Annotated in this window: 51 protein-coding genes and 3 pseudogenes (2 of these 54 only partly in view); 20 read left to right on the forward strand and 34 right to left on the reverse strand. The window is 57.9% G+C overall.

The window, feature by feature from the left end; translation table 11 throughout:
• Nucleotides 1-2,070, forward strand: partial view of a TonB-dependent siderophore receptor gene (locus P3G59_RS14830; RefSeq protein ID WP_277757812.1) — the 3' portion only. It extends 330 nt beyond the left edge of the window; only the last 2,070 of its 2,400 coding nucleotides appear in the window; its start codon lies beyond the left edge, outside the window; its stop codon occupies nt 2,068-2,070.
• A 186-nt stretch (nt 2,071-2,256) separates the two neighbouring features.
• Here the strand turns inward: P3G59_RS14830 and P3G59_RS14835 are convergent, their stop codons facing one another.
• From P3G59_RS14835 to P3G59_RS14850, 4 genes are all read right to left on the reverse strand, one after another.
• A complete protein-coding gene (locus tag P3G59_RS14835; protein ID WP_277757813.1) occupies nt 2,257-3,216 on the reverse strand; it encodes a TauD/TfdA family dioxygenase in 960 nt (319 codons plus the stop codon).
• A gap of 37 nt (nt 3,217-3,253) precedes the next feature.
• Nucleotides 3,254-3,985, reverse strand: coding sequence for a TSUP family transporter (locus P3G59_RS14840; protein WP_277757814.1), 732 nt, complete (start codon nt 3,983-3,985; stop codon nt 3,254-3,256).
• A 548-nt stretch (nt 3,986-4,533) separates the two neighbouring features.
• Nucleotides 4,534-6,990: a membrane-bound PQQ-dependent dehydrogenase, glucose/quinate/shikimate family gene (locus tag P3G59_RS14845; protein ID WP_277757815.1), complete on the reverse strand. Its 2,457-nt coding sequence runs from the start codon at nt 6,988-6,990 to the stop codon at nt 4,534-4,536.
• Nucleotides 6,991-7,216: 226 nt separating this feature from the next.
• Nucleotides 7,217-8,119, reverse strand: coding sequence for a GntR family transcriptional regulator (locus P3G59_RS14850; protein ID WP_277757816.1), 903 nt, complete (start codon nt 8,117-8,119; stop codon nt 7,217-7,219).
• Between the two features lie 154 nt (nt 8,120-8,273).
• On the opposite strand from P3G59_RS14850, the gene P3G59_RS14855 reads away from it, so the two are divergent.
• The 3 genes and pseudogenes from P3G59_RS14855 to P3G59_RS14865 form a co-directional block, all read left to right on the forward strand.
• Nucleotides 8,274-8,960: an arylsulfatase gene (locus P3G59_RS14855; protein ID WP_277757817.1), complete on the forward strand. Its 687-nt coding sequence runs from the start codon at nt 8,274-8,276 to the stop codon at nt 8,958-8,960.
• 7 nt (nt 8,961-8,967) lie between these two features.
• Nucleotides 8,968-9,717 carry a TIM barrel protein gene (locus tag P3G59_RS14860; protein ID WP_277757818.1) on the forward strand — a complete coding sequence of 250 codons (750 nt, stop codon included), beginning with the start codon at nt 8,968-8,970 and terminating at the stop codon, nt 9,715-9,717.
• Nucleotides 9,718-9,728: 11 nt separating this feature from the next.
• A pseudogene (locus P3G59_RS14865) lies at nt 9,729-9,912 on the forward strand (TetR/AcrR family transcriptional regulator); the annotation flags it as partial.
• On the opposite strand, the gene P3G59_RS14870 reads toward P3G59_RS14865, so the two are convergent.
• The 6 genes from P3G59_RS14870 to P3G59_RS14895 form a co-directional block, all read right to left on the reverse strand.
• Nucleotides 9,899-10,837 carry a fumarylacetoacetate hydrolase gene (locus P3G59_RS14870; protein WP_277757819.1) on the reverse strand — a complete coding sequence of 313 codons (939 nt, stop codon included), beginning with the start codon at nt 10,835-10,837 and terminating at the stop codon, nt 9,899-9,901. The pseudogene P3G59_RS14865 and the gene P3G59_RS14870 overlap by 14 nt on opposite strands.
• Nucleotides 10,838-10,842: 5 nt before the next feature.
• Nucleotides 10,843-12,114: an MFS transporter gene (locus tag P3G59_RS14875; RefSeq protein ID WP_277757820.1), complete on the reverse strand. Its 1,272-nt coding sequence runs from the start codon at nt 12,112-12,114 to the stop codon at nt 10,843-10,845.
• A 132-nt stretch (nt 12,115-12,246) separates the two neighbouring features.
• Nucleotides 12,247-13,296 (reverse strand): type III polyketide synthase, encoded by a 1,050-nt coding sequence (locus P3G59_RS14880; protein WP_103302000.1) that lies wholly within the window; start codon nt 13,294-13,296, stop codon nt 12,247-12,249.
• A gap of 192 nt (nt 13,297-13,488) precedes the next feature.
• On the reverse strand, nt 13,489-13,929 hold the full coding sequence (locus P3G59_RS14885) for an OB-fold domain-containing protein (RefSeq protein WP_277757821.1): 441 nt from the start codon (nt 13,927-13,929) through the stop codon (nt 13,489-13,491).
• Between the two features lie 11 nt (nt 13,930-13,940).
• Nucleotides 13,941-15,137 (reverse strand): thiolase family protein, encoded by a 1,197-nt coding sequence (locus tag P3G59_RS14890; protein ID WP_277757822.1) that lies wholly within the window; start codon nt 15,135-15,137, stop codon nt 13,941-13,943.
• Between the two features lie 29 nt (nt 15,138-15,166).
• Nucleotides 15,167-16,255, reverse strand: a complete 1,089-nt coding sequence (locus P3G59_RS14895) for a hydroxymethylglutaryl-CoA synthase (protein WP_277757823.1) — start codon at nt 16,253-16,255, stop codon at nt 15,167-15,169.
• A gap of 447 nt (nt 16,256-16,702) precedes the next feature.
• On the opposite strand from P3G59_RS14895, the gene P3G59_RS14900 reads away from it, so the two are divergent.
• A complete protein-coding gene (locus P3G59_RS14900) occupies nt 16,703-17,299 on the forward strand; it encodes a TetR/AcrR family transcriptional regulator (RefSeq protein WP_277757824.1) in 597 nt (198 codons plus the stop codon).
• A 61-nt stretch (nt 17,300-17,360) separates the two neighbouring features.
• Here P3G59_RS14900 and P3G59_RS14905 read toward each other — a convergent pair whose 3' ends face one another.
• Nucleotides 17,361-18,239 carry a 2,4-diacetylphloroglucinol hydrolase gene (locus P3G59_RS14905; protein ID WP_347276964.1) on the reverse strand — a complete coding sequence of 293 codons (879 nt, stop codon included), beginning with the start codon at nt 18,237-18,239 and terminating at the stop codon, nt 17,361-17,363.
• Between the two features lie 202 nt (nt 18,240-18,441).
• Here P3G59_RS14905 and P3G59_RS14910 point away from each other — a divergent pair, with 202 nt between their 5' ends.
• The gene (locus tag P3G59_RS14910) at nt 18,442-19,044 is read left to right on the forward strand and encodes a TetR/AcrR family transcriptional regulator (protein WP_277757826.1); all 603 of its coding nucleotides are present in this window, start codon (nt 18,442-18,444) and stop codon (nt 19,042-19,044) included.
• Between the two features lie 140 nt (nt 19,045-19,184).
• On the opposite strand, the pseudogene P3G59_RS14915 reads toward P3G59_RS14910, so the two are convergent.
• A pseudogene (locus P3G59_RS14915) lies at nt 19,185-19,988 on the reverse strand (MFS transporter); the annotation flags it as partial.
• Between P3G59_RS14915 and P3G59_RS14920 the strand changes: the two are divergent.
• Both P3G59_RS14920 and P3G59_RS14925 read left to right on the forward strand, forming a co-directional pair.
• Nucleotides 19,978-20,850, forward strand: coding sequence for a helix-turn-helix transcriptional regulator (locus P3G59_RS14920; RefSeq protein ID WP_277757827.1), 873 nt, complete (start codon nt 19,978-19,980; stop codon nt 20,848-20,850). The pseudogene P3G59_RS14915 and the gene P3G59_RS14920 sit on opposite strands and share 11 nt — an antisense overlap.
• Nucleotides 20,851-21,033: 183 nt before the next feature.
• Nucleotides 21,034-21,549: a cupin domain-containing protein gene (locus tag P3G59_RS14925; RefSeq protein WP_277757828.1), complete on the forward strand. Its 516-nt coding sequence runs from the start codon at nt 21,034-21,036 to the stop codon at nt 21,547-21,549.
• Nucleotides 21,550-21,855: 306 nt separating this feature from the next.
• On the opposite strand, the gene P3G59_RS14930 is transcribed toward P3G59_RS14925, so the two are convergent.
• Nucleotides 21,856-23,034, reverse strand: coding sequence for a M20 aminoacylase family protein (locus P3G59_RS14930; protein WP_277757829.1), 1,179 nt, complete (start codon nt 23,032-23,034; stop codon nt 21,856-21,858).
• Between the two features lie 3 nt (nt 23,035-23,037).
• Nucleotides 23,038-24,357 carry an MFS transporter gene (locus P3G59_RS14935; RefSeq protein WP_277757830.1) on the reverse strand — a complete coding sequence of 440 codons (1,320 nt, stop codon included), beginning with the start codon at nt 24,355-24,357 and terminating at the stop codon, nt 23,038-23,040.
• A 387-nt stretch (nt 24,358-24,744) separates the two neighbouring features.
• Between P3G59_RS14935 and P3G59_RS14940 the strand changes: the two genes are divergently transcribed.
• On the forward strand, nt 24,745-25,884 hold the full coding sequence (locus P3G59_RS14940; RefSeq protein ID WP_277757831.1) for a porin: 1,140 nt from the start codon (nt 24,745-24,747) through the stop codon (nt 25,882-25,884).
• Here the strand turns inward: P3G59_RS14940 and P3G59_RS14945 are convergent.
• Nucleotides 25,881-26,804 carry a LysR family transcriptional regulator gene (locus P3G59_RS14945; RefSeq protein WP_277757832.1) on the reverse strand — a complete coding sequence of 308 codons (924 nt, stop codon included), beginning with the start codon at nt 26,802-26,804 and terminating at the stop codon, nt 25,881-25,883. The two genes, P3G59_RS14940 and P3G59_RS14945, sit on opposite strands and share 4 nt — an antisense overlap.
• A 160-nt stretch (nt 26,805-26,964) precedes the next feature.
• Here P3G59_RS14945 and P3G59_RS14950 point away from each other — a divergent pair, with 160 nt between their 5' ends.
• The 4 genes from P3G59_RS14950 (at nt 26,965) to P3G59_RS14965 (ending at nt 29,583) form a co-directional block, all read left to right on the forward strand.
• Nucleotides 26,965-28,026 (forward strand): SDR family oxidoreductase, encoded by a 1,062-nt coding sequence (locus P3G59_RS14950; RefSeq protein ID WP_277757833.1) that lies wholly within the window; start codon nt 26,965-26,967, stop codon nt 28,024-28,026.
• Between the two features lie 136 nt (nt 28,027-28,162).
• Nucleotides 28,163-28,483 carry a hypothetical protein gene (locus tag P3G59_RS14955; protein WP_277757834.1) on the forward strand — a complete coding sequence of 107 codons (321 nt, stop codon included), beginning with the start codon at nt 28,163-28,165 and terminating at the stop codon, nt 28,481-28,483.
• A 156-nt stretch (nt 28,484-28,639) separates the two neighbouring features.
• Nucleotides 28,640-28,822: a hypothetical protein gene (locus tag P3G59_RS14960; RefSeq protein WP_277757835.1), complete on the forward strand. Its 183-nt coding sequence runs from the start codon at nt 28,640-28,642 to the stop codon at nt 28,820-28,822.
• A gap of 86 nt (nt 28,823-28,908) precedes the next feature.
• Entirely contained in the window at nt 28,909-29,583 is a 675-nt protein-coding gene (locus tag P3G59_RS14965) for an HAD family hydrolase (RefSeq protein ID WP_277757836.1), read from the forward strand.
• 138 nt (nt 29,584-29,721) lie between these two features.
• Here the strand turns inward: P3G59_RS14965 and P3G59_RS14970 are convergent, their stop codons facing one another.
• Nucleotides 29,722-30,087 (reverse strand): histone-like nucleoid-structuring protein, MvaT/MvaU family, encoded by a 366-nt coding sequence (locus P3G59_RS14970; RefSeq protein ID WP_277757837.1) that lies wholly within the window; start codon nt 30,085-30,087, stop codon nt 29,722-29,724.
• 301 nt (nt 30,088-30,388) lie between these two features.
• Here P3G59_RS14970 and P3G59_RS14975 point away from each other — a divergent pair, with 301 nt between their 5' ends.
• Together P3G59_RS14975 and P3G59_RS14980 are read left to right on the forward strand one after the other, a co-directional pair.
• Nucleotides 30,389-30,946: a lipocalin family protein gene (locus P3G59_RS14975; RefSeq protein WP_277757838.1), complete on the forward strand. Its 558-nt coding sequence runs from the start codon at nt 30,389-30,391 to the stop codon at nt 30,944-30,946.
• Between the two features lie 43 nt (nt 30,947-30,989).
• Entirely contained in the window at nt 30,990-31,514 is a 525-nt protein-coding gene (locus P3G59_RS14980) for a DUF3833 domain-containing protein (protein ID WP_277757839.1), read from the forward strand.
• A gap of 145 nt (nt 31,515-31,659) precedes the next feature.
• On the opposite strand, the pseudogene P3G59_RS14985 reads toward P3G59_RS14980, so the two are convergent.
• The 13 genes and pseudogenes from P3G59_RS14985 to P3G59_RS15045 form a co-directional block, all read right to left on the reverse strand.
• Nucleotides 31,660-31,884, reverse strand: a pseudogene (locus tag P3G59_RS14985) (SDR family oxidoreductase); the annotation flags it as partial.
• A 91-nt stretch (nt 31,885-31,975) separates the two neighbouring features.
• Entirely contained in the window at nt 31,976-32,770 is a 795-nt protein-coding gene (locus P3G59_RS14990) for a cyclase family protein (protein ID WP_277757840.1), read from the reverse strand.
• Nucleotides 32,748-33,749 (reverse strand): NAD-dependent epimerase/dehydratase family protein, encoded by a 1,002-nt coding sequence (locus P3G59_RS14995; protein WP_277757841.1) that lies wholly within the window; start codon nt 33,747-33,749, stop codon nt 32,748-32,750. The genes P3G59_RS14990 and P3G59_RS14995 overlap by 23 nt, the downstream gene beginning before the upstream one ends.
• A gap of 9 nt (nt 33,750-33,758) precedes the next feature.
• On the reverse strand, nt 33,759-34,742 hold the full coding sequence (locus P3G59_RS15000) for a fumarylacetoacetate hydrolase family protein (RefSeq protein WP_277757842.1): 984 nt from the start codon (nt 34,740-34,742) through the stop codon (nt 33,759-33,761).
• Entirely contained in the window at nt 34,739-35,320 is a 582-nt protein-coding gene (locus P3G59_RS15005; protein ID WP_277757843.1) for a cupin domain-containing protein, read from the reverse strand. Before P3G59_RS15005 ends, P3G59_RS15000 begins: the two co-directional genes overlap by 4 nt.
• 13 nt (nt 35,321-35,333) lie before the next feature.
• The gene (locus P3G59_RS15010) at nt 35,334-36,581 is read right to left on the reverse strand and encodes an MFS transporter (protein WP_277757844.1); all 1,248 of its coding nucleotides are present in this window, start codon (nt 36,579-36,581) and stop codon (nt 35,334-35,336) included.
• A complete protein-coding gene (locus P3G59_RS15015) occupies nt 36,571-39,045 on the reverse strand; it encodes an MMPL family transporter (protein WP_277757845.1) in 2,475 nt (824 codons plus the stop codon). Before P3G59_RS15015 ends, P3G59_RS15010 begins: the two co-directional genes overlap by 11 nt.
• A 4-nt stretch (nt 39,046-39,049) precedes the next feature.
• The gene (locus P3G59_RS15020) at nt 39,050-40,153 is read right to left on the reverse strand and encodes a YCF48-related protein (protein WP_277757846.1); all 1,104 of its coding nucleotides are present in this window, start codon (nt 40,151-40,153) and stop codon (nt 39,050-39,052) included.
• A 60-nt stretch (nt 40,154-40,213) separates the two neighbouring features.
• Nucleotides 40,214-41,602 (reverse strand): DUF1329 domain-containing protein, encoded by a 1,389-nt coding sequence (locus P3G59_RS15025; RefSeq protein ID WP_277757847.1) that lies wholly within the window; start codon nt 41,600-41,602, stop codon nt 40,214-40,216.
• Nucleotides 41,603-41,614: 12 nt separating this feature from the next.
• Nucleotides 41,615-43,312: a DUF1302 domain-containing protein gene (locus P3G59_RS15030; RefSeq protein ID WP_277757848.1), complete on the reverse strand. Its 1,698-nt coding sequence runs from the start codon at nt 43,310-43,312 to the stop codon at nt 41,615-41,617.
• A 57-nt stretch (nt 43,313-43,369) separates the two neighbouring features.
• Complete coding sequence (locus P3G59_RS15035; protein ID WP_277757849.1) at nt 43,370-44,506, reverse strand: FAD-dependent oxidoreductase; 1,137 nt, start codon at nt 44,504-44,506, stop codon at nt 43,370-43,372.
• A gap of 134 nt (nt 44,507-44,640) precedes the next feature.
• Nucleotides 44,641-45,003 (reverse strand): Rieske (2Fe-2S) protein, encoded by a 363-nt coding sequence (locus P3G59_RS15040; RefSeq protein WP_277757850.1) that lies wholly within the window; start codon nt 45,001-45,003, stop codon nt 44,641-44,643.
• Between the two features lie 14 nt (nt 45,004-45,017).
• A complete protein-coding gene (locus tag P3G59_RS15045) occupies nt 45,018-45,959 on the reverse strand; it encodes a VOC family protein (protein ID WP_277757851.1) in 942 nt (313 codons plus the stop codon).
• A 257-nt stretch (nt 45,960-46,216) separates the two neighbouring features.
• Between P3G59_RS15045 and P3G59_RS15050 the strand changes: the two genes are divergently transcribed.
• From P3G59_RS15050 to P3G59_RS15065, 4 genes are all read left to right on the forward strand, one after another.
• The gene (locus P3G59_RS15050; protein WP_277757852.1) at nt 46,217-47,179 is read left to right on the forward strand and encodes a LysR family transcriptional regulator; all 963 of its coding nucleotides are present in this window, start codon (nt 46,217-46,219) and stop codon (nt 47,177-47,179) included.
• A 59-nt stretch (nt 47,180-47,238) separates the two neighbouring features.
• Entirely contained in the window at nt 47,239-48,396 is a 1,158-nt protein-coding gene (locus P3G59_RS15055) for a prolyl oligopeptidase family serine peptidase (RefSeq protein WP_277757853.1), read from the forward strand.
• 184 nt (nt 48,397-48,580) lie between these two features.
• Nucleotides 48,581-49,930 (forward strand): amidohydrolase family protein, encoded by a 1,350-nt coding sequence (locus P3G59_RS15060; protein WP_277757854.1) that lies wholly within the window; start codon nt 48,581-48,583, stop codon nt 49,928-49,930.
• 11 nt (nt 49,931-49,941) lie between these two features.
• Nucleotides 49,942-50,388: a heme-binding protein gene (locus P3G59_RS15065; protein ID WP_277757855.1), complete on the forward strand. Its 447-nt coding sequence runs from the start codon at nt 49,942-49,944 to the stop codon at nt 50,386-50,388.
• Here the strand turns inward: P3G59_RS15065 and P3G59_RS15070 are convergent.
• The 3 genes from P3G59_RS15070 to P3G59_RS15080 form a co-directional block, all read right to left on the reverse strand.
• Nucleotides 50,373-51,308: a LysR family transcriptional regulator gene (locus P3G59_RS15070; protein WP_277757856.1), complete on the reverse strand. Its 936-nt coding sequence runs from the start codon at nt 51,306-51,308 to the stop codon at nt 50,373-50,375. The two genes, P3G59_RS15065 and P3G59_RS15070, sit on opposite strands and share 16 nt — an antisense overlap.
• 165 nt (nt 51,309-51,473) lie before the next feature.
• A complete protein-coding gene (locus P3G59_RS15075; RefSeq protein ID WP_277757857.1) occupies nt 51,474-51,983 on the reverse strand; it encodes a nucleoside deaminase in 510 nt (169 codons plus the stop codon).
• 32 nt (nt 51,984-52,015) lie between these two features.
• Nucleotides 52,016-53,356 (reverse strand): nucleobase:cation symporter-2 family protein, encoded by a 1,341-nt coding sequence (locus P3G59_RS15080; protein WP_277757858.1) that lies wholly within the window; start codon nt 53,354-53,356, stop codon nt 52,016-52,018.
• Nucleotides 53,357-53,570: 214 nt separating this feature from the next.
• Between P3G59_RS15080 and P3G59_RS15085 the strand changes: the two genes are divergently transcribed.
• Nucleotides 53,571-54,485, forward strand: a complete 915-nt coding sequence (locus P3G59_RS15085; RefSeq protein WP_277757859.1) for a LysR family transcriptional regulator — start codon at nt 53,571-53,573, stop codon at nt 54,483-54,485.
• Nucleotides 54,486-54,536: 51 nt separating this feature from the next.
• Here the strand turns inward: P3G59_RS15085 and P3G59_RS15090 are convergent, their stop codons facing one another.
• Entirely contained in the window at nt 54,537-57,626 is a 3,090-nt protein-coding gene (locus P3G59_RS15090; RefSeq protein ID WP_277757860.1) for an efflux RND transporter permease subunit, read from the reverse strand.
• Nucleotides 57,623-57,671, reverse strand: partial view of an efflux RND transporter periplasmic adaptor subunit gene (locus P3G59_RS15095; protein ID WP_277757861.1) — the 3' end only. It continues 1,061 nt past the right edge of the window; 49 of the gene's 1,110 nt are visible here — the last part of the coding sequence; its start codon lies off the right edge, out of view — the gene reads right to left on this strand; its stop codon occupies nt 57,623-57,625. Before P3G59_RS15095 ends, P3G59_RS15090 begins: the two co-directional genes overlap by 4 nt.

Consider the following 57,671-nt stretch of genomic DNA (forward strand, 5'->3'; position numbering starts at 1 on the left):
GCAGCGCAGGCCGGCAGCCTGCAACTGGCGCCGACTTCGATTCTGGGCGCCAGCGATTCGACAGGCGCCGATGTATTTGCCGGAGGACAGGTGGCCCGTCGCGGCTCACAGGGTTTGCTAGGGTCGAAAGACTTCATGGAAACGCCGTTCAGCATGACCACCTACACCAGCGAAGCCGTGAAAAACCAACAGGCACGCACGCTGGGTGATCTGATTGCCAGCGACCCGTCGGTGCGCGCGACCAACCCGGCCGGTGGACGTTACGAGCAGTTCACTATCCGTGGTTTCAGTCTGTTCAACAGTGATGTGGCTTATAACGGCCTCTATGGGGTTCTGCCGACTTACACGATCGACATGGAAATGGCCGATCGCGTCGACATTCTCAAAGGCCCGAGCCAGCTCATCAACGGGATCTCGCCGCGGGGCAGTGTAGGCGGGGGCATCAACGTGGTGCCCAAGCGCGCTGGCGACCAGCCGATCACTTCGCTGACAGCCAGTTACGCTTCCAATAATCAGGTCGGCGGTGCCGTGGACGTTGGCCGCCGTTTCGGCGAGGACAACCAGTTCGGCCTGCGTTTCAACGGCGTGAAGCAATCCGGTGACACCGAGTGGGATCACCAGAGCGTCGACCGCGACATGGCGGTGCTGGGCCTGGATTTTCGCGGTGAGCGCCTGCGGCTTTCGACCGATATTGGCCACACCGAGCGCGCTACCGACGCACCGCAGGAGCGCGTGCAAGTCGCTGCCAATGCCAGCGTCCCGAACGCCAATGACGTGCGCGATAACTATGCGCAACCGTGGAGCCAGGCGCGGACTAAAGACACCTTCGGCACGGTTAACGCTGAGTTTGATGTCAGCGATTCGGTGATGGTGTACGGCGGTGTGGGTGCCCGCAAGAGCAATCACGACTTCCTTCGGCATGCGGTTTCCGTGACCAACGACGCCGGCGATTTCAGCGTGCAACCGCGCGATTTCACCCGTGATGAAAATGTCCGTACCGCCACGGCCGGTGTGCGCAACTGGTTCCACACGGGACCGGTGAGCCACGAAGTCAATCTGGCGGCCAGCTACTTTTATATGGATTTCGAGAATGGCGGTGCGCGTTATGCGGCCGGTCGCAGCAATCTGTATGACCCGGTGGAAACCGCGAAACCCGGCACGCCGACGCGCTACGACGCCAAGGTCTACACGGAAAACCGCTTCAGCGGCGTGGCGCTGTCCGACACGCTGGGCTTTTTCGATGATCGACTGTTGCTGACCCTCGGTGCCCGCTGGCAACGAGTGAAAGTCGATGACTGGAGCGATGACGTCAAAGGCGATACGGCTTACGACGAAGAAAAGGTCTCGCCATCGGGCGGGATTCTGTTCAAGGCTACGGACCGATTGTCGCTGTACGCCAACTACATGGAAGGCCTGAGTCAGGGCAAGATTGCGCCGTCGACATCGGTGAACGAGGATGAAATCTTCCCGCCGTTCATTAGCCGTCAGGTCGAGGTTGGGGCCAAGTACGACGCCGGCGCGTATGCGTTGACGGCAGCCGTATTCAAGATCAAGCAGCCAGCTTACGAGACCAACGCGACGACCCGTGTCTTCGGCCCGAACGGTAAGCGACAGAACGACGGCGTGGAGCTGAGCGTGTTCGGCGAACCGCTCAAAGGCTTGCGGCTGCTCGGTGGCGTGATGTACATCGACAGCGAGCTGACCCACACCACCAATGGCACGTTCGACGGTAATCGCGCGCCCGCAACGCCAAAATACAACGTCAATCTCGGCGCCGAGTGGGACGTGCCGACGGTGCAGGGGCTGACGTTGACCGGGCGGGGCATTTATTCCAGCTCGCAGTATCTGGATCAATCAAACGACAAGGAAATCGACTCTTGGGAGCGCTTCGACCTAGGGACGCGTTATGCCTTCAAAGTCGATGAGAAAACCGTCACCTTGCGCGCCAATGTCGAGAACGTGCTGGATAAACGCTACTGGAGTTCGGCAGGCGCTTCGGACGACAGTGAGCCGGGGTTGACGCTTTCGACACCACGAACTTATCTGCTTTCAGCGACAGTGGATTTCTGATTCGACTCGGCAAATTAAAAAGCAATCGGGAGCGCTATCAGCGAACTGAGATCACTCTCATAATCGTTGATGTGGAAGGTTTGCTACAAAACCGCGACAGCTGAAAAGCTGCCGCGGTTGCTATGCGCTTTAGCGGTTAGCGTCGTCGATCGTCATTGACGTGGACACCGGCTTCTTTCCTGCTGATTAGTGTTGCTCGGCCATCATCTCGGGATTTTTATGGCCCGTTAATACGCTCTTGTTCGATTGGTAATGAATGCCGCACGTGTATTCGATAAATGAATGATCGGTATTTTCATGCTGGGCAATGTTGTATTTCTGAAAAGGCAACATGGCTCTGCGCGTGGGTGACTGATCCAATATGTTCTTGAAGGTGGTATTTGAGTCGTCAGCAATCCAAAGGCGTCTTACTTTTCTTTTCATGGTGCCATCCACGAATTTATGGCGGGCATGCAGGACTCTCAGGTTGTCCATGACCAGAATGTCCCCCGGTTCAAGGCTGATATTGGTGATGTAGTTCTCGTTGGTGGAGTAGTGGTTCTGGATGTAGTTAAAGGCAGCATTGGCCCATTCAGGAATGAAGGCGGTGCTGTCATACCTGTAGCGGATTCTTAATGTGTCGGTAGTGACCTGTTCGAATACTGCGCAATCTATAGACAATAAATCGTCCCGGCAGTAGGCAACACTGCCGCGGGCCATCAATATCTTCAGTGTGTCAGCCTGATTGGCAAGCAGGTCATCGTAAATTTTCTGTCCATCCACCAGGAAGTTATCTCCGCCAAACTCAGGCTTGGAAATGCACTGGAGAATGACGAATTTAGGTGGGGTGATTTTTGTTGCCCGGCCATCAACATAAACCATCCCATTCAGAAAAGATCCGTCGGTATGCGGGAAAAAATCGCTCGACAGTTCACCGTGGTAATCGTCCTTGAAAGTTTGCCAGTCTTTGTTTATCGGCTCGCCACCGCCGACCACACCATGTTCATCCGATTTCGTATGGAATTGAATCAGTCCAAACTTACCCGCCGTCTCTCTAAAGGCTTCCACAGAGTGGTCTTGAGGCTTGATCACGCAATATCCATTTTCTTTAAGAAAAAAGGCGATTCCTTCGGTGTCAAAAAAATCAAATTTTTTGCTTGCAGTCATTTCACACTCCTTGTCTTGATGGGAAAGCTTTTACATGTCACTGAACAAAATGATCGAAGACCATTTTCAAACCAAAAAACGTCACCCCTGCTTTTAGAAGCATGGCGCCTACACGCTGCGATATACGGTCTCTGAGAAATCCACCCAAATACGATCCAAACGTGGATGCGGTAATCATGATGATGATGAGATTCGCGTAATCCATGAACGCAAAACCGGCAATAACGAAGGCCGCCACTTTCAAACCGTGGAGCACACTCATTTGCATGGCGTGGGTGACGATCACTTCATTCTTATTGATGTTCATCTTCATCAGGATCGGCTGTGATATCAGACCGGTCACTGCCACGAAGAGTGAAAGGAACGTTTGAAAGAAGCCCACGATTGCAAAGTTCTTAAATACAAACCCCAAGCGCGAGACGATCTTCGTCCAGGTAATGGCCAGAATAAAAAGGCCAAGGATCAGTGATAGATATTGCTCGGGGAATTTCCCGATAAAAAAATAACCTATGAAGGCACCGACAAGGCAGCCAATGACATATCTAGGCAGGATTTCTATTTTTGCACTCTTGTAATCAAAGGCAAATCTGCTGCCATTGCTGACCATTTGAATCAAACCGTGAACTGGCACTACCGCAGATATGGGGATGAATTGAGGCATCACTGCAAGCAATCCAATACCACCACCAACACCAATGGCGGCAGTCATGAATGACGTGATAAAACTGACGCCCACCAACATATACAAGCCATCAGAGATTCCGAGCATTATTAATTCCTGTCCAGTTTTTAAAGGTTAAACGTGCATCTTGATGCGGTGTTTTTTGCAAAGTCACTTATCCTTGCACAAGCATCTATAAGTGTTTCGAGACAATCAGGTGTCGCTTGATTGTCAGTCGTATATCTTTTTCAACACGACAAGATTTCCGCTCCTGTTTAAGGGGGCGCCGAGGCTGATGAACGAAGTCTGGTTGATGCGTGAGTAAGGGCTACAGTAATTCGTAACCCCTTTACTTTTCATGGCGGAAAGTCAGTGCGTTGTGCAAATGGCAGCATCGTTGCGCTGACTAATTTTCGGCCCGATGAACATCTCCCTCCTGAATATATTCAATCGTCCACCCAGCCACGTCCCGGCGAGTAAAGGCGGGCCATGTTGTCGATAAGACTCATTAATCTGTACGGGTAGTTATCGCCATTTAAATAAACCGAGAGACTGCCATGACTCACTTTCTTCGCCGGTCGCGGGTGGGGTAGAAACATTTATATGTTTCTACCGTCCGACACTGTCGTGGCAAGCCTTCTCAGACAAAACGCGACTTACTTCTCGGGCAGGGCCCAAGCAATGATGCTGTCACCCAACTTGGTTGGAATCCGATCATGACCGCCAACCACGGCCACGACGTACTGTCGGCCTTGGCTCATATAGGTCAAGGGTGAGGCCTGATTACCTGCAGGGAGGCGCTCTTCCCACAGCAATTCACCACTTTCGCTGTTGTAAGCGCGCATGAAACGATCGAGGGTGGCACCGATGAACGTCACGCCACCGGCTGTCGTCACGCCCGTTGCGTCACTCGGTGTACCGATTTCGAAGCGCATCCGGGAGGCGATTCCCCAAGGCCCGCTGTCATATCCGGTACCGAATGGTCGGCTCCAGACGACGTCGCGTGTGCGCAGATCGATGCCGGCAATGAAACCCCAGGGTGGCGCAATGCAAGGCTGGTCAAGGGAGGACATCCACGGATCCTTGATGGCGCCATAAGGCAGCCCGGCCTGGACGCGGAAGCCTTGGCTGTTGCCCGGCGATTCCTGGAACGACTTGGCATTGATGGCGTCGAGTTGTTCGCGAGGAACCAGTCCCTGCATATAAGGGAGACGCTGGTTATTGATGATGAGCAGGCCGCGCTTGAGATCGACCATCACACCTCCCCAGTTCAAGCCGCCGTGATGACCAGGGAAAATCAGGCTTTGCTGACCTACGACCGGCGGGGTGAAGATCCCTTCATAACGTGCCTGGAGAAATTCGAGGCGACATTGCATCTGATCAAAAGGGGTCAGGCCCCAGGCCTTGGCCTCGGTGAGTACTTCCGGGGTTTTCGATGGGCGCCCCATGGTGCTCGGCATATCCGGCGAAAGTGGCTGGGTGGCAGCGGTGTAGTCTCCGGGGGCGGTTCCCTGTGGCACAGGCGATTGCACGATATCCACCAGTGGCTCGCCGGTGGCGCGGTCAAGTACGAACAACTGGCCGGACTTGGTGGCTTGGATAACGGCCGGGCGCGACCCTGCGGCGGTTGGGAAATCAATCAGGCTGGGTTGTGGGCTCAGGTCGTAGTCCCATAGATCATGGTGAACGGTCTGGAAATGCCATTTGACCTTACCCGTCGCCGCATCCAGCGCAACCAGGGACGAACTGAACTTGTCCTCCTGTTCCGTGCGGGTACCGCCGTAGAAATCGCCAGCTGCGTTGCCGGTGGTGACATACACCAACCCGAGTTCATCGTCGGCGGAAAGCGGTGCCCAGGAGTTGGGCGTGCTGAGCGTGTAGGTTTCGTCGTGGCGAGCGGGGGTATTGGTGTCTGGGCGGCCCAGGTCCCAGGCCCATTTCTGTTTGCCGGTCACTGCATCGTAGGCGCGAACCACCCCCGAAGGCGCCGGGCGCACATCTGAGTCAAGGACTCGGCCTCCGGTGATGACGACCCCGCGAATGACGATGGGGGCGGAAGTGATACCCGTCGAGCCTTTTCTGAAGGTGCCTAACCCGTTTTTCAAATCCGCAAAACCTGCGTTGCCGAAGCCGGGGCACGCTTGGCCAGTCAGGGCGTCTACTGCGCCCAGGCGAATATCGTTGGTGCCCCAGATGATGCGCGAGGCACATAGGCCACTGGCATTGGGTACTTCGAAATAGGAGACGCCACGGCAGTACGCGCCGCCATTGGCGAAGTAGTCCGGGTCAACTTTGGAGTCGAACCGCCAGTTCTCCTTTCCGGTGGTGGCATCCAAAGAAATGATGATTTGCTTTGGCGTGCAGGTATAAAGCGAGTTACCGACCTTGATCGGAGTGGCCTCGTTCAAGTACTTGGTCTTTTCCCCGGCTTGCTTCACGTCGCCGTGGTGGTATTCCCAGACTTTCACCAGGCCCGGCACATTCGAAGGCGTGATTTGTGATGCGGCGGAATAGTGATTGCCCAAGTTGGAACCTGCATAGGCAGTCCAGTTGGTCTCGTTGTGTGACGCGGCAATATTGCCGTCCGGAGAAGTCACCGTACTGCGGCTGAAGGGTTGTCCAGTGCGTGTCGTGGCGAGCGTCGAGTCGGCAAGGTGAACGGTTGTCGGGAAGAACAGGGGGACCAGGATTGTTCCCCCCATGAGCAGCGGCAGCCCACCCATAATGATGAAGTAGTGACTTCGTTTGGCATTGGCGAAGTCCCGATTCACCAAAGGCCAGAACGCCAGAAACGGAATGCTCAGAACGGCCAGCCAGGCCAAGCGTGGAATGAAAGCCCAGCCGTCGTATCCAGACTCCCAGATCGCCCAGGCGTAGGTGGCGAGAGAGGCTGCGCCATAAAGGTAGAGGCCGAGGGAATGTTTCAGGCCGATGAGGATGGCCGAGAGCAACAGGGTGGTACCCATCATGGCGTAATAGGGCGATCCGCCCGCCGCCGCCAGGACACCGCCTTTGTAGGCCAGTGTCGCGCCAAGCAGGGCAACCAAAATGTTGTACGCCCCGAACAGAAGGTTGGAGACTCCCGCTCCTCTACCCAACGTCCCTTCGTTCATTGCAATCATCCTTGTGTGATTCGATATGGCTCCTTCCGAGCGGCGCGCATGATTGCTCATTATTGTAACGAAATACAATATCCGGCGAAAAAATTAACTATTCCGTACAGAGTGGATGGTTTTTGTATTTTGTGTTGAGGGGAGACAACCTGATAAGCTGCTTCGCGAATAGCTGGAGAGCACTCAGACGAGGCTTTGATCAGTACCAGGGAGTGGGTGACGCGCTCTATAGCCCTTCATCTTTTGGCATGACGCCCTGCCGGGTCTTGAGTCGGCCTACGTCGTCCAGATGTCTCCAGAGAAATTGCGCGGCTTCTTCACGCCGGTCAGACTCGATGAGGTCGAGCAAATGGATGTGTTCCTGGCATTGCGCCATAAGACGAGTGCGATCGACGTTGGCCTTGTAGCTCATGAAGCGTCTGAGCTGATTCTGCTGGCGTATGGCATCAATGAAAAAGACATTGCCGGAGCACTGCACGATCAGTTCGTGAAACTGGGCGCCCACCTCGAACAGTTGGGCCCGGGACAAGGTATGGATATCCCCGTCGAGCATGGCCAGTTGCTGTTGCCGGGCTTGGGCAAATGCGGCGTGATTGATTTGATAACCTGGCTCAAGCAGGGCGGCCGGTTCGATGGCCATCCGAAAACGGTAGCTTTGGATGTGTGCCTGGGCGTTATGCACGAAGTCTTTGAGACTCCAACCTTGCCCCGGCTTGCGCTCTACCATGGCTTCGCTGGCCAGCCTGTTCAGTACCTTGAGCAACTGTCCTCGGGGTACTTCGTAACGGCGCAGCAGTTGCGCTTCAAAAAAGTCGGCAGGTATTTCTCCGCCAAGAATGTCGTCGACCACACGGAGGTAAAACTCTTCGAAGGGATCGCTGGCGAGAGGGACTGCTGCCTCCTGAATCTGCCCTGCATCTTTTTTCAGGAAGTAGCCACGATTGGGTTCTTGGATGGCAAGGTCCCACTCAGCGAGCAAGGCAAAAGCGCGCCGGACAGGCGAACGCGACACCCCAAGCGCTTGCGCGAACGTCTGCTCGCGCAACGGCTCACCGGCTTTCATCGACCGGGCTCGCACCATGTCGATGACGCGTGGAGCCAACTGCAGGGCGAGGTCTTTCTTGATCACAGGCTCTATCTCGAATGGTTAACTTCAGTCCGTTCCCATTGGGGCAGAGGCCCCCATCGGACTGGAGTGGGAAAATACCACACGAGGAGGACAAGGGTATCTGCACAAAGAGCGCTGGCGGACTTGTCGAACAACCTTGTCGAGGCACATGAGCATGAAGGCTCCGCGCATTTTTCTGATCCACGCGACCGCACTGGCGATCGATCCCGTCACGGTAGCTTTTGCCCTTCAATGGCCGCAGGCACAGATCGTCAATCTGCTTGAAGACTCGTTATCCCGAGATCGAGTGGAGGAGGGGGGACTAACCTCGAGTATGAAGGCGCGCTTTCTGGCACTGTCCCATTACGCAGTACAAAGCGCCGCGGACGCCATTCTCTTCACTTGCTCGGCTTTTGGCGATGCCATAGACCTGTGCAAGCCTGAGATTGCCATTCCGGTACTCAAGCCGAACGAAGCCATGATCGACCTGGCGCTCACGCAAGCATCGCGTATTGCTGTGCTGGCGACGTTCGAGCCGACCATCCCCTCGATAATGGCCGAGTTCAAACAAGTGGCTGAGCGTCGTGGTCGCGTGCTGGAAGTGGTGCCGTATTTTGTTTCCGGTGCGATGCAGAGACTGAGCGAAGGCGACAAACAAGGTCACGATACCGCCATCGCAGACATGGCCGGTCGGGTCGAGGCCTGCGATCTGATCTGTTTCGCCCAGTTTTCGATGACGAGCGCCGCCGGGCTGACACAGGCTCGATCTGGTCTGCCCGTATTGACCACGCCCGACAGTGCAGTGCTGGAGTTGCGAAGGATGCTCCAGGCTAATGATTTCGTTTCTTCCCAGGATGGATGATTACCCAATGCTCAAGTTCAATGCTCATCTCGGCTTCCAATTCAATGAATTGCCTTTTCTGCAACGCATCGAAGCCGCTGCAGCCGCCGGTTTCCGGGCGGTGGAGTTCCCGTCGCCGTATGAATTCGACGCAAGTCTGCTTGCCGACCATTTAGCCCAACACCGTTTGCCGTTGATTCAGTTCGCCGCCCCGGCTGGCGTGACCAAAGGCATAGCCGCGTTACCGGGCGTGGAAGTGGAGTTTCGCGATGGGTTGCGTCAGGCCGCCCGCTACGCAAAGGCGTTGGCGTGTTCGGACGTCCACATCATGTCGGGCGTTACCACGCAGAATGACGCTGAGCGCATCTACGCAGGCAACCTGGAGTATGCGGTCAAATACTTCGAAGACCAGGGGCTGCGGCCGCTTATCGAAGTGATCAGCGCGGAGGCGATGCCGGGCTATTACATGTCTGACTTCAGCAAGGCGCAACAGATTCTGGAAACCTTCCCGAGTGTCGGGCTGATTCTTGATCTTTACCATGCCCAGCTTTTGACTGGAGACGCAGCCGCTGTGCTGGCGCGGTTTTATGACAGAACGGTGCATGTGCAAATTGCCGATTGCCCGGGTCGTCACGAGCCGGGAACGGGGAATATCGACTTTGCTGCGTTGTTCGCGGCGCTGGAGCAACGCGGCTACGCGGGATGGATCGGGTGTGAGTACCGTCCTTCTGGATCGACCGTTGCGAGTCTTGACTGGATCAAGCAGCTAAGGGCTTAGGCTCCAGATTCAACTTGGAGGCGCGCCTGCAAATCGCGATCGAGGCCGGTGAACTGGCCCGATAGCGATCTATCATCGTTGGCTGTGCTTGTGTCATCGCTGCTGCACAGCCTCTCGATTCGCGCGCGTGCAGGGAAATCCCGAAAAGAACTGACGGGGCTGGTGCGCAACGCTGTCAGCGTTATTTGCGCTTGAGCAAATTCGGGGCGTTGCAGCGCTGATGCAGTCGCGTCGCCCGCGGGGGCAGACCCGCTCCAAGCGTGCGTTTATCAAGCGGGCACAGATGCAACAACTCTTCTTCGACGATGCGATTGCTCAGGCCCAACTCCAGTTCCGGGCAATCGAGATCGAGCCAGTCACCGTGTTGCAGCGGCGGTTCGCTGTCAGGATGGCCCAGGCCATGAAACACGTAGTGGACCATGCCTGGCTGCAGGAACTGTTCGTGTTGTTCGAGGAATGCTTGGGTGTATTTGCGCAGTGAGTGCCATTCCTTCAGATCGATATCGTATTCGCGATAGGAGATTTGCCTGTCCTGACGCTCGATACGAGCGTTGATCGACAATCGACACTGCAACTCTCCAAGAATCATTGCCGGAGCCAGTGCGCATTCGCGAAGGCACGCTTGGTTGGCGTCCGGCGAGTCGAGGTTGCCGAGCAGTGGATCGTGCACTTCGTTACCGATGGTGAATCCGACAAAGTGCAGTTTGCCGAAGGAGTCGACCATATAAATGCAGACGATTCCCGGTTCACTGGCAATGCTCAGCGCCTGATAAGGGATGTTGAGCGCCTCGCCCTGCGTTTTGAGCAAACTGCCATTGCCTTTGTAACTCCACGCCTGCTTTTTCGACATCGTCAGGTTGACCGTGCTGACCTGGACGAGCAAATTATTGCCGGGTTTGAGTGGTGGCTGCAGGTCGATGTTCTGGGTGCTGTCACTGGCGGGCAGACGCTTGAGATGCTCGGCCCAGCCGCGATGCCAGCGACTGCAATACTGCAATGTTTCATACAGCCCGCCCTGTTCGGGAAACATGCGCAGGCTCTGGCCTGTCTGGAAGTCGAACACACCGATGCCTCGGTGTTCATGTTGGCAAAGGTCGAGCAACATCAAATAATATCCCATGATCTCTAATCCTTGAGGGGTAGGCTGATCGGCAACGCGTTCGCGGCTGGCAGGGCAGGGAGGGATTGCAGATTGTCGCGCAGACCCAGCGACAACAGCAGGCCGCCGATGCTCCCGGCCAGTGCGACGTACAAAATCGATGGCAGGCCGAAATGCATCGCGGCGTAACCGGCGACGGCGGGTGACACGCCACCGCCAAGAATTTCGCCGAACCCGACGACAATGCCGGTGGCAGTGGGAAGCAGTGCAGGTGGCACCGACTCGCTGGTCAACGGCCCGACGGTCATGCAGATCAGGCTGAAGTTGAAGAAAGACAAAAGGAACAGCAGCAGAAATAACAACCCGGTAATGGCCGGGCTGATGATTAACAGCCCCACCAACGTTGCGCTGGTCATGAAGGAAACAATGACCACCGGTTTGCGTCCCAGTCGGTCCGACATTGCCGGAATGATCAACTGACCGATAAAACCGCCAACACCAAGGGCGGATATCACGACGGCCATCGACAGCGTTTCAAGGTGCATGTAGTCCGTGAGGTAACTGGGCAACATGGCACACAGGACGAACTGGCAAGTAAGAATGCAAAACATGATCAGGATGTTCAGGCTGACATTGCCGCTTTTGAACGCACTCAACCAGTTCGCCCAACCCCTGCCTGAAGCTGGTTGCTGATGTGCCGGCAGGGGCGCGGGTGTATAGATTTTCCACAAATAGCCGGCCAGCAGTAGACCGGGCAACGAGATAATCGCGAAAACCATGCGCCACGAGTCGAATAGCTCCAACAGACTGGCAGCCAGCAATGGCCCCAGGCACAGTCCGAGAATCGGGAATAACGCCTGTTGGAAACCCAGATTCTGTCCGCGGCGCTGCGGATGCGAAACCTCATCGGTGACGATGATACTGGTCGGTGTGAACGCGCCTTCGCAGAGCCCCATCAGCCCGCGGATGACGACCAGCCCGAAAAGTCCTCCGGCCAGAGCCGACATCCCCGAGAGCAGCGACAGCACTGCAATTGAAAGGACCAGTGCGTTCTTGCGACCCAATCGATCAATCACGTAGCCCGCGCCCAGGGCTGAAAAGCCCCAGGCGAAGGCCAGTGCTGCCGACAGCATGCCGAGGTCCTGATAATCCAGCTGCAAGTCACGCATGATCACGGGAAACAGCGGCAGAATGATAAAGCGATCAAGCCCGACGAGGCCGAAACTCAAGGACAGCAGCAAAACCATCCGTTGTTCATATTGCCGCTTGGGCGGCGTAGCGAGATTGTCTCTGATCATCGTTCATCCTCCATGTGAAACCATTAATCAGGTGCAATGAAGGGTTTCTGAAAGAGGCCGAGAAACCTTGGCGTCATACAGACCACCAAGGTTTCTTGCAGACTCAAACGTAGCCCCGGCAAAACGTGGGAATCAGGCTACCCATTCACCCACGGCCATTTCGGCGGTGAAGCCTGGGCCGAAAGCTGCCAGCATACCGACATCGCCGGAGTTAAGACCCGACTCAAACTGCCGCTTGAGCACGTCGAAAACCACAACGCTGGCAATGTTGCCGGCTTCGGCGAGGCTGTTGCGCGACTGCGAAACCCGGTTCGAGGCAAGGTCCAGTTGCAGGACCAATTCGTCAAGAATCTTGCGGCCGCCAGTGTGGAAGATGAAGAAGTCGTTCTGCGCACAGTTCTGTTCAAGAGTGTCGTAGTTGAGTTTCTCCATAATCGGCGCGACATCTTTAATAGAGTTCATGACGGCTTTGTCCAGCGTGAAGTGGAAGCCGGTGTCCTTTACATCGTATTTAATGTAGTGCTCGCTCTTCGGCAGGAAGAAAGAGTTGGTGGAACGGATTTTGAACCCTGACGCTTGATCATCAGCGCGCAATACGCAGGCAGAAACAGCATCGCCAAAAAGTGCAGCGGAAATGAACGCATGCAACTTGGTATCGTCAGGCTGATAACACAGCGACGAGAACTCCAGCGAGACAATCAACACATGATTACGCGAATCCAGTTTGGCGAAGTCATTCGCCCGGTTAATTGCTGCGGCACCGGCGACGCAACCGAGCTGGGCGATCGGCAACTGCACGGTAGACGTCGGCAGGTCCAGATCGTTGATCAGGTGCGCGGTGAGCGATGGCATCATGAAGCCGGTGCACGAGGTGACCACCACCATACGGATGTCATTGGTCGTTAAGCCAGCGTTTTCAATGGCTTGGCGGGCAGCGGCGGAAGACATCAGGCGGGCTTCACGCTCATAGACGATGCTGCGATGAGTGAAGCCGGTGTGCACCGCCAGTTCGTCGATCGGCAGGATCAAATGCCGTTCGTTGACTTCGGTATTCTGGATCATACGCTTGGCCAGGGCCATGCGCGGATGGTCGGCGTGCAGGCTCTCCAGATGTTCAATCATCTGTTGCTGAGTGATCTTGTTTTTCGGGAACATTACGTGCGGGAGACAAAGAGTCGACATGATGAGTCCTCGGCCATATAAAGCCAATAAATAGTTTTTGGGATAATTCCCGTTTTAAAACAACGGCAGTTCGCTATCCCTTGAGGAACAAGGGTTAAAAGCTTTTGGCGAGTAAGTTCTTTTTATAAGCAGCGCAATCTTGTTTTAATATTCAACGGCCGAGCGTCAGAATCTAACGCTCGACGCTTTTATTTATACGTCCAATACAAACTTGTAGGCGTATTGCCAGGCCAGATTGCTTTCGCGCACATGTTTGCGTACGACCATGCGTACCGGCGCGCCGGTTTTCAGTTGTTCCGGATGAGTGACGTCAACGATTTCCGACGCGATCACCAAGCCATCGTCCAGACGAACCATCGCCATGCAGCGAGGCACTGTTTCGCCGTAGCCCATGGCGGCAAGGATCGGATTCTCGGCGTGAGCCATGACTTCGATCTTGCCGTTGCGAGCGCAGCGGTACGGTTTTACGCTGAGCGAATTGCAAGCGCCACAAACTGTACGACGTGGGAAAAAGATTTCCTTGCAGTCTTCGCATTGACTGCCTTCCAGACGATATTTGCCGCCGTGTTCTCGCCATTCGCGAAGCATGCTGGCAGTGGTCATCCGATGAATCTGTTCGGGGTACATAGACATGGTCCGGCTCCTTAGTCGTTGGAAAGAACGATCACTGAGTTGTGGGCGGCATAACCTCCCAGGTTTTGCGACACGCCGATGCGCGCGCCCTTGACCTGGTTGTCGGATTCACCGCGCAACTGACGGAACAGTTCGGTGATGTGCAGAATGCCGTCACAACCGGACGCGTGACCGCGCCCAATGTTGCCGCCGTCGGTGTTCAATGGCAGCGGACCGTCAATGCCGATGCCGCCTTCCAGGACAAAATCACCGGCCTGACCCTGCTTGCAGACACCCATCGATTCCATCTGGATCAGACCCGCGCCGAGCAAGTCGTAGACCTGCGCGACATCGATATCCTTTGCGGTGATTCCGGCCTTTTTATAGGCGATTTCAGCGCAAGCGATGGAGTTGGCCGACACGGCCATGCCGACATTTTTTGGCAGGCCCGGGTGATGCAGGGTCGGGTTGTGAAAACGCGTGCCGAAGTAATGGGAAACGCCTGTATAGGCACATCCGCGAACGAATACTGGTTTGTCCGTGTATTTGTGAGCCAGGTGTTCGGCGACCAGAATCGCGCAGCCGCTCGCTTCGCCCCAAGCCAGCATCGAGCCAAAGGCTTCGCTGTTTTTCAGGGTATCGATAGATGGAATCGCATGGCCGAAGCGCGTGGCATTCGGGGTGTTGTGCGCATAAATACGCATCTGCCGGCCAAAGGTCGCCAACACATCAGCTTCACGCCCTGCATAACCGAACTTTTCAAAATATTCCGCCGTCGCCAGGGCAAAAGCGTCGGTGTGGGAAATACCCAGGAAGTAGTCGTACTCACATTCGGTACTGGAGCCGATGTATTCGGCATAGTTGAAATGGTCGGTCATCTTCTCGAAGCCGCCGACCAGAACAATATCGTATTCCCCGGAGGCAATCATTTGATGGCCCATCTGGAACGACACGGAACTGCTCGTGCAGTTGGCGGTGCTCATGAACGTCGGCGCCGGGCTGATGCCCAAAGTATCGGAGATGGTCGGGCCGAGACCGCCATATTCCGAAATGCCCTCGCCGTGATAACCGTAGGCCACACCCTGGATTTCCCGAGGATGCATCCTGGCGTCCTTAATAGCTTTATAAGCCGACTCGACGATCATTTCCTTGAACGTCTGCCGGACCCTGGAACTTCCCGGTTTCGGCGTATAGGCGGCCGAAACGATTGCAACACGACGTGCGCACATGTACATGCTCCTTGCGTAGACAGGCGAAATCAGAGATAGGCGGTGAGGGCGTAGTCAGCTCGCAAATACTTGAACTCGTATTTGATGGACGTGCCGTAATCTACGTACAGCTTGTTTTCGAGCGATTCGCGCAGTGGATTGTTGCGCTTTTGGTAGGCCTCGATGGCAGGGGTAACCGTCAGGGCGATTGCGTCGCTGCCGGCACCGAAACCGTAAGACACCAGCAGGATTTTTTGACCGGGACGCGCCTGGTCGAGCACGTTAATCAAACCGAGCAGCGGGCTGGCAGCACCGGTGTCACCAACGCTGCTCGCGTAGATGCCGGGCTCAACCTGTTTCGGATTGAATCCCAGATGCTTGGCGAGTGAGTAGGGCGTGGACACCAGATTCTGCTGGAACACGACATAATCGTAGTCCTGCGGGCAGGTGCGCAATTTGGCCATTAAGCCTTCCGCCGCCCGGCGAGTCTGGTCTTCCAGGCCGATGCTGTTTTTGTCCGAGCCAAGCCCCATCCCGGAGCGAATATAACGATCACCTTGCGGGCGAATGTTGTCGGCGACATCGGCTGCACAAGAGAAATTGCCATCGAACTCTGCGATGACATTCTCTGTGCCCACCAATAAAGCTGCCGCACCGGCACCCGCATAGGATTCGGTCAGATCACCTGGGGCGGTGTTGCGATTGATCGTGTCGGCGCCGATTGCAAGGGCGCTGCCGGTCATGCCGGAAGCGACCAGTGCCTGGCAAATCTGCAGCGCAGAAGTGCCGGATTTGCCCGCGAACTGGACGTCGGCGCAATAGGCGTCATAGCCGGAACCGAGCATTTCCAGGATGACAGAGGCCGAGGCGCGGGAGTCATAGGGGTTGGTGCAAGTGCCCAGATACAAAGCCTCGACGCTACTGCCGGGGGCCATATCCAGTGCACGCTGGGCGGCCAATACACCGAGAGTGATCACATCTTCATCAGGTTGAAGAACGGCTCTTTCGACCACCCCCAACTGGTTTTGCACGAGATGGAGATCGGTGTTCTTCCAGACGTTAATCACTTCTTCGACTTTCAAGCGACAAACGGGAACGCCAGTGCCGTAACTCACTATTCCTGCTTTTTTCACGTTCATTTTCCTTTTGATTCCATTCGCTGTCAGAAAACAAGGGTGTTGCGTCGCCGTATATCGTGAAACATACGGAAAACTATCTTTAAAGCCCCCCATATCGGAGTTTTGTCGTTTAACCAGCAAAATCAGCCGGTTGGAGTTTCCAGACGGTTACTCAAAAAAGGGCGCCGATACTGCCATTTTGCCTCTCTCACTGCTATGATACGGTACGTATCGTTTCAGAATTAAAACTGCAGAATCGATAGTGCTAGAGGACGCTTACTTACTCACACATCATGCTCGAGGAGTCGGAAACCCCTAAAGTAACCAGAAAAACCGGAAGCGAACTGATTGGAGTCAATGTTCAGTGCGTTTACTAAACTCGAAACGAAACGGTCCGTTTCGTTGCGATTTTCGGAAATCCTATACCTTGCATTGTATTTGTCAAGCACCCTGCCTGGAGAATTTACTGTGGCTCGTACACCCTCTCGCAGCTCCATCGGATCCCTACGGAATCCCCACACGCACAAGGCGATCATCAGTTCGACGATTGAGATCCTCAAGGAATGCGGTTATTCGGGACTCAGTATTGAGTCTGTTGCCCGACGGGCGGGAGCGAGTAAACCGACGATTTATCGTTGGTGGAGCAACAAGGCTGCATTGATCGCAGAAGTCTACGAGAACGAAAGCGAGCAGGTCAGAAAGCATCCTGATCTCGGCTCATTAAAAGCGGATCTCGACTTTTTGCTGCACAATCTCTGGAAAGTCTGGCGTGAAACGATTTGCGGCGAAGCATTTCGCTGCGTCATCGCCGAGGCTCAGTTGGACCCTGTGACATTGGTTCAGTTAAAGAACCAATTCATGGAGCGCAGAAGGGAAATGCCGAAAAAACTGGTGGAAAATGCCATCAGCCGTGGTGAGTTGCCGAAGGACACCAATCGCGAACTTTTGCTGGATATGATCTTTGGATTTTGCTGGTACCGGTTGCTGACCGAGCAGTTGGAGATGGAGCAAGATATCGAGGAATTTACGACTCTTTTACTAAACGGTATCAGTTCGAAGGGGTGATTCTGCTTTTCGATATGTTCCCCTTAGCCTTGTCGCTGGGGGGAACATTTTTTTTGCAGGTTCAGGCAGCGCCGAACTCTCGATACAGTTCTGGCAGGAAACTGGCCAGATGGTTGAATTCGCACAGGTCATGAACGGCGAATTCATAGGCGAGGGTTTCCAGTTCCGCTTCGCCGAAACCGTTAGCCTCCATCAGCGCGGCAGCCTTTTCGGCACCAGGAAAACGCGACATCGATGGATGACTGCCGACCCAGTAGCGGCTGGTGAGATAGAGGCCTTCCGGAGTTTCTTTGAATAGGTGCACCATCAGCGACACCGGCACCTCGGGTTGTTCCGCCAGGCTCATCAACGCGCTGACGCTTCCGTCGATTTTCGCGTCGCGGTACAGATCGGCACGCAAGCCCAGTTTTTCCGGGTCCTGGAAGTGGATATGCAGGTGCATCAGGCGATCGCCGACATATTCCGAGGCGCAGAAGGTGTTGCCGTACAAGCGCTGTTCAAAACTCAGGGACGTCTGCTTGAGGCGTTCGTGATTGACGCAAGGATTGCTGACATGGGCATAAGGAAACCACAGGGTATAGCGTTCGGCTTCCAGCGGGTGCCACATGAACCACCATTTCAGCATCGCTGCGGTCGAGCGCGGGAAAAACTTGCGGCTCTGGACATACGCCATTGGCCCGGGCAGCAGGGCGTATCCCGATTCCTCGCTGACGAAGTCTGCCTCCAGCAACCGATTGATGTCCTCGACGCTCGGCGTCAGGGTCTGTTCCAGCGGCAGTGGTCCTTGCTGGATCTTGCACACGGCGGAAAGGGGGACATTCATCTGCGCAGAGAAATACTTGGCGTAGGGTTTGTCCTTGATCGCCTCGCGATTGCGCAGGAATTGCTTCTGCATTGGCAGAGAGAAGTAGGTGAAAGGGGTCATTACGCGCGCATCCATTGCGATGTTTTCCTTTGGCTAAATGGCCTTGGACCTGACAACATTCGTCGCCAATATCCATGCCTATCGAGGTATGTAGGTGATTTGAAGCTAAGCTTCATAAAAATAAAAGTCAAATTTGAATTTGAGTTAATAGGAGTTCATGCTCGTGTCCGGTCCGAATCAGGCAGCTTCTCTACGTGCTCAGCGACAAGATGGCCGGGTGACCCGCCAGCATATTCTGGAGACAGCAGGGCAGTTGTTTGCCGATCTGGGGTATGCCAACACCACCAGCAAACAGGTCTGCGAGAACTCCAACTCGAACGTGGCGTCGGTCAATTATCACTTCGAGAACAAGGAGGGTCTTTACCGTGCCGTGCTGCTCGAAGCCCATGAACGCCTGCTCAGCATCGATATATTATTCAGCTTGAGCAAGAGCCCTGCCTCTCCTGAGGACAAATTGCGTTTGATCATCACCGTCCTGATCGAGCGCGTGCGCAATCATCGAGATGCCTGGGCGCTCAAGGTGTTGAGCCGGGAATTGCTGTCGCCTTCGAGTCTGCTGCCCTCGGTGCTGGAGCAGCAGGCCTATCCGAAAGCGAAGGTCTTTCGGGGCATTCTTGGGCAGATCCTGGGCTTGCCGGACGATCACCCGACCACGCTGCATTGTGCGCTAGGCGTATTTGCGCCTTGTCTTTTCCTGCTATTGGCCCACGAAGCGTTGAGCGAGAACGTGCTGCCGGGTCTGGAAATGGAACCCGCCGTGCTGATCGAGCACATGATGACTTACGCGCTCGCGGGCCTCAAAGCCGTGTCGGCGCAATAGCGAACGCGATCAGCGATGCGCATCGATTCGAGCCGAAATCCACTCGCGGCGGTACGCGAACACGCTGTTGGCTATGGCCGTACACTGGTGAAGTCGTTGAAACTAACGGCGGCAATTGTCGCGGCGCAGGTCAGGTTTGATCAGCGCCGCGTCAGCAAAGGGATATGGGCGCCGAGAATATCGGCCCCAACGCTTGTCGCACCGGTGGCTACGTAGTTTTTTCTATTTCGCAGATGCAGCAGTTGCAACAGCGCGGCGACAACCGACACCACGCCGGCACTGATCGCCAATGTCCAGCCGGGCATTTGCAACAGCAATACGAAACCACCGGCGGCGGCCCCCATGGCACTGCCCAGATACAGCGCCGATTCGTTGAGCGCCACGGCCAGATTGCCGTCGCCCTTATGCTCCCGCGCGGCAATCAATTCGTTGTTCTGCGGCACTTGCAGTGCCCAGCCTACAGCGCCCCAGACGGCAATCGGCATCATCGCCAGCCACGGTGTTACCGCAGCGGCAGCCGGCAGTGCGAACAAGGAGACGCTGAGGATGACCAGAATCAGGAACGTGAGCATCGGTCCCCTGATGCGATCCGCCAGCGGCCCGACGAGGAAACTGCCTGCCACACCACCCAGCCCCCAGACCCACAGATACGGCGTGATGTTGTTGACGCCGCCATAAGCCGGGTCCGCCATCAACGGCACCATGAAGGTGTACATGCCCAGACTCGCGACCGCCGCCAGCAGTGAAACCAACAGAATGGTCATCACATTGCGGTCGCCCAGCAGGGCCAGTTTGCGGCTGATCGGCATCGCCGGTCCGGCAGAGATCGCCGGCAGCCTGATCAGCAGGCCCAGCCAGGAAATCAGGCCGAGGAATGCCACCAGCCACAGGGCCATCTGCCAACCGAATTGCTCGGCGAGCAGCAGCTGGATAATGGAAAGGAGTCTTGAGCGCACTCGACAGGACCTGGCTGAGTTTTTACGCAGTCGCCGAGAGCGCATATCACTTGCAGAAGCAGGATTACCCCCGACTGGCAGACGGCGTACACCCGGGCTGCGTCGAGAAGAAGTGGCGGCATTGGCGGGTGTTGGGCTGTCTTGGTACACATGGTTCGAACAAGGACGCGATATTGGTGTGTCACCTGCTTTTCTGGATAAACTTTGCCGGGTTCTCAAACTGGATGCTCTGGAACGCCGTCACCTCTACCTGCTTTCTCACCAGCGACCGCCAGCCGAGGAGGGGAGAACATGGTGCGTGGTGCCGCAGATTATTCATCGCCTGATGGCGGATCTGCCGTTGCGGCCCGCTTATGTGCTGAACCTTCGCTGGGATGTCTTGGCCTGGAATCCTGCCGCTGACAAGATTTTCAAGTTTTCCGAGAAGACGCCTGAGCAACGCAACTTTTTATCGATGTTGTTTACCGACGAGCACATGAAATCTCTTTTCCAGCCATGGGACGACCAGGCAATCCAGATGCTCTCCAGTTTCCGCCGGGACTATGTTCACGTCTCAAATGAAAGTGATGTTGCTTCACTGGTGCGTGAACTTGAGAGTGTCAGTGCGGAATTTAAAGGGTGGTGGTCCCGGCAGGACATTCACGGACCCTGCCAGGGTATTCGGCACTTCGCGATCAATTCATTTGGCGACGTCACACTTGAACATACCACGCTAACGGTCGATGTCGAACGGCATTTGCGGCTTGTTTACTACGCGCCAATGGACGAAGGGATCGCCCTGTTGAAGTTCGAGAAGTGGCTGGAGGAGGGCGTTGCAGAAGTCCAGCACGATCAATTCGAGACTTCATAATGATTAAGTCTTATTAATGTAACCGCCTCTGCAAAAGTGCATGTCTTATTATTTTAAAATGCAATTTTCGGGCACTTTCTTCACAAACTCAAGTTATAACTGCAGGAGGCAAATATTTAACTACACTAAATGCTCGTTTAATTGAGCTAACGAAAAACCACAGTCAAACCAACGGAGCAGCGCATGGTCGAGCGCAAAACAATTGCAACAGATGTTATTGATACGCTTGGACTGGAACCCCACCTTGAAGGCGGCTATTTTCGTCGAACCTATCAGGCGGACCATCGTGACTTACTCGAAACCGCAGCAGGCCCGCGTTACCTGATGACGTCGATCTACTATCTGCTGACAGAGCGATCACCGGTTGGCCAGTTTCATTTCAACCAGTCGGACATCTTGCATTTTTTCCATTTGGGCGACGCGATCGAATACAGCCTGATCCATCCTGACGGTTCATTGCAGACCCTGGTCATGGGCAACGATGTTCTGGCAGGACAGCTTCTGCAATTGCACGTACCGGGCGGCATCTGGAAAGCATCACGATTGCTGGATGGCTCAAATGGATTTGGATTGATCAGTGAAGCGGTTTCGCCAGGGTTTGACTTTGCCGACATGGAGATGGGGAATCGCGAAAAACTCACGACGGCTTTTCCACAGCATCGAACGCTGATTGAAAAGCTGACGCGGGATCAGGATTGAGCGATGCAGATCCAAGGAATCATCAGAATGGAGGGAAAGATGTTTTGAGGCTTCGCAGGAGAATGAAATCTCGTGGCCAACGCGGCTAATCTCGAAACATATTGTTACGTGTAATGTATATTATGTTAAATGATGTATTACGCTACGCGCCCTTGCAGGATCACGAAGCTATCTCGCCGATCATTTGAGCCCTCGAGCCTGACGACATCACTCCGATCATTCAACGTTGCCTCAGCATCATCGCTTCTATCAAACCCCTGATCCGTGCACGCAATGGCGTGCGCGGATCAATCCGTACCAAGGCGCTCAGGCAAGAAAATCTTCCACCAGTTTTACCCAGCAATCGGCGCCCAACCGGATCAGCTCATCATTGAAGTCGTAGTGCGGGTTGTGCACGGAGCAGCCGTGAAACTCGCCCTCACCATTGCCCAGCAGGAAATAGCACCCCGGCACTTCTGCGAGCATCCAGGCGAAGTCTTCGGTACCCATGACCTTCGGCCCTCGGCTTTGCAGGTGGCCAGGTTGAAAAAGCGGCACAAGGCTTTCGCGCACTCGTTGTGTTTCGGTGTCGTCGTTGATCAGTGCCGGGGCCAGCGGAGTGAATTCCAGGTCAATGCTCACGCCGAATGATTGCTCGTGACCGCGGACGATTTGTTCCAGTCGCTGATTGATCTTTTGCTGGGTCTGCGGCGTATCGGTACGCACGCTGATCAGCATGCGGGCCTCGTCAGGAATGATGTTGTAGACACTCCCGGCCTGTAGCATGCCAATGCTGATGACCGCGTACTCTTCCGGGCCGAGGTTGCGCGACTTGATGGTCTGGATCGCGTTGATCAGGCTGGCCACCACGGGCAATGGATCAACCGACTTCTCTGGCATGGCGCCGTGCCCACCTTGGCCGGTGATGCGCAGCGACACACGCTCCGAGGACGCCATGGTCGGACCCGCCTGAACCACGGCCGTGCCTAATGGGTAACCGGGCATGTTGTGCAGCGCGAAAATCGCATCGCAGGGAAACCGTTGGAACAGGCCGTCGTCGATCATCGCCTTGGCCCCACACAAACCCTCCTCGTCCGGTTGGAAAATCAGGTTAAGGGTGCCGTTGAATTCGCCGTGGGTGGCCAGACGATAAGCGGCCGCGAGCAAGATCGCGGTGTGCCCGTCATGCCCACAGGCATGCATGCGATCGGCTATCTGGCTGGCATGCGCAAAGGTGTTTTTTTCCTGCATGGGCAGCGCGTCCATATCGGCGCGAAGACCGATACGGCGTGTGCCCTCGCCTCTTTTCAGGACGCCGACCAGGCCATGCCCGCCGATACCGCGATGCACCTCATAGCCCCATTGCGTCAGTTTGGCGGCGACCAGTTCAGCGGTGTTCGGGGTTTCGCCGCCCAGTTCAGGCGCAGCATGGATTTGCCGGCGCAAGGCGATGAAGCTTTGCAGTTCGGTCTCGCTTAACGCTGATTTGTTTTGTTGATTGCGCATGGGTCAGTCTCTTCCAATGTTTTCCGGGAACAGTTTCAAGCAGCACAGGCTGATTACCCCGCCGACAAGCAGGTAGAACGCCGGAGCCGTGGGTGTGTCGAGCGCCGAGGTCAGCCATGTGGCGATCAACGGTGAGAAGCCGCCGAACAAGGTGACGCCGAAGCTGTAACTCACCGAGGTGCCGAGCGCTCGGTGTGGCTTGGCAAACGCTTCCATGATCATCGCGAAAAACGCCCCTGAGCCCACGCACCCGGGCAGTACCAGCAGTGCGACGATCAACATCGCGATGTACAAGTCAGTGGTATGCGACAACAGCCATAGCGCCGGCCATGCGGCGATAACCGGCAAGGTCATCGTCCAGACCAGCAGTTTTTTGCGCAGGCCATGGCGGTCGGCGTAGCGCCCTGCTATGGGCGTGATGATTGCCAGGCACGCGGCGGCAACGCACGCGATCGCCAGCGCGCTGCGCTGCGGATAATGCAGAGCGCTGACCAGATATGCCGGCATGTAGAAAATGAACAGGTACATGCCAATGGTTGCGCTCGCCATCAGGCCGGTGGCGAGTGCGGTGTTGCGCAGATCAATGACCTCACGCCACCCCGGTTTGCGTACGGTTGCTTGTGCGGAGCTGACCGTCGCCTGTTCAAGCGTTTCCGGCAGGCAGCGGCGGATGTACCAGCCGACCGGCCCGATGAGCAAACCGATGACGAAAGGGATACGCCAACCCCACTCTTCAAGGTCAGGCGCGGTCATGACGCTGCTCAGAAAAAGTCCAATGCCTGCCCCTACCAGAGCCGCGTATCCCTGACTCGCCGCCTGCCAGCTGACATTGCTGCAACGATGGTTCGTCGCCGACGATTCCATCATCAACACCGAGGCGGTACCGATCTCTCCACCGGCAGAAAAACCTTGCGTCAGCCGGCCGATGACCAACAGAACGGTGCCCAATACTCCAGCTTGCTGGTAAGTGGGGGCGAATGCGATCAGCGCTGTGCCCAGTGTCATCAGTGCAATCGTCAGCGTCAGCGCGGCCTTGCGCCCTTTTCTATCGGCGAAACGGCCAATGATCATCGCCCCGACCGGACGCATCAGAAAGCCCACTCCGAACGCCGTCAGCGACATCAGCAATGAAGCGATCGGCGACTGCGCCGGGAAAAAGTTCTTGGCGATGATCACGGCAAAAAAGCTGTAGATCGTGAAATCGTACATCTCTAGCGCATTGCCCAGGGCGCACGCAACAGTGGCTTTTCTGGAGTTGAGGGTGGCCGGATTGGAACGCATCGTTCTGTTGGCCAGGGAAGTGTCCGATTGCAGGGTCGTCATGGCACGCTCCGATTTCTTATTGGCGTTATGCGAAACCAACTATCGGGGAACTCCGAAGACGAATCACTTGCGCTTTTTGCAGGCAATTAACCAATGGTTAACTTGCTTGCATCACGTCCTTTGAACACGCGCCACAACAGTGCTCCGCGAGCACTTGAAGGCGGGTATCGCACCAATGGCTTCCATTTTTCACACTCATGCAGCCGCTGAATCGATGCAATCGGGCATTTTTTGAGGCCCTTCCGCACGCCTGCCGGCCTCAATGCAGGCGGTATTCCTTAGCAAATTAACCAGTAGGCATATCCATGCAAAATTGACCATTTCCGCCGGTTTTTATTTTCGTGGAGGCTGCGATCCGTCAGCCATCACGTCTACGGAGCGTCTGAAATGGTTATGTCCGCCGCGCGCAATTCTTCATTGACCGCTTTGCTCTTGGGGCTCGGGCTGCCGACGTGCAGCCAGGCTGAGGGATTCCCTGCCATTGCCCGAGTAGCGCCAGGATTTGGCTATTACAACGTCGATAAGGGCTACACCGACAAGCTCAATGTCTATGGCACACTCGATGCTTTTGTGAATTACCAGGACTCGGGCCATCACTCCGGAAGCAAACTCGCGGGCGGCGGCGCCTGGACCAATAAGCTCGGGCTTTACATGCGCAAGGCACTCAACACGGATACGGTGCTGGAGTTCGATGTCGAGGAAGGGTTCAACCTGAATGGCCAAGCGCTGGACGAGCACTGGAAGCAGGTCGGCACGTTACGCCTGGCAGTAGCGGCGCTACGTTCGCGGGAGTACGGCAAGCTGGAATTCGGTAAAACTTATGGCATGGGCACGCCGACGTTTGCTGATCCGTTCCTGGCCACCTACGGTTCGCCCTATACCTACCTGACCAGTCCGCCGGCCGGGCGCGGTGCCTATTATCTGGATATGCGACCGAAGCACACCCTCGCCTACACTACGCCCAAATTCGCCGGTTTCAGCGTGGCCACCGCCGTGAGCCTGGGCCTGAACGATACCGCCAGCTCCGGCAAAACCGTGCGCGGCAAAGGCATGAGTGTCCAGTACAGCGATGAGCGTTGGATATTGCTGGGCTCATTCAATGATTACTTGAGCGATCCGTGGTTCGACGGCGACCGTCAGCGCCAGACCCACAACTACTTCAAAAGCGCTTCGGCGTTTTATGACTTCGGGCCGCTGTCTGCCAATGTCACCTGGCAGCGCCAGGACGTCGACTTTCACGCGACGCCGAGCATGAGCGCATGGACGTTGGGCCTTTCCGCGCCCGTGGGCAAAGCCGATGTGGCGCGCATGGCACTGGTCAAGCGCGACATCGAATTTGGCGACAAGGACGCCGTCGGGATCATGCTCGGCTACGACCACTTCCTGATGAAGAACTGGGCCATCTACGGTCGGGTCGCCCTGATCGATAACCGCCCGGAATCCGCCATCAGCTATGCGGGAATCCCCCTTGAGCAAACCGGTGACGACCCCAGCAACCTGGCGGTCGGCATGTACTATCACTTCTAGTAAGTCGGTTCTGCCGATGACTCAGCGGCGAGCTTGGATTTGAGCCCGTAAAACAGATCTCTCGCCGGCGACGTCAGCGAATGGCGGTCAACGCACACCAGATAAATCGGGTATTCGGGAATGACCTCTTCGACTTCGACGAGGACCAGTTCCGGTACCCGTCCCGGCGGCAGTGCACTGCCCAGTGCAAGATCGCTCAGGGTCATGAACGCGTCGGCATTCTCGACCAGGCGCAAGGCCAGAAACAGCGAGGCGCATTCGATCACCTTCTGCGGCGGGTGAATATCGTTGACCTCGAACATTTGGTAGAACTGCGAAGATCGGTCGTCTACCTCGTCCAGACTGATCCAGTTGGCGTACTGCAGTTGCCGCAACGAGGGCGAATGCCGCAACGGGTTGTTCGGACTGCATACCACCGTCCCCTTGATCCGGTGCAGAGCCTCCCAATCGAGATTCAGACGTTGAGTGTTTTGTTGAGATGTCAGGGCAAAGTCCAGGCTCCCGTCGCGCAAACGCTGGACGATATGGCTGGGGCGCAGCTCGATCAGTTTGATCCGTACCCGTGGGTTTTTCGCCTGATAATCACTGAGGCACTTCTCAAAACCCGGCAGCATGGCGGTCAGTGAAGTGACGCCGACAGCCACCTCCCCCACGGCCATGTCGTGGATATTATCGGCCTCGATTTGCAGCCGCCGCATGCTCTCGACCGCCATGTGCGCATGCCGGATGATGCGCCGGCCTTCGTCAGTCAACGACATGCCTTTGTAAGAACGCTGCAGCATGGTCAGGCCTAACTCGCGCTCCAGATCCTTGATGGAACGGCTCAATGCAGGCTGAGTGACATGCAGCATCTGCGAAGCTTCATTGATGCTGCCGCACTGGTTGATCGCAACCAAGGCTCTGATTTGATGGAATTTCACGGTGTGCGACTCGCTTTTTATTTGGCGCCAACCATAAAGCAAGATGCCGGCCAGTTACCACTCTGTCGCTCAGCGCAGCTCGCCAGGCTGATGCGGATCCGGTTCAGGTTGAACCTCTGATGCTTACGTGGACTCCCAAACCTAAATCCAGGAGAAACGTATGACCCAGACAGCTTTGGTCGTGGGCGCCAGCGGCATCGTCGGCAGCGCCATCACTCAGTTACTCATCGACAACCAGTGGCAGGTCGCCGCGCTCTCGAGGCACCCGTCGCAAGTGCAAGGCGTGATACCTGTCGCGGCAGACCTTCAGGATCCTGCCGCGCTGGAGCAGGCGCTGGCGGATTTGAAACCCACTCATGTGTTCATTACCACATGGTCACGGCAAGCCACGGAGGCCGAGAACATCCGTGTCAATGCAGCCATGGTTCGCAATGTGCTCGCCGCCATTCGCCCAGCCAAAAGTGTTAAGCACGTAGCACTGGTTACTGGCCTGAAACACTACCTCGGCCCATTCGAAGCCTATGGCAAAGGCAGCCTTCCGCAAACACCGTTTCGCGAAGAGCAAGGTCGTCTGGATGTCGAGAATTTCTATTACGCTCAAGAGGACGAACTCTTCGCCGCAGCTGAAAAGGACGGCTTCACCTGGAGCGTTCATCGTCCGCACACCGTCACCGGGGTCGCCGTAGGCAACGCGATGAACATGGCCACCACCCTCGCCGTCTATGCCTCGATTTGCAAACAAACCAATCGCCCTTTTGTGTTTCCCGGATCAAGGGCGCAGTGGGACAGCCTCACCGATATGACGGACGCCCGGCAGTTGGCGAAACAACAACTGTGGGCGGCCACCACGCCGGCTGCGGCCAATCAGGCATTCAACGTCACTAATGGCGATGTCTTTCGTTGGAAATGGATGTGGAGCCGAATTGCCGACTACTTCGACTTGCCTGCTGCCGATTATCCCGCTTCACTTTCGCCGCTTGAGAAGCAGATGGATAACGACCAGGCCGCATGGACGCAAATGGTTGCCGAACACGGTTTGAAAGAACCTGATATTGCTCGCCTGGTGTCCCCATGGCACACCGATGCAGATCTCGGTCGACCCATCGAAGTTGTCACGGATATGTCGAAAAGCCGTGCAATGGGCTTCACTGCGTATCAAGCAAGCGATCAGGCATTTTTCGACGTGTTCGACAAACTACGCGAGATGCGCTTGATACCTTAGGTCGTGCCGACATCTCCTTAAGTGTTTCCCGAAAGTCTCGAACGCACCAGGCTAAACGCCTCCCTACCCGAAAGCGGAGGTAGGCGTCCTTCGTGAAGTATCTGGAGAAACGACCTTTGAAGACCGGAGGTGAGGAATGTATCCAGTAACTCCTGACGGTCGTTATTTCGTTGTCAAAGGGCAGCTGTGGCGCTGTTCAAATCCATCATTGGAAGAGGACGTGCGCCAGCGTCTCGTCGATGCACTCATGGCAGCTCGACGGGAGGTGAAGAAAGCAAAGGATTCGGAAGACGAATCGCAGATGAAGCGCGCTCGGGAAAAGGTACAACTGGCCAAAGTAGCGCTTGGTGAGCGCGGCCCTGTTTGGTGGGCTGATGGCAGTCCGGATTTCAATAGATTCCGGGTCACTAACTCCCCGTATGCTGAATGGTTCAGCTTGCTTCATGAGTCTGATTAAGCCTTGGCTCAAGGCGCAAGTAAGGCGATGGAAACCGCAGTGGCATACATGCGCTGCGGTTTCTCCGCTTTGAGATCTGCAAAAGACGGAACGACTCAGGGCATATGCTTTCGAAAAATTGAGCGCCTCGAATTTCGAGGGGCGAGGAGAAAACTTATGACTGAAAAAAGCTCCACTTCATCAAAAAAAAGCAAAGCACTGAAAGATTCTGCTCTCGTCTCAGACGTGTCAGAAACAGGCTTGACAGATGACGAACGAGTCGTAAGGGAAGATGAGTTCCTTGGCGAAGAACCACGTGTGGAACCCGGCCCAGCCGACTTGGAAAGACTCAAGAATTAACGTCAGCGCCCTTGGTATTCGATGCGACCAATATTTCCAATACGCGACATCTACTACCTGAAATTTGCTTAATGGAGGTGTCACGTATGCGCCAGCAAACCTCATTCATATTTGATTTGGATGGCACGTTGACTGATAGCGTTTACCAGAATGTCTTTGCGTGGAAAACCGCGCTCGATTCAGAAGACATACCGTTGGCCATGTGGCGAATTCACAGAAAGATAGGTATGAGCGGTGGACTGATGCTCAAGATGTTAGCCCGTGAGACCGGCCTGGAAATCAAACCCGACCAGGCAAAAAGGTTGAGCGATAAACATGCTAAAGCCTACAAGGATCTGCAGGGCCAGATAACCGCTCTCCCCGGCGCTGTAGAGCTTCTCGATACGCTAAACCGCGATCAGCTCAAGTGGTGTATTGCGACCAGCGGTGGCATGGACACTGCGGCGATAAATCTGAAGGCATTGGGACTGGATATCGCGGAGGTGAATCTCATCACCCGTGATGACGTCAAGTATGGCAAGCCCGATCCAGACCTTTTCCTCGCCGCTGCAAGCAAACTCAATGTCCCCATTGAAGATTGTCTGGTAATCGGCGACGCCATCTGGGACATGCTTGCCGCACGACGCTGTAAGGCCACCGGTATAGGGCTGCTTTCAGGTGGTTATGACACAGGAGAGCTTGAACGTGCAGGTGCACTCCGAGTCTACGAGGATCCTCTGGCACTGCTGCAGCACCTGGACGAGGTTGCTTCCCGTCAGTGAGCCTTCTGTAGATACCTGATAAAAACGCGCCCCCTGCCAATGTATCGGGCAGAAGACCCCGCGCCTACAACTCACAAGTTGACTAATAAACGATAACTAAAAAGGGCCCTCTCGGGCCCTTTTGTATTCAAACCAGAATCACTTGGCCAACCAGGACTCGACAGTCGCGGAGCCATGTTCAGCTTTCCAGTCTTTCAACGTCTTGTGATTGCCACCCTTGGTTTCAACAACTTCGCCGGTGTGCGGATTTTTGTAGACCTTCAACTGGCGAGGCTTGCGACTACCGGTTTTGGACTCGGCGGCTGGAGCGCGACGACCTGCTTGCGGATCAAGAAGGTTGACCACGTCCTTAAGGCTGTAGCCATATTTGGCGAGCAAATCACGCAGTTTGGTTTCGAATTCAATTTCTTTCTTGAGACCAGCATCACCCTTGAGCGCCTCGAGCGCCTGGATTTGTTCGGCGAGGTGTTTTTCGAGCTGACGAAATTCGGCGAGTTTGGACATAAGAAATTCTCGATGTGGGTAATACCAGAAGGTTACACGATAAATCACGGCCCGCACTTACAAGAAGTAGCGCCTGAGGTCTCTCACCCGGACAGCCGATATTAACGCCGGGAGTTGATAAGTCAGAGCTACACGACAAAGGTTGATCAACTGTGGACGGTCATGGCCAGGTAACAGGTCGTTGAAAGCGCACGGCAGCCTGCATGAGCGGGCCATTGTATCGACTGCAAATCGATAGCACTTTTCACGCTCACCTACCTCCAATGACATGTGCGTTTGTCCTGACAACCTGGAGGTCTCCATGTCGATGCGCAAGATCGTTCTGCTTTCCTGTCTGGGTGTGGCACTCGCCGGGTGCGCTGGCTCACGCCAGGAGCCCCCTCCCACCACCATGCAAGTCGACCTGCAAAAATACCAGGGCACTTGGTACGAGCAGGCCAGGTTACCGATGTTCTTTCAGCGCAATTGCCAGCAGTCAGAAGCGCATTATGGGCTACGTGATGATGGCCGCATTGACGTCACCAATCGTTGCAGGGAAGAGGATGGCGAATGGAAAGAGGTACGCGGAATTGCCGAATCGCAGCAGCCAGGCAAGACAGACAAACTGTGGGTGCAATTTGATAACTGGTTCAGCCGCATCGCGCCAGGAATAACCAAAGGCGAGTATTGGGTGCTTTACCACGACCCCGCCTACCAGTTCGCACTGGTCGGCCACCCTAACCGGGAATATCTCTGGGTGCTTTCACGCGCCTCTGAAATTAACGGCGTCAACCGTGAACAGCTGCTGAAGATTGCTCAGCAACAGGGGTATGACACCAGCAAACTGATCTGGCGTCAGGCAGATCCGACCAAGCCCTAGTCCACTGGGCTGCTTAAGCCCTGAGACCGTTGAGGAAATGCGCATGCTCAAGAAATGGATAATGCTGCTATGCATTGGCCTTGCGAGTTGCAGCCAGGTGGATGTGCAGACCTACAGCCAGGAGACGCCCACGCTTGAGTTGCGCGAATTCTTCGAGGGCCGGGTCGAAGCGTGGGGTATGTTTCAAAAGCGCTCAGGCGAGGTCACGAAGCGTTTTCATGTGGTCATCAATGGCCACTCCGAAGGCCGCAGGCTGATCCTCGACGAGTCGTTTACCTACAGCGACGGTACTACGCAAAAACGAGTGTGGACGCTAACCCCTGCTGGCCCTGGCCAATGGCGCGGAACCGCTGGCGACGTGGTGGGCGAGGCACTTGGCGAGGTGGCAGGCAACGCACTGCGCTGGAAATATGTGCTGAACCTTCCGGTGGATGGCAAGGAATACCAGGTCCATTTAGACGACTGGATGTACCTGATGGACAAGAACACCCTGATAAATCGCTCGTTCATGAGCAAGTTCGGTGTAGAGGTCGGCCAGATCACTTTGTTCTTTCGCAAGGAGCCTTAACGTCCGCCTTTGGCCGTTATTTGCCTGTCGCGAAAAGCAGAAACCCGATTCCAGGCAGTCGGTGAGCATCGGCTGAAATTGGCCCGGGCGGTTCGAGAACGCGCGCTACCAGTAACAACGCAGGCTGGAAATCTGCTTCGTGTCGCTATTTGCCACCGAGACTCCCTCCCCTATCGACGCTGATTACCTGGCCGGTAACGAAGGATGCCCCCTCGCTGAGCAGAAAGGTAATCAGCGAGGCCACTTCTGATGGCGCTCCCAGCCTTTGCATCGGAATCGTGGACAGTATCTGACGCTCACCCTCACTTCCCGCCGGTCGGTTTTTTCGGAAAAGCTCGGTGTCTATAGGGCCAGGTGCAGACGCCTATAGTCAGGGCGCAAAAAAGTGCCATCAGCGGTAATCGCGATAGAGCCATCAGTTTTCTCTTATTGTCGTTGAAGGAATGCCTCGAACAGCCCGATCACTCTTCGAAAATAGCCACCGCGCGCACAAAACCCGCAGACGCATGCCGGATCTTGTAGGGAAAGCACGAGACGGTGAAGCCGCTAGCTGGCAGGGATTCGAGGTTGGCCAGTTTTTCCATTTGTCCGTAGCCGATATCGCGCCCGGCCTTATGCCCTTCCCAGATGATCGAGGCATCGCCGCTGGCAGCAAAACGTTCACGGGTGTATTTGAACGGTGCGTCCCAGCTCCAGGCATCAGTGCCGACCACGCGCACGCCGCGTTCCAGCAGATACATTGTCGCCTCGCGCCCCATGCCGATGCCGGCATCGAGGTAACCCGGCTGCCCAAACAATGCCCCGGCGCGTGTGTTGACCAGCACGATATCCAGTGGTTGCAGCGTGTGCTCGATGCGCGCCAGTTCCGCTTCGACCTCTTCTGCCGTCACCACGTGACCGTCGGGCAAATGGCGAAAATCCAGTTTGACCCCCGGCTGCAAACACCAATCGAGCGGCAACTCGTCAATGCCAAACGCCGGTTCGCCGCCATCGGTAGTCGAGGCGTAATGCCACGGCGCGTCCATGTGGGTGCCGCTGTGGGTGGTGATCTGTAAGCGCTCGGCGGCCCACGATTCATTGCCGGGCATCTGCTCAAGCTGCAAACCCGGGAACATCGCCGCCATCTCGGGCCAGCCTTGCTGGTGGTCCATGTAATCGATTGTCGGCAACAGCGGCGGCGGATCTGTGTACGGGTTGTTATCGAGGGTCACCGAAAGGTCGACCAGACGACGTTTACGCTGGATTGGCTGTGACATGAGACATATCTCCGTTCAACGGCAGAGGCCGATAAGGGGCTGGGTTGAGGGCGTTGCGAATAAGCGTGGCGACATTGCCGTCATGGCCGAAGCCGGCAGCGCGGGCCTGCGGGGTTTTCAGGGGCGGCATGCGCCCGAACAGATTTTCGAGATCAAGGTCAGCGGCAAAACTGATGAAGGCACGGCGTTGCTCGCCGTAAATCGCCGCCAGGGCATCAATGACCTGGGCGATGGACAAATGCAGCACCGGCAGTTGCCAGACCCGCTGTTGTGCGACGGCGTCATCCAGTTCGGCGGCGTGGATCAGGTTGTTCACGCAACAGCGCGCCGACATCCACCACGCCGTCGCCTGCGGCGACACCGGGCAGCAGTAGTCGGCGCCCTCGGCAAAGGCTCGCATCAAGTCGCTCATGAAGGCCGAGCGCAAGCCGTTGGGTTCGCGCGGGCGCGCGACAATGCCCGGCAGGCGCACCGCACGGCTGTCGACCTCGCCACGCCGACCCAGATCAATCAGCGCGCGCTCGACCATCACCTTGTGTGTGCCGTACGACAATTGCGGGTGCAGTTCAGCCTGCTCGTTCATTTTCGCCGGCAGATCAGCGCCGTACACCGCAACGCTGCTGGCATACACCAGCACCGGTGGCCGCGCCTTGTTGCGCAGTTGATCAAGCAGTTCGAGGCTGGCCAGCAGGTTGACCTGATAACCCGATTCGTAATGCGCCTCCGCCGCTCCACCGGGGATGCTGACCAGGTGAAACACCACATCGATGCCATCGGCCAGAACCCGGCGCATCAACGCCGCATCCGTCACGCTGCCGCTGTGCCGACGCAGGCGCGGATCGTCTGGCAGGCCTTGGACGTCAGTGTCCAGCACCAGCAACGAACGAATGACTTGCCCGCGCAGACTGCCGCGCGCGAGCAGACAACGCAGCAGTTCGCGACCAACAAAGCCATTGGCTCCGGTAATCAGTACACGCATGGGCGTTCCTTAGCCGTGGGCCTTGACGACGCGTTGATCGATCGCACCAAACAGTGACTGACCATCGCTGCCGGTGACGTCCATGCGCACGCGATCGCCGAAACGCATGAAGCCTGTCACTGGCGCGCCCTGCTCGATCATCTCAATGGCCCGACGTTCGGCGATGCACGCCGAGCCGACGTTGCGCTCGGTATTCGACACCGTGCCGGAACCGATCAGCGTGCCGGCGCGCAAGCGACGGGTTAAGGCCGCGTGGGCGATCAGTTCGCCAAAATGAAAGTTCATCTGCGCGCCGTGCGGCTGGCCAAACCACTCGCCGTTCCACTGCACTTGCAGGGGCAAATTGACCCGGCCATCGCGCCAGGCTTCGCCGAGTTCATCCGGGGTAATGGCCAGCGGGGCAAAACTGGAGGACGGTTTGGCTTGCAGAAAACCGAACCCGGTGCGCATTTCCCGCGGTGCCAGCGCGCGCAGGCTGACATCGTTGATCTGCAGGATCAGCTTGATGTGCTGCAACGCGTTTTCCGCCGAACACCCCATCGGCACATCATCGACCAGCACGACAAATTCGCCTTCGAAATCGATGCCCTGGCTTTCGCTCGGCAGTTCGATGTCATCGCGGGCACCGATGAAGTCATCACCGGCGCCCTGGTACATCAACGGCGTACGGTCAGCGCCTTCGATCGGGTCGAGGTTGAACGCTTTCTGCATCAGTGCGCCGTGACTGAGAAACGCCGAACCGTCGCACCATTGATAAGCGCGCGGCAACGGCGCCATCGCTTGTACGGGATCGAAGGCGAATGCCTGGCGGCAATCTTGTTTTTCAAGCTCAAGCGACAGGGCCTGCAAACGCGGCTCGGCTTCGCGCCAGTTTTCGATGGCTTGCTGCAAGGTCGGCGCTACCGAACGGGCGTCCAGCGCCCGGGCCATGTCGCGCGAAACTACCACCAATTGGCCGTCACGGCTGCCATTTTTCAAGGTTGCGAGCTTCATGCCGTTTCTCCTGGGCAGTCTTGCGGTTCAGCGGCAAAACGCCCGTCAAGCAGGATAAACACCATGCGCGCCATGGCGTCCGTGCGGTTGCTCCACGCGTGATTGGTGCCGCGCTGAACCACCACATCGCCGCGTTTGAGGTGGATATCTTCATCGTCGAGCACCAGCCAGACTTCGCCTTCGGTGACGATGCCGTAATCGAGGGTCTCGGTGCGGTGCATCAGTTTGTGCCGCGAGTTCGCCTGGCCGGTGCCGGCATGCGCCTGGCCAATCTCGGCAAATGCGGCTGCAGCAGCGGCATCGCTGACCTGGTTTTGCACGCTGTCCGGCGGAATGTCGACGACACGAATCACGCTGCCCTGCGGGCCGGGGCTCAGCTGTAAAGGTTTGCTGGTTGGATCATCGGCATTGTCGAGCAGTGCCGGACTGCCGCTGCTGTTCCATATTTCATGAAACACCGTGCCTGGCACCGCTTGCAGTGCAAACACATTAGCGGTCGCTCCGTGACTGGCGACGACGGCGCGGCCGTGGCCGTCATGCCCGGTGACCACGCGTTTGAAAGGGGGAAGCGCTTGCATGGAAAATCCTCGTTCAATGGCCGTTGCCGATGGAGTCGTGACCGCCAACATGGGGGCGGGTCAATAGGCCACCGAGCTTCGGCACGGACAGACAAAACAGCGCCACGACCAGTTGCAGCCAACCGATCATGGCCAACGCTTGCGGCAACGCCGTGGAAGCCCCGGAGGTGATGGCGAGTACCACCAGCGGGCTGATGAACTCGCCGGCAAAAATCGCGGCGGTGAAGCACCCCGCCGCTCGCCCACGCTGAGCAAAACCGACTTGCGCCATGATCCAGGTGATCAACGTCGGCAACATCAGGCCGATGCCCAGACCGTTGACCAAGACCGCCACCACCACCTGCGCGTGGCTGCCGGCGGCGGCCATCAACAGGCCGCCGATGCCGGCCAGGCCATAGGCAATCAGCAACACATGCTGGCTGCGCAGACCGCTCAACAAGCGAAAACTCAAGGCCCCGGCGAGCACACCGAGTTGATTGGCACCCATGGTCATGCCGATCTGCTGCGGCGCATCCACGTGCAACAAATTGAGCAAGTAGCCGGCCTGCACCGGCACGATGAACAGGCTCAGGCCCGCGAGCAGCGACAATGCATACATGGGCGTGAGTGCCCGCCATGGAAATGCGCGCGGGGCTGGCACCGGCACCGTTGCCGCCAGTGGCGCGCGGGGTTGTGGTTCCCAGAGTTTCCATGCCATTAGCGGCAGGAAAATCAGCCCGACTGCGTACAACGCAAACGGGGTGCGCCAGTCGTCCTGGCCGAGGAATCCACCCAGCGCGATAAACACCGCAGCCGACAGTGACGTCGCGACCATCTGCAATGCAAACAGGCGTTCACGGCGTGCTCCGCTGTAGTAGTCGCCCATCAGTGTCGTGCAGCAGGTCATGATCCCCGCCTCTGCCAGACCGATACCGGCGCGGCTGGCGACAATGGCCGGCAGCGAATCCAGCCACAGCGGCAACACGCCGCAGAGCGTGTACAGCGCCATGCTCGTCAACAACAAAGGCTTGCGCCCGAGCCGATCAGCGATGACCCCGGCGAACGGCGCCAGTAATGCAATCACCAACGCCGGCAAGGTCAGCACGATCGGCACCAGCACCGTGCTGCCCGCGACCTCGGCAAAATGTGCCTGCATGCGCGGCAATACCGGCGCGAGCAATACCGCGCCGAGCACTGGCAGACAGCTGCCGAGCAGCAACAGCAACGATTGCGTCAAACCAGCGTGACGTCCGCTGTTTTCAAGTGAAGACTCAACGGCCATGACAGGTCTCCCGATGACGTGACTGATGAACATCTACTGCCACCGCTCGCGACGGCAGGCTCAGATTGATGGCCTCCTCCGGCGTTTCTGCGTCGGTGTTCGTGTGCCGTGCAGGCAAGAGGAAGTACGCCAGCGCCGGCAACAGCAGGAGCGCGCCGACCATGTTCCAGACGAACATGAATGCCAGCAGCACGCCCATGTCTGCCTGGAATTTGATCGGCGAGAAGATCCACGTCGCCACGCCAATGGCGAGTGTGATCCCGGTGAGCATCACCACTTTGCCGGTGGACACCAGGGCGCGGTAATAGGCTTCTGACAGGCTCGCGCCTTGGCGCAGATGGCCGAGCAGGATGCTCATCACATACAACGCATAGTCGACGCCAATGCCGACACCCAACGCGATCACCGGCAACGTCGCGACCTTCACGCCGATGTTCAGCCAGACCATCAACGCTTCGCAGAGGATCGAGGTGACCATCAGCGGAATCACCGCGCACAGCGTGGCGCGCCACGAGCGGAAGGTGATCAGGCACAGGACGATCACCGCCCCGTAGACCCAGAACAGCATCTCCCGATTGGCCTGCTTGACCACGATATTGGTCGCCGCTTCGATGCCGGCATTGCCCGCTGCCAGCAGGAACTGCACATCCTTGTCGTTATTGGCAGCGGCGAATTGCTCAACGTGCTCGACCAGCCGCGTCAGCGTTTCAGCCTTGTGGTCAGTGAGGTAGGCGTACAGCGTGAGCAGGCTGCAATCCTCGTTGTACAAACCACGCGGCGCACTGGCGGTGATCATGTTGAGCATCGCCTGATTGTTCTGCAGCTCGTACCACTTGGCGCTGCCTTCGCTGAGGCCGACCAGCATGCGCCGGTTGAGCAAGGCCAGCGAATTGGTCGAATCCACCCCCGGCAGTGCCCGCAGTTGCCAGTCCAGTGCATCAACCTTGGCGAGGATGTCGTAACGCGCACATTGCCCGGCCGGGGTCTTGACCATCACCGCGAACAAGTCACTGCTGGCGCCGTAATGCCGGGTCAGAAACGCATCATCCTGGTTGTAGCGTGAGTCGGCCCGCAGTTCCGGCGCGCCGGCATCCAGATCACCGATCTTCAATTGCAGGCTGACCACAAAACCCAATGCCGCCAACGCCAGGCTGATGGCAATGCACAGGCTGGCCCAGCGACGTCGGGTAAACAGATCGAGAAAGCGCCAGAAGCCATGACGCCGAGCGCCGGCCTGATCGTTCTGCTCGCTTTTGAGGCTCAATTGCGCCGCGCGCGGCGTTACGCCGACATAGGACAGCAACACCGGCAGCAGAATCAGGTTGGTGAAAATAAGTACTGCCACACCGATACTGGCGATCACGGCCAGATCCTGAATCACCTGGATCTTGATCAGCATCAGCACGGCAAAGCCCACTGCATCGCACAGCAATGCCGTCAGCCCGGCGAGAAACAGCCGTCGAAAAGTGAACCGTGCGGCAACCACCCGGTGCATGCCGCGACCGATGTCCTGCATGATGCCGTTCATTTTCTGCGCACCGTGGCTCATGCCGATGGCGAACACCAGAAACGGCACCAGCACCGAATACGGGTCCAGCTGATAGTCGAGCAACGGCAACAGGCCCAGTTGCCAGACCACCGCCACCAATGAGCAGAACACCACCAGCACCGTGCTGCGCAGGCAGCGTGTGTACCAGAACAGCACGGCGGTGGTGATCAGAATCGCGACAGCGAAGAACAACAGGATCTGCTTTAGCCCAGCAATCAGGTCGCCGACCTTTTTCGCGAAACCGGTGATGTGAATGTCGATCCTGTCGTTCTGGTACTCGCTGCGCAACGCCTCCAGTTGCTCGGACAGCACCGAGTAATTCAGCGCCTGGCCGTCGGCGGTCGTTGCCAGCAACGGCACGTAAATGATGCTCGAGGTTTGATCGAACGCTACCAGTTGGCCGAGCTCGTTGGAGCGCTGCACGTTGCGGCGCAAGGCCTCAAGACTGGCCGGCGTACCGGCATAATCGTCCGGAATTACCGGGCCGCCATCCAGGCCGTCTTCAGTCACAGCGACCCAACGTGTAGCGGGCGTCCACAGCGACTTCATGTAGGCGCGATCGACGCCGGGCAGCAGGTAAAGCTTGTCGCTCAACGCCTGCAAGGTTTTCAGATAATCAGCGTCGTAGATATCGCCTTGGCGATTGGCGACAACGATGCGCAAGGAGTTACCCAGACCGCTGAGCTGCTGTTGATGTTGCAGATAATTGGCGATGTAAGGTTGTTGCGTGGGAATCATCTTTTCGAAACTGGCGTTCAGCTCGACGCGCGTGGCCTGATAGCCCAAGAAGAGCGTGGTCACCAGGCACACCAGCAACACCCACAACCGGTGATTGAACAAAGTGCGTTCCACGACCGAGCCGGAGCGCGGGTCGAAACTCGCCAGGCTGGCCGTGGCGTTGTCGAATGGTTTCATAACCTCACTCCGAAGCTGTAACAGTGGGCGACGCCAGGCGCGTCAACCCGGTGAAACCGGCCAGCACCAGGCTGCCATCGGCGGCCTGCACGACGCTGGCAATCGGTTTGCCCAGCGGTTTGCCGAAAGGCTCCAGGGTTGGTGCATCGCCCGAGGTGCGAAACAACGCGCCGCCCTGATTGACCAACAACAACTGGCCGTCAGCGGTACGGATCGCATCACTGAAGGACACGGGCATCGGTACGGGCGCGGCCACGAAGCTGTTGCCGCCGTCGGTGGAAATAAACGCGTTACCTTTCAGTCCTGCTGCCAGCAGCGCGCCGTCATCGCGCAGTTGCAGGGCGAAGAAACTGCCGCTGTAGGGGCTGTCGAGTGCGACGAAGGATCGTCCACCGTCCTCGGAACGGGCGACATAGCCTTGCTCGCCGGCGACGAACCAACGCTCACCTTGTTGAGCGATGGCATACAGGTGCGCCCCCATCGGATTGTCGATATGGCCCATCAGCGACTGCCAACTCACGCCGCCGTCTTCGGTGGTAAACGCGAGGCCGTAGGCGCCGACGATCAGGCCGTGACGCGCATCGGTGAACTTGAGGCTCAGAAACGGTTTGTCCGCGCCTTCGCTGACCATCCGTTCGGCGGTTTGCACACGTGCCGCCGCTGCGTCGGGGTCAATCGCTGTCGGCAGTTGCTCGCGTGCGGCGCGCAATTCCAGTTGCGTAGCGCGGTTGCCGTCCAGCTGCAACGCCCAGTTTTCGCCAGCGTCGTGGGTGACCAGCACCGCACCGGCATGGCCGACCGCCCAGCCCGTGTTGGCATCGACAAATTGCACCGCCGTGAGACTGACGGACACCGGCACCTGCGCCTGCCGCCAATTGAGACCGTTGTCATCGGAGAGCAAGACAATGCCGCGTTCGCCGACCGCCACCAACCGCGCACCTGCCCGCGCCAGATCAAGCAAGACCGCTTGCCGGGCCTGCGGCGCGCGCATCGCCGGAGTGTTCAATACATCCCCGACGGCAGCGGCCTGAGCCTGGCTCACGGGTAATACGCAAGGCAGCGCCAGCAGCGCTAACAACCGCCCGAGCACCTGACAGATTCTGTTCATACCGACCTCGAAACCACCTGTGAAACCGGATCGCCACAGCGTGTGGCGATCCGGTCCGATTCAACGAACCCCGGCACCCGCCATTGCTGCTGGCGAGAATTCCGACGCCTTGTAGCGATCGACCACGCCGTACTGCTCAGGCAACCCGGTGTAGACGTTCTGGATAAACCAGGCGCCGGAGGTCAGGTCGTAGAAACCCGAAGACAGTTGCGCTTGTGCTGGCAGATCCGGCAGCACGGCCGGCAGCGACCACAAGGTCTTGGCGAGCTGGCCGTTGGCGTCCCAGCGATCGCCGAGCATGGCTTGCCAGGTATCTTCGTCGAGGTAGTAACGGCCCTTCGGCAGTTGATGACGCTTGCCCGGTGCGAGTTCGGCCTCCACCACCCACACGCGATGCAATTCCCAGCGCACGTAATCAGGATTCATGTGGTGGGCCAGAAACAGGTCTTCCGGTTTGCCTGCCGTCAGGACTTTGTTGGTGTTGTAGGGGATATACATTTCCTGCTTGCCGACCAGTTTCCAGTCGAAGCGATCGATGCGCCCCTGGAACACGCTCAACTCATCGAACGACATCACCCCGGCGGTTGCCGGCGTCGGTGTGTCGCAGCAGGCATTCGGCAACTTGCGCACGCGGCGCTGGCCGGTCAGGTAAACGTGCGCCTGGGACTTGTCGCCGTTGATATTGGTGCGCCCCATGATTTGCTCACCCGCACGCAACGGCGGGCCGACGTTAAGCAGGCGGAACAACCAGTAATCACCGGCGAAACTTTCCGGCGTGCCGTCCTGGTAGTAATACGGCATGTCCTGAATCGCCTGGCCGTCGGTGGTCAGCACCTGTTTGCCGTCTGCAGTCATCAGGTAATGACGAAAGTGCATGGCGAGTGACGTGCCGCGCCAATTCAGGATGTGGTTCCACATGGCTTCGGCGCCGTTATGCGGAATCGGGAAGGGAATACCGCCAAACGCACCTTCGGGCACCGGTCCAGCGCTGCTGTCGACCAGTTTGGCGCGGGTAGCATTTTTCAGGGTGTTGTCATACACCCATTGCGGTGCGGCGGCCGAGCGACGGGTCGGATAGACATCGATACGATAGGTGTCGGGAAAGCGTTTGAACATCTCCTTGGTGCCATCGCTGAGCTTGCCGGCGTATTGCGCCAGATTCTTCGAGGTGATGCTGAACAGCGGTTTGTCGGCCGCAAACGGATCGCCGCGCTTGCCGCCCGGTTTATACGCCGGGTCAACTTTGGTGTAACCGCCCTGCCAGGCTGGAATGCTGCCGTCGGCATTGCCTGCACGCTCGGCACCCAGTGGCGTGAGACTGCTCGACAGTTTGGCCGCCTCTTCTGCGGTGGCCGCAGTCGCAACCTGGCTCAGGACGGTCAGCGTTCCGAACAAGGCAAAGCACAAGGCCGTAAGGCGCGGGACACGATTATGGTGGTGAGAAGTCATGCGCAAGTCCTCTTAAAACGTGGTCTTGACGGAGAAGGCGAGGTAATCCCGATCCTTCAGCGATTGCTTGAAATTGAACTGGCTGAGGCCGTTGAGGTTGGTGTCCTCGGGGCCGTAGTAATGCGTGTAGGTAAGACCGGCCGTGACGCGATCGAGGTAAGTGGCGGTGATGCCGATGTTGATGTCGCCACCCTTGTCCGGGCCGAACGAGCTGACCACCGCTGATTTGCCCAGCGGGAAGTAACTGACGCCGACCGGAATGCTGATATCGATGCCGGAGAAGAACTGGCGGTAGGTCGGCGTGTAGACAAATTTGAAACCCAGGCCGTCATCGGTGGCGTTCGGGTCCAGTGCGGCGCGATTTTTGGTGACGCTGAGCAGGCGATTCCACGCCACTTCGCCGACCAGTCCGGACTCTCGGGCGATGAAGTTCGGGCCAAACGAAGCCAACACGTTCAGGTTGACGTGAGCGGTGCGCCCGACCGCATAGAGCGCGTCATCATCGTTGTCGGCAATGACGCCGGGCAGTACGGTCTGACCATTCGAGACCAGCGGCATGTTCCAGCGCATCGACGCTTCACCGGCGAAGCTGTACTCGTCCACCGTGGTGGAAAAGCTTGCGCCCAGCGCGCGAATATCTTCGGGGTAAACCCAGTAGTACTCGCCGATCTGCCCGGTGCTGAAGTTCGGCGCTGCCGTCGACGGTTTCAGGTACAGCTTCGGCGTCTTGTCGTGGTACTGGATGGCGTAAAGGCCGTACTCGACGGTCTCAGCGCTGTATTTCAGTTGCAAACCGCCCTGCCCCGAACTGCGTGCTTCCTTATCATTACCGTGGAAAAACGCGGCGGGACTGGCCGGGTTACCGCCGAGGAATGCCGGAAACGGCGCACCGACGATCAAGCGCTCATTGCCTTCGCCAATGTTGTCGCTGGTGGAGAAATAACTGCCAGCGGCGGGCAGACGTGTTTCTTCCCACTCGAGCTGGTAGTAAGCACCGAGCGATACGTCGTCAGTCAGTTGGAACGTGCCAGACAGTTGATTGACCGGACGGGTGATTTCCTTGAACTGCGTGTTAGGCACCGACTGGGCCTTGACCACGTCGACCGGGGCCATGCCACCGGCAATGCCGTTGGCGCCGAAGAACAGGCTTTCGCCCCAGATCAGGCCATGACGGCCGGCGCGCACCGACGTTGCGCGGTCGGCCAGTTCGCCGTTCCAGTAGACGAACGCGTCGAGGATTTCGCCGTCACCGCCGTGCAAATGACGGGTGTCGTCGGTGAACTCGTCGTAGCCGACCGAACGCGCGTTGGCGCGGGACGGATCGTTATTGTCGTTGTTGCCCTGGTACTCGCTGTCGTACCACGCTGCGCCGCTCAAACGTGCGCCGAAGTCCTGAAACGACAGATCCAGCTCCGAGAGGATATCGGTGCGATTGGAGATCAGGCCTTTTTTGAACGCACGATCGCCATCGTCCTGATTGAGCGCCACCTGACCCTCGGTCAACTTGCTGCTCGGATTCTGCGTGCGCCAGGCAGCGCTGTACTTGATCGTGTTGTCCCAGCGCAACTTGAAATCCGGGTTGCCGGTATCGATGTCGAAAGCGTGAGCGGCCTGACTGCACAGCACCAGCAGCGCAGCAACGCTCAAACCGAAGGGTGCAGACGAGCAGACCGGGCGACGCGCGAGCGCCGCAGTCGTAGAACTAACCATCGCGTTAACCTCTTGTTTTTATAGTGGTAACTGCTGTGGATGAGTCGCAGGTGTGGCTTAGATTGGCTCGGCTGTGCGCGCGAGCATTTGCTTGACCAGGCCAATGCGATCGAAGGCGCGGTCGTGCTGCATCTCCTTGTCGCCGGCCAGCACCGAGCTTTCGCTGATGTATTTGCAACGTTCGAAGCGCCGCGCCATGAAGCGCTGCAACTGCTGCTCGACGCTGCTGGTGGCGGACTGCTCGTGAGTGAGCTCTTCGCTGAGCACAATTGCGTCTTCGATGGCCATGCCGGCGCCTTGACCGAGGTGCGGCGTGGTCGCGTGGGCCGCATCGCCAATCAGCAGGACGCGTCCGCGATGCCACGGCTCATCGACAAACACCACTTCCATTGGCTTGTAGACGACCTGGCTGTTGTCCGTGATTTGCTCGCGCAGTTCGCCGATCAGACCGGTAAAGCCTTGCAGGCGCTGGCGCATCTGCGCAGCCAGATCGGCAGGATCCATCCACGGATTGGCGGGCTCGTGGGACGTCAGAAACAGGTACATCAAGTCGCCGGCCAAAGGCACCAGCCCGGCGTTGCCGTCAGTGCTTTGATAGTTGGCCAAATGGTCGATTTGTGGCGCGCGGGGAAAGTTGTAGCGCCACACCGACTGGCCAGTGAAACGCGGGGTGTAGGCATCGCCGAAGACCAGGCTGCGCACTTTGGAGAACAGACCATCGGCGCCGACCACCAGGTCGTAGCTGCCGCGACTGCCGTCGGTAAACAGCACGTCGACCTCTGCGCCGTTGTCGTTCAGCGTTTCCACACTCAAGCCCAAACGTACATTGGCACCGAGTTGCAGGGCGGTTTCGCTGAGGACTTTGTGCAAAGCCAGGCGGGAAATACCGACGTTGGCGGGATACTGCGGGCCGGCGAGGCGTTGACCCGGAATGCGCGCCAGTTGTTGCCCGCCCGGGCCGTAGATAGCGACGTCTTCGAACGCATAAGCGGCATCGAGATAGCCGTCGAGAACGCCCAGCTTGGCCATTTCACGGACGACGTTGCTCTGTTGAATAATCCCGACGCCATAGACTGTCCATTCGGACTTGAGCTCGATCAGGTCGACCTCGATACCTTTACGCCGCAAGGCGATGGCCGCACACAAGCCGCCGATACCACCGCCCACGATCAGAACGTTGTTCACTGCACTCATGGTGTTCTCTCTTTTTATTCTTGTGATCGATGCTGCGTCGGGCACTGCATCGTTGGGTAAAGCTTCCCGGCAAAGCAGGGATTTGACTAATCGCGAGTAGGGATGCGATGTATCGCCGTACGCGATACCTCGATTTATCCCGGCAGCGGCAACTCTTCAGGCATTTGCACCAGCAGCCAGCCATCCTTCTCGCAGCTCGGCAGCGCCTGCAGCGTCTGGCCCAGGCACGGGCCGTAGATGCACTCGCCCGTCGCCGGCAGAAATTGCGCGCCGTGGGCGTAACAGACGATCAGCTGGCCATCGGCGGACAGGAAACGGTCCTTGCGATACTCCAGGCGCACGTCCAGATGCGGACAACGATTGCGATAGACCCGCACCTGATTGTCATGACGCAGGGCAAACACACTGTCGCGCCCCTGCGCCAGCGGATCGAACCCCCGCGCCCGGCCCTCCTCCAGTTCGTCCAGCCGACACAGTGGCTGCGCAATACCGCTCATGATCAGCGCCGCCCTCATCCGAGTTTTGGCGGTGGTCCGCCCGGGGCCCATTTTTCTTTGGCGCTGAACAGGAACAACTGCGAGTTATCCGCCGACAGCGGAGCGCGACGGGCCTCCCAGGCGTCATCGTGCTTATCCATATCGGCGTCATATTCGATGTGGCAGCCCAGCGGACTGTTGAAATACCAGAACCAGTTGGAGCCAAACACGTGACGGCCCGGCCCCCAGAAGCTGGTCCAGCCTTTTTGCTCGAAACGCGTCCCGGCCAGCAGCACTTCGGTGCCACTGCCCATGTGGAAGGTGAAGTGTTCGCAACCCTTCATGTGCGGCGGGGTCTGGATCATGAACAGGCAATGGTGATCGTCAGAACCGGCCGGGCGCATGAACGGCCCGGCGCCAATGAAGGTGTCGGTGGTGCGAAAACCCAAACGCTTGGCGTAAAAGGCTTCAGCTTTTGCCGCATCGGGGACGAAATACACCACGTGCGACAAAGTGCGCGGAACAGCGCTCATATCGAGGGTGATGCCTGGCTGGTTAAGTGGCCGCTGTGGCGCATGGCCGGCGGCGTTGGTCAGGTCATCCGGTGCGCTGTAAGGCTTGCGTACGCTGACCTGAAACGCGATCGCGAAACCCATGTCATCAACGCTGTGCAGCACGCCGTGTTGATCACGGCGAACAACACGATCACGGGCCAGCTCATCTTCGATGGCATCCAGATCGCTGATCGCAGCGACCCCGTAGACCGTCTCGCGAATGGACGGCGCCGGGCCGATCGCCACCGGCAAATCAGGATCGTCGGCTCGGCGGATAATCACGGCGGTGCCGTCCAGCGCTTCGAAGCGCCCGCCTTCGCTGTCAACGCCGACCGGTGCAAGGCCGTAGTCGCGCAGGCAATCGGTGCAGGCTTGAATGTCATCGACGCCAAAAATCAGGGCATCAAGGCCAATGATGTTCATGGCTTACCACTCCATTGAAATTATGATCCGGTGACTGTCGCCATGAACGCCTTGCAGCGCGCCGGGCCTGACTGGAAACCGGTGGTGGTGTCGGCAGCAGGGCCGACTGCGGCGAAGATTGGCGCAAGGGCCGAGCGCTGACTAATCGCGAGTCGGGATGCGACCTATCGGCAAACGCGATACCTGCGACGAAGGTTGACGCGCCGATGGATTCGTTCGAATGTATTGCGAAAATAAATACAAGAACGGACCTGCCCATGCGTTTCAACCATCTGGATCTGAACCTGCTGGTCGCGCTCGATGTATTGCTCGAAGAGCAGAACATCACCCGCGCAGCAGAACGCCTGCACATGACCCAATCCGCCACCAGCGGCGTGCTCGCGCGTTTGCGGACCTACTTTGAGGATGAGTTGCTGGTTCAGGTGGGGCGCAAGATGCAGCCCACGCCCTATGCCACGGAACTGGCCAGACCGGTGCGTGAAGTCCTGCTGACGATTCAGTCCTCAATCACCGCCAAACCGGTGTTCGACCCGGCCACCAGCAAGCGACATTTTCGCTTGGTGACCTCCGACTATCTGATCAGCGTGCTGTTCGCCCAGGTGATCCAGAACATTCATCAGGAAGCGCCCAACATCACCTTCGAAATGCTTGGCCCCAGCGACAATTCCGGCGAGTTGCTGGTACGTGGCGAGGTCGATCTGATGATTGTTCCCGAGCGCTACATCATTGAAGGCCACCCTTCGCGCCTGCTGTTCGAAGAAGAACACGTGTGCGTGGTGTGGCAAGGCAATACGCAAGTCGGCGACACCCTGACCCTTGAGCAGTACATGGAGATGGGCCATGTCTCGGTGGGCTTCGGCCGCACACGGCACATGAGCATCGAAGAATGGTTCATGAATCAATACGGCTTCAATCGGCGTATTGAAGTGATCACCAGCGACTTCAATACCTTGCCGCAACTGATTGTCGGCACACAGCGCATCGCCACGATGCACCAGCGTCTGGCGAACCTCTACGCGCACTATCTGCCGCTGCGCATCCTGCCGCCGCCGGTGAAAATTCCGATCATGCACGAGTACATGTTGTGGCACCGCAGCGTCGACGGTGACCCGATGCACCGCTGGCTGCGCGAACGCATCAGCGAATCCATTCAGCATCTGCAACAGGTGCCCATCGTATCTCGCGATACCTCGTATCCGCCGTCACGATTGGCCAATTAGTCGGGTGATCCTTAACGTGCCTTGGGAATGCCAAGGCAACCATAAGGACAACAACAATCATGTTTCGCTATTTCCCGACCAACTACGTGTGGAATCTCTCTGTCGACCTGGCCATTGAAATGGGCGCCCGCATGGGCGAAATCGAAGCGATGTGCGCCCCTTTGCAGGAGGCTGCTAAACAGCCAGACGCGGCCGGCACCCGTGCCTTTCGCGAGACCTGGGCGAAAATGGCTGACAAGCTCTGCGGTCTGGCCGAAGAAGACGAAGGCAATGGCCGAATGCTCTCGGCTGGCGAAAAATACAACCGCGCCGCCACCTATTATCTGACCTGCGAGCGCCTGCAAGCCCACGGCGCGCCGGGCCGCACCGAGCTGTATCAGCGTTTTCTGCAGACCTTCAAGCGCGGCATCGAGCTGTCGCGTGAAAACTGCGAACGGGTAGAAATCCCGTACGAGGGCAAACATCTTTCCGGCTTGCTCGTGCGCGCCGAAGGCGTCGATGGGCCTGCGCCGATTCTGGTGCAGGTCAACGGTCTGGATTCGACCAAAGAAATGAAATACCGCGTGGGTTTGCCAGCCTGGCTGGCGAAGCGCGGCATCTCTTCGCTGATCATCGACCAGCCCGGCACTGGCGAAGCGTTGCGCCTGCATGGCCTGACCGCACGATTCGACAGTGAGCATTGGGCCAGCCGCGTCGTGGATTGGCTGGAAACCCGAAGCGACGTCGATGCCAAACGTATCGGTCTGGAAGGTGTCTCGTTGGGCGGTTATTACTGCCCGCGTGCGGTTGCATTCGAACCGCGCTTCGCCTGCGGCGTAGTGTGGGGCGCCAACCATGACTGGCGTGATGTGCAAAAGCGTCGACTGGAAAAGGAAGGCAGCTTCCCGGTGCCGCACTACTGGGCGCATGTCTGCTGGGTGTGGGGCGCCAAGGACGTCGACGAGTTCATGACCATCGCCGAAGACGTACACCTTGACGGCGTGCTCGACCGGATCAAGGTGCCGTTCCTGGTGACCCACGGTGAACAGGATTCGCAGATACCGCTGAAATGGGCGCATCGCACCTACGAACAACTGGTCAACAGTCCAAAATGTGAACTGAAAGTCTTCACCGAACGTGAAGGTGGTGTGCAGCATTCGAGCTTCGACAACAGCATCAACGCCGGTCATTACATAGCGGACTGGATCGCCGAAACGCTGGGCGGTCGCACCGCCTGATCACTGAAAAACACACACAAAAAAAACGCCGGACAATCTCTCGATTGTCCGGCGTTTTCGTTAACGGCTGCAGCCCGGCGCTGCTATTGACGCGATCAATGCGCAGCCATCGATGCAATCTGTTGGTCGGCCCCTCGCCTGCTCTTTAGCCTCATGTGCATAACAATCACACAGTGAAAACGCCATGACTGCCCTGCATCTGAAATGCCAGACCCTGTTTGATGGCACTGGACTGGAAACCCGCCAACAACAGACATTGATTGTCGAAAACGGCCTGCTCAGTTACGTCGGGCCCACCGCGCTGGCCCCCGCTCCCCATCCCGGCGATACCCAGCTGGACGCCGGTGATGATTTCGTCATGCCGGGGCTGGTGGACGTGCATACGCATCTGGCCTTCGGTAACGCGCAGAGCGAAGAAGACATTGATCTGTGGACCAGCGACGAATTTCGCGCTTTGCGCGGGATGTTTTTCGCGCAACACGTACTCGCGGCCGGCGTCACCAGCATGGTCTGCCCCGGCGACAGCGGTCAACTCAGCATCGCCGTGCGCAATGCGGTGACCGCTGGTTTGTTTGAAGGTCCGAGGATCGCAGCCAGCAGCCGCGTCATCACCAATCGGCAGAGTCTGAATGATTGGTTCCCGAGTCGGGTGGGCGCCCCGGAATACTTCACCGCGCAGTTGGTCACCAGCCGCAGCGACGCCCTTGCGGAGATCCGCAAGCAGGCCAAGGACGGCGTCGACCTGATCAAGATCGCCATGGACGGCACGCACCGCCGTCCCAATGGCGAAATCATTGCTGCCTTTACCGCCGATGAAACCTTCGAAATGGTCGAGGAAGCGCATCGTCTGGGCTGCAAGGTCGCCACGCATGCCTACGGTCGCGAGGCCGTGATGTACGCGGCGCGCGCAGGCGTTGATCTGGTTTTCCACGCCTTTTACATGGACGACGCGTGCATCGAGGCACTGCTTGAGGCCGGTAGCATCCTTGCCCCGACCATGACGTTCCCGCAGAACACTGTGGATTTCTGCCAGCCCCACGACCCGGCCATCAGCACCGGGTATGCCGGTTATTGTGCACGCACACTGGACGTTGGTTCGGCGGTACTCAAACGCGCCAAAGCGGCCGGCGTACCCTTTGCCTGCGGCAGTGACAGCGGCTTCGCGGTAACGCCTTACGGCGAGTGGCACGCCCGAGAGCTGGAGCTGCTGGTGGCCCGGCTTGGATTCACCCCGGCCGAAGCGTTATACGCCGCGACTGCTGTCGGCGCGCGCTGCATGCCGCGCGGTGAAACCCTCGGCTCACTGCAAGTGGGCAAGCAGGCCGACTTCCTGGTGCTCGACGGCTCGCCACTGGATGATATTCGCATCCTTCAGGATCGTTCACGCCTCAAAGCGGTGTACAAGGCCGGGCAACCGGTGCGCATGGATCGCAGCCCCTACAACCCCAAGCAGGTGTCCGATTTCAACTCGCTGAAATGGACGGATCTATACACCCGCGACCGCGTTGCCCAACTCGGAAAATGGGCCCTATGAGGACACAAGCCATGCAAAGACTGGATCTGCTCACTGCCACAAACATGGCGAGCGATGCCATCCGCATTGCTCGCGAAACCGGGATCAAACCGCTGGGCGTCGCCGTACTGGATGCCGCCGCCCATCCATTGGCGGTTCTGCGCGACGAAAACGCCAGCTTCCTACGCCCGCAAATCGCCGTCGGCAAGGCCCGCGGTTGCCTGGGTATGGGTTTTGGAGGGCGTGAACTGGCGCGACGGGCGCAGGCCATGCCGGCGTTTTTCGATGCGATCAACAGTTTGACCGACGGTGAGGTGATTCCCGTGGCGGGTGGTGTGTTGATCCGTAATGCCGAGGGGGTGGTGCTCGGGGCCATCGGCATCAGTGGCGATACCTCCGACAACGACGAGCGCTGCGCATTGCTGGCCATCGCCAAGGCCGGCCTGGTCGCCGACAACGGCGATCAGCCAGAGGGTTGATCGAGCAATGCGGCCTGTTCCAGGAGCAGGCCGCGAAACCACTGCATGGCCGGGTCATGTGCTTGATAGGGATGCCATTGCAAGACTTGCACGGCCTCGGGGAACGCCAGCGGTGCCGGGTGGACGCGCAAGGGATAACGTTGGGCAAAGCATTGCGCCTGGCGTTGAAACACCGTGGCGATACGTGCGGTGCCGACAATGTACTCCGGCATCAGCACAAAGCTTTCAACGGTCACTGCCACTTGCCGCTCAATCCCGAGTTCATGCAGGTGCACGGCATCCATTGCCAGGTTCTGCCCGTCGGCAAACTCGCGCACCACATGCGTCGCAGCGCAGTAGTCGGCGAGGCTCAGTTGCTCGGCGAACTGTGGCTGTTGGGCGCAGACGATGCAACAGAGCTGGTCAGTCATGAGCGGCACATGGGGATAGGCCGGATTCAACCGTCGCTGCGGCACGATCACGCAATCACTGCGCCGATAATCCAGCGCTTCGCTGACGACATCGCCGTCGCGCGGAACAGGCATGTCACGCAGGCTCAAGCGAATGCCCGGCGCCATGCGCGCCAATGCACGACTGACCGAAGCCAACAGCACGTCGGCGACGTAATCGGAGGCGACCAGGGTGATGTGCCGGTTGCACTGTGCCGGATCAAAATTGAGCGGAGCGTCGACGATTTCCCGGGTCAGTGCCAACGCTGCACGCACTTTTGGCAGCAACGCCTGCCCCAACGCGGTGGGCTCCAGGCGTCGTCCCACCGGCACCAGTAACGGGTCATTGAAATGTTCACGCAAGCGGCCCAGTGCCGAACTGGCCGCTGACTGTCCCAGGCACAGACGCTCGGCCGCCCGGCTGACACTGCATTCACTCAGCAAGGCGTCCAGCGCAACCAACAGATTAAGGTCGAGGCGGCGATATCGCATGTCGGTTCCGTCGAAGGCGGTGGGTCAGGTGTTTGCCCGCAATGACGAGCATGGCCCACAACACATCATGACCTTAACCAGCGGCCTGCCGATGCACCAATCGCATGCGTCGCTGGCAGGTATCGTCGACGGTGATACCTGCCAGTGCGCAGGGCAGCCCGCAGCTTACGACCAGAATCCTTGGTGCGGTTCAGCCGCCTCGCCCTCCAGCATCGGTCCCAGCACACTGACCTTGCGCTGCCCCTTGGCAAACACCTCGCGGCACGGCAGCGAGAACGTCGGGTTCTCAGGATGGTCGCCCGTCAATCCCAGCAACGCATGCTCCGACAAGGCATAAACCACTCGCCCGATCCCCGTCCAATACACCGCCCCGGCACACATGCAGCAAGGTTCGGCGCTGGTGTACAGCGTGCACAATTCAAGCTCTTGCGGCGACAGCAGCTTGGCCGCCGCCGCTGCCGCCACCAACTCCGCGTGTTGAGTGGGATCACCTTCCGGTGGCATCGAGTTGTTCCCCGCTTCGACAATCACCTTGCCGTTGCGGTCGGCTACCAACGCCGCGAACGGATGGCGACCGCGTTGTTTCGATGCCTCGGACAAGGCGATGGTCTGGCGCAACAACGCCAGATCCAGTTCGCTGACGCCAGCCGGGATGAGCTGAGTGAATTGATTCATGGGTAACTCCTTGGGCAGTGGAAAAAACAAAGTCAGTCGGCCAGTTCAGCCGAGGTAGCGCCGATGGTTTCGGTCGATTTTTTTTCATTGTTGAGCAGGATGTTGAGCACGATGGCAGTGATCGCGCCGAGGAAAATCCCGCTGTCGAGCACCAGTTTCAGGGTCGGGCCGACGTGTTCGAACAACGCCGGAAAGGACATCGGCAGCACCCCGACACTCACCGAAACCGCGACGATGATGCCGTTGCGTGTGCCCTCGAACTGGACACGCGACAGTTCCTGAATCCCCGCCACCGTGGTCATGCCGAACATGACGATCGCGCAGCCACCGAGCACTGGCGTCGGCACTGCGGCGATTAACGCGCCGAGTTTCGGGAACAAGCCCATCAGCACCATGATTGCCCCGGCAGCGGCCACGACGAAGCGGCTTTTGACGTTCGAAAGCGCAATCAAACCGGTGTTCTGGGTGAACGCGTTGTAAGGAAAACTGTTGAACAAGCCGCCGAGCATCGTCGACAAGCCGTCGGCGCGAAATGCGTTGCCGAGGGTCTGTTGCGTGGTTGGTTTGCCGGTCAATTTGCCGATCGCCAGGCAGTTGCCGGTGGTCTCGGCCATGATTACCAGCATCGCCAGGGTCATGATCAGAATCGGCACCGGAGCGAATTCCGGCGCTCCGAAGGCCATGGGCGCACTCAGCTCAAACCATGCGGCTTCGCTGACCCGGCTGAAGTGCGTCATGCCGCAGGCCGCGGCGATCAGGCTGCCGATGAACAAGCCAATCAGTACGCTGAGGTTACCGAGGAAGCCCTTGCATTTGGCATAGATCACTAACGTCACGCTGACCGTGGCCAGGCCCAGCAACAGGTTCGCGGGATTACCGAAATCCGCCGCGTCGGGATTGCCGCCGCCCAACCAGATCGCCGCCGCTGGCATCAGCGAGATGCCGATAATGGTGATCAGACTGCCAATCACCACCGGTGGAAAGAAGCGCAGCAAGCGGCTGAACACCGGCGCCAAGGCAATCGTAATGAAGCCTGCGGCAATCACCGCACCGAAAATCTGACTGAGCCCGAACTCTTTACCGATCATGATCATCGGCGCCAGAGCAATGAATGAGCAGCCCTGAATCAGGGGCAGACGCGCGCCGAATTTCCAGAAGCCCAGGGTTTGAATCAGCGTCGCCACGCCGGAGGTCAACAGGTTAGCGTTGATCAGCAACACGATCTGAGCCGAGGTCAGCCCCATCGCACTGCCGAGAATCAGCGGCACCGCCACTGCTCCCGCGTACATCACCAGCACATGCTGCAAGCCAAACGTGAACAACTGTCGCAGTGGCAAAATCTCGTCCACCGGATGAATGCGTTGTGGGGTCATTTCACACGCTCCTGAAGGTGCGGCATCTGTTGAGATTGCGGGCATGCTCAGGGGCGTTTGTGAGAGTGGATTCGCCCCGGAGATCGTTTGTGCGGGGCCATCATTGAGCGTTTATAGCGATGAAACAAATTAGCAATCATCGCTTTTTTCGATGGCACAATCAGGCATTCCTCAGACCCTGCAAACCTCCATTTTCGACCCGGGAGTTCACCGCTTGCGCTTCTCACTCGATCAACTGTTGATGTTCGTCCAAGTGGTCAAAAGCGGATCGTTCTCCGCCGCCGGACGCAAACTGGGCAAGACGCAATCGACCATCAGCGCGGCGATTGCCAACCTCGAAACCGACTTGGGCGTCGACCTGTTCGACCGCAGCAACCGCAGCCCTGCCCTCACCGCCAGTGGCCAAAAATTGTTGGTTCAGGCTGAGTCAGTACTGGAACGCTGCATGACCTTCGAAGCCCATGCCGACTGCCTTTCAGACAACGTCGAACCGAGCCTGACGCTGGCGATTGAAACGCCGTACGGCCCGATCATGCCGGTGCTCAAAGCCTTCGAAGAGGCGTTCCCCTTCGTCGACCTGATCATCCGCCACCCGGTGTACGGCGACGTCAGCGAGCTGGTCAGCAGCGGCGAGGCCGTTCTCGGCGTCGCGTTCTCACAGCCCGGCTATCCCAAAGAACTGGCGTTCCAGCAACTGGGCAAACTGATCATGCTGCACGTCTGCCACCCAGACCATCCGTTAGCGCAACTCGACAACGTCAGCTTCGACGACCTGCATGTCCATCGCCGCCTGGCCTTCAGCGCCCATGCGAGCAAACTGCCGAGCAGCGAATACCTGCGCTCGACCCAGTTGTGGCAAGCGGAAAGTTATCTGGCGTTATTGGAAATGGTCCGCGCCGGACTCGGCTGGGCCACCCTGCCCCGCCAGTTGATTCAGCGTGAACTGGCCAAGGGTGAACTGGTGGAACTGCAGCTCTCGGCGTATCCGCATACGGACTGGCAGATTGGTGTGGATCTGTTGTGGGCGCGACAACGACCGCTAGGTAAGGCGGAGCGCTGGCTGAAGGAGAAATTGCAGGGCAACAAGGTGTATGAGCTGGATCGCAACGGGCAGATCACCACGCTTTGACGTGGGTACAAAGAGGCCCGCCAGAGCGGGCCTCGATTTCAGGCTTTGTCACTACGCCAGTTTGACTGTTTCAGGCTGAGTCTTGTGGTCAGGGCGGATCTTGAACCAGATGGAGTACATCGCCGGCAGGAACACCAGCGTCATGATAGTGCCAACGAACGTGCCGCCGATCAGGGTGTAGGCCAGCGTCCCCCAGAACACCGAGTGTGTCAGGGGCATAAACGCCAGGATGGCCGCAAGCGCCGTCAGCAGCACCGGCCGCGCGCGTTGCACCGTGGCTTCGACCACGGCATGAAAGGGGTCCAGACCTTCTTGCGTGTTGTGATGAATTTGCCCGATCAGAATCAGCGTATTGCGCATCAAGATCCCCGACAGCGCAATCAGCCCCACCAGCGCATTGATGCCAAACGGCTGATTAAAGAGAAGCAGCGTCGGCACCACACCAATCAACCCTAACGGCGAGGTGAGGAAGACCATGATCATCGCCGCGATCGAACGCACCTGCACCATGATGATCAGCAACGTCATGGCGATCATGATCGGCAGCAACGGCAGGATCGCCTTGCCCGCCTTGCCGGATTCCTCGATAGCCCCCGCCTGCTCTATCCGGTAACCGGAAGGCAGGGTCTCGATGATCGGCTGCAACTGCTTGAGGATCACACCCGAAACATCTGGTGGCTGCAGGCCTTCGGCAATGTCGCCACGCACGGTGATGGTCGGGGTGCGGTCACGGCGCCGCAGAATCGGATCCTCCATACGCACATCGACCTCGCCGATCTGCGACAAGGGGATGCGTTGTCCGGCCGCGCCGACCAGGGTGAAACCCCTTATTTGCGCGGGGTCGAGCCTGATATTGCCCGCCGCACGCCCGACGACCTGCACAGAACGAATATCCTCGCGGACCGCCGTGATCGGCACTCCGCTCAGGAGAAACTGCAGTTGCTGGGCGACCGCATTGGAGGTCAGCCCCACAGCTTGCAGGCGGTCCTGATCGAGACTGAAATGCAATGTCGGGGTCAGCGGCCCCCAGTCAGTGTTCACGGTTCTCATCATCGGGCTGTCTTGCAGCACGCCCCGAACCTGCTCGGCGATATCGCGCAACTTCACGGGATCTGGTCCCATCACCCGGTACGCCACCGGAAACGGCGAATAAGGCCCAAACACAATTTGCGACGCCCTGAGACGGGCCTCCGGGGCGAGCCCTTCGGCAACGGCCTGACGAAAACGCAATTTGAGGGTTTCCCGCGCCGCCTCACTGTCCGTGAGCACCACGATCTTGGCGAACGATGGATCGGGCAGTTCTGGCGCCATCGCCAGGAAAAAACGGGGCGCACCTTGCCCGATGTAGGCCGTGACGATTTTTGCCTCACCCTGCTTGTGCAGCCAGGCTTCGACCTTGGCGGCCGTGGCGCTGGTCTGCTCGATCGAAGTGCCGTAGGGCATTTGTACTTCGATCATGACCTCGGGTCGGTCAGACGTCGGGAAGAACTGCTTTTTCACCAGGCCCATGCCCGCCGCCGCCACGAAGAACAGCGAGAAAACCGCTGCCGCGACCAGCCATTTGTGCGCAATAACCTGCGTCAGCACCCGACGGAAGCGGTTGTAACGCGGCGTGTTGTAGATAGCCGCATGGCCACCTTCAACCTTCTTGATGTCCGGCAATAACTTCACGCCCAGATACGGGGTGAACGCCACCGCAACGAGCCAGGACGCGATCAACGCGATGCCGACAATCCAGAACATGTTGCTGGTGTACTCGCCAGCAGTGGACTGTGCAAAACCGTTCGGCAAAAAACCAATCGCAGTCACCAGCGTACCGGCCAACATCGGCGCCGCCGTATGGCTCCAGGCGTAGGCGGACGCTTTGATGCGATCGTAGCCCTCCTCCATTTTCACCACCATCATTTCAATGGCGATGATCGCGTCATCGACCAACAGGCCCAGCGCGAGGATCAATGAGCCGAGGGTAATCCGATCGAAATTCTTGCCGGTGGCGGCCATCACCACGAACACGATCGCCAGAGTCAACGGCACAGCCGCGGCGACCACCACCCCTACTCGCCAGCCCATGCTGAGAAAGCACACGAGCATGACCACCAGCAGCGCGACAAAAAACTTGACCATGAACTCGCCGACAGCGGAGTCGATATTGACCGCCTGGTCGGTGACCTTGGAAAGCGTCATGCCCAATGGCATTTCCACATTGATCCGCGCGGTCTGCGCATCCAGCGCCTTGCCCAGATCCAGACCGTTCCAGCCCTCGCGCATCACCACACCCAGCAGCAGCGCGTCTTCGCCGTTATTGCGCACAACAAAAGTGGCCGGGTCTTCGTAACCGCGTTCGACCGTCGCCACATCAGAAAGCTTGAGTGTGCGCCCCTGCACGAAGACCGGTGTGTCGCGAATTTTTTGCAACTTGTCAAAGGCGCCATCCAGACGCAGAAACACCTGCGGCCCGTTGGTTTCGATGGAGCCGGCGGGCGTCAGCACGTTCTGACTGTTGAGGGCGGCGAAGATGTCCTGCGGTGACAGGCCCAGGGTCGCCAACCGCTCATGAGAAAACGAAACGTAGATGCGCTCGGCTTGCTCACCAATGATGTTGACCTTCTTCACTCCCGGCACATGCAACAGGCGCTGGCGCATGGCTTCTGCATCACGCACCAGCAAGCGCTGCGGCTCGCCTTTGGCTTTGAGGGCGAACAGTGCAAAGGTGACGTCGGAGAATTCATCGTTGACCATTGGCCCGATGACTCCGGCGGGCAACTTGATGGCTTCATCGTCGAGTTTCTTGCGCGCTTGATAGAACTCCTCCTGCACTTGCGAGGGCGGCGTGCTATCGAGCAACGACACCATCGTGAACGCGAGTCCCGGACGGGTATAGGTTTCCGAGCGGTCGTACCACTTGAGCTCTTGCAGGCGCTTTTCAAGGGGCTCGGCGACCTGATCCTGCATCTCTTGCGCTGTCGCGCCCGGCCACGCAGTGATGACCGTCAACTGCTTGACCGTGAACGGTGGATCTTCGGCACGCCCCAGCTGAAAGAACGACAACGTCCCTGCAACTGCGATCAGAAATATCAGAAAGACCGTGATCGCTCGCTCGCGTACGGCGATGGCGGAAATATTGAATCGTCCCTCGATCATGGGCGACTCCCGGCAACGCGGGCTTCGCTCTGCGGCAGCAACCTC

This window comes from Pseudomonas sp. A34-9 (assembly GCF_029543085.1).
Taxonomy (GTDB): domain Bacteria; phylum Pseudomonadota; class Gammaproteobacteria; order Pseudomonadales; family Pseudomonadaceae; genus Aquipseudomonas.

Bases quoted from the DNA above. Each gene is read 5' to 3' on its own strand.
- P3G59_RS15020 (WP_277757846.1), bottom strand. From the start codon at position 40,153: ATGAACAGAATCTGTCAGGTGCTCGGGCGGTTGTTAGCGCTGCTGGCG.
- P3G59_RS14845 (WP_277757815.1), bottom strand. From the start codon at position 6,990: ATGAACGAAGGGACGTTGGGTAGAGGAGCGGGAGTCTCCAACCTTCTG.
- P3G59_RS14950 (WP_277757833.1), top strand. From the start codon at position 26,965: ATGACCCAGACAGCTTTGGTCGTGGGCGCCAGCGGCATCGTCGGCAGC.
- P3G59_RS15055 (WP_277757853.1), top strand. From the start codon at position 47,239: ATGTTTCGCTATTTCCCGACCAACTACGTGTGGAATCTCTCTGTCGAC.
- P3G59_RS15010 (WP_277757844.1), bottom strand. From the start codon at position 36,581: ATGGCCGTTGAGTCTTCACTTGAAAACAGCGGACGTCACGCTGGTTTG.
- P3G59_RS14925 (WP_277757828.1), top strand. From the start codon at position 21,034: ATGGTCGAGCGCAAAACAATTGCAACAGATGTTATTGATACGCTTGGA.
- P3G59_RS14965 (WP_277757836.1), top strand. From the start codon at position 28,909: ATGCGCCAGCAAACCTCATTCATATTTGATTTGGATGGCACGTTGACT.
- P3G59_RS14840 (WP_277757814.1), bottom strand. From the start codon at position 3,985: ATGCTCGGAATCTCTGATGGCTTGTATATGTTGGTGGGCGTCAGTTTT.
- P3G59_RS14855 (WP_277757817.1), top strand. From the start codon at position 8,274: ATGAAGGCTCCGCGCATTTTTCTGATCCACGCGACCGCACTGGCGATC.
- P3G59_RS14990 (WP_277757840.1), bottom strand. From the start codon at position 32,770: ATGTCACAGCCAATCCAGCGTAAACGTCGTCTGGTCGACCTTTCGGTG.
- P3G59_RS14890 (WP_277757822.1), bottom strand. From the start codon at position 15,137: ATGTGCGCACGTCGTGTTGCAATCGTTTCGGCCGCCTATACGCCGAAA.
- P3G59_RS15060 (WP_277757854.1), top strand. From the start codon at position 48,581: ATGACTGCCCTGCATCTGAAATGCCAGACCCTGTTTGATGGCACTGGA.
- P3G59_RS15040 (WP_277757850.1), bottom strand. From the start codon at position 45,003: ATGAGCGGTATTGCGCAGCCACTGTGTCGGCTGGACGAACTGGAGGAG.
- P3G59_RS14940 (WP_277757831.1), top strand. From the start codon at position 24,745: ATGGTTATGTCCGCCGCGCGCAATTCTTCATTGACCGCTTTGCTCTTG.
- P3G59_RS14980 (WP_277757839.1), top strand. From the start codon at position 30,990: ATGCTCAAGAAATGGATAATGCTGCTATGCATTGGCCTTGCGAGTTGC.
- P3G59_RS15050 (WP_277757852.1), top strand. From the start codon at position 46,217: ATGCGTTTCAACCATCTGGATCTGAACCTGCTGGTCGCGCTCGATGTA.
- P3G59_RS15090 (WP_277757860.1), bottom strand. From the start codon at position 57,626: ATGATCGAGGGACGATTCAATATTTCCGCCATCGCCGTACGCGAGCGA.
- P3G59_RS14960 (WP_277757835.1), top strand. From the start codon at position 28,640: ATGACTGAAAAAAGCTCCACTTCATCAAAAAAAAGCAAAGCACTGAAA.
- P3G59_RS14930 (WP_277757829.1), bottom strand. From the start codon at position 23,034: ATGCGCAATCAACAAAACAAATCAGCGTTAAGCGAGACCGAACTGCAA.
- P3G59_RS14875 (WP_277757820.1), bottom strand. From the start codon at position 12,114: ATGATCAGAGACAATCTCGCTACGCCGCCCAAGCGGCAATATGAACAA.
- P3G59_RS15030 (WP_277757848.1), bottom strand. From the start codon at position 43,312: ATGGTTAGTTCTACGACTGCGGCGCTCGCGCGTCGCCCGGTCTGCTCG.
- P3G59_RS15080 (WP_277757858.1), bottom strand. From the start codon at position 53,356: ATGACCCCACAACGCATTCATCCGGTGGACGAGATTTTGCCACTGCGA.
- P3G59_RS14995 (WP_277757841.1), bottom strand. From the start codon at position 33,749: ATGCGTGTACTGATTACCGGAGCCAATGGCTTTGTTGGTCGCGAACTG.
- P3G59_RS15000 (WP_277757842.1), bottom strand. From the start codon at position 34,742: ATGAAGCTCGCAACCTTGAAAAATGGCAGCCGTGACGGCCAATTGGTG.
- P3G59_RS15005 (WP_277757843.1), bottom strand. From the start codon at position 35,320: ATGCAAGCGCTTCCCCCTTTCAAACGCGTGGTCACCGGGCATGACGGC.
- P3G59_RS14880 (WP_103302000.1), bottom strand. From the start codon at position 13,296: ATGTCGACTCTTTGTCTCCCGCACGTAATGTTCCCGAAAAACAAGATC.
- P3G59_RS14920 (WP_277757827.1), top strand. From the start codon at position 19,978: ATGGAAAGGAGTCTTGAGCGCACTCGACAGGACCTGGCTGAGTTTTTA.
- P3G59_RS14835 (WP_277757813.1), bottom strand. From the start codon at position 3,216: ATGACTGCAAGCAAAAAATTTGATTTTTTTGACACCGAAGGAATCGCC.
- P3G59_RS14935 (WP_277757830.1), bottom strand. From the start codon at position 24,357: ATGACGACCCTGCAATCGGACACTTCCCTGGCCAACAGAACGATGCGT.
- P3G59_RS15025 (WP_277757847.1), bottom strand. From the start codon at position 41,602: ATGACTTCTCACCACCATAATCGTGTCCCGCGCCTTACGGCCTTGTGC.
- P3G59_RS14895 (WP_277757823.1), bottom strand. From the start codon at position 16,255: ATGAACGTGAAAAAAGCAGGAATAGTGAGTTACGGCACTGGCGTTCCC.
- P3G59_RS15075 (WP_277757857.1), bottom strand. From the start codon at position 51,983: ATGAATCAATTCACTCAGCTCATCCCGGCTGGCGTCAGCGAACTGGAT.
- P3G59_RS15015 (WP_277757845.1), bottom strand. From the start codon at position 39,045: ATGAAACCATTCGACAACGCCACGGCCAGCCTGGCGAGTTTCGACCCG.
- P3G59_RS14885 (WP_277757821.1), bottom strand. From the start codon at position 13,929: ATGTCTATGTACCCCGAACAGATTCATCGGATGACCACTGCCAGCATG.
- P3G59_RS15065 (WP_277757855.1), top strand. From the start codon at position 49,942: ATGCAAAGACTGGATCTGCTCACTGCCACAAACATGGCGAGCGATGCC.
- P3G59_RS14955 (WP_277757834.1), top strand. From the start codon at position 28,163: ATGTATCCAGTAACTCCTGACGGTCGTTATTTCGTTGTCAAAGGGCAG.
- P3G59_RS15045 (WP_277757851.1), bottom strand. From the start codon at position 45,959: ATGAACATCATTGGCCTTGATGCCCTGATTTTTGGCGTCGATGACATT.
- P3G59_RS14970 (WP_277757837.1), bottom strand. From the start codon at position 30,087: ATGTCCAAACTCGCCGAATTTCGTCAGCTCGAAAAACACCTCGCCGAA.
- P3G59_RS15070 (WP_277757856.1), bottom strand. From the start codon at position 51,308: ATGCGATATCGCCGCCTCGACCTTAATCTGTTGGTTGCGCTGGACGCC.
- P3G59_RS14905 (WP_347276964.1), bottom strand. From the start codon at position 18,239: ATGGATGCGCGCGTAATGACCCCTTTCACCTACTTCTCTCTGCCAATG.
- P3G59_RS15035 (WP_277757849.1), bottom strand. From the start codon at position 44,506: ATGAGTGCAGTGAACAACGTTCTGATCGTGGGCGGTGGTATCGGCGGC.
- P3G59_RS14975 (WP_277757838.1), top strand. From the start codon at position 30,389: ATGTCGATGCGCAAGATCGTTCTGCTTTCCTGTCTGGGTGTGGCACTC.
- P3G59_RS14860 (WP_277757818.1), top strand. From the start codon at position 8,968: ATGCTCAAGTTCAATGCTCATCTCGGCTTCCAATTCAATGAATTGCCT.
- P3G59_RS14870 (WP_277757819.1), bottom strand. From the start codon at position 10,837: ATGGGATATTATTTGATGTTGCTCGACCTTTGCCAACATGAACACCGA.